51 protein-coding genes are annotated in these 56,936 nt (G+C 60.8%); 37 read left to right on the forward strand and 14 right to left on the reverse strand.

Annotated features, from left to right (window positions below):
* Positions 1-107 precede the first annotated feature (107 nt).
* Together ACTJK9_RS27465 and aspA are read right to left on the reverse strand one after the other, a co-directional pair.
* Positions 108-1,553, reverse strand: coding sequence for an alanine/glycine:cation symporter family protein (locus tag ACTJK9_RS27465; RefSeq protein WP_163973737.1), 1,446 nt, complete (start codon positions 1,551-1,553; stop codon positions 108-110).
* A gap of 509 nt (positions 1,554-2,062) precedes the next feature.
* Positions 2,063-3,487, reverse strand: coding sequence for an aspartate ammonia-lyase (gene aspA, locus ACTJK9_RS27470; RefSeq protein WP_039765095.1), 1,425 nt, complete (start codon positions 3,485-3,487; stop codon positions 2,063-2,065).
* A gap of 180 nt (positions 3,488-3,667) precedes the next feature.
* Between aspA and ACTJK9_RS27475 the strand changes: the two genes are divergently transcribed.
* On the forward strand, positions 3,668-4,579 hold the full coding sequence (locus ACTJK9_RS27475; protein WP_440817477.1) for a LysR substrate-binding domain-containing protein: 912 nt from the start codon (positions 3,668-3,670) through the stop codon (positions 4,577-4,579).
* A gap of 98 nt (positions 4,580-4,677) precedes the next feature.
* Here ACTJK9_RS27475 and ACTJK9_RS27480 read toward each other — a convergent pair whose 3' ends face one another.
* A complete protein-coding gene (locus tag ACTJK9_RS27480) occupies positions 4,678-5,292 on the reverse strand; it encodes a hypothetical protein (RefSeq protein WP_085612421.1) in 615 nt (204 codons plus the stop codon).
* 515 nt (positions 5,293-5,807) lie between these two features.
* On the opposite strand from ACTJK9_RS27480, the gene purE reads away from it, so the two are divergent.
* The 4 genes from purE (at position 5,808) to ACTJK9_RS27500 (ending at position 8,391) form a co-directional block, all read left to right on the forward strand.
* The gene (gene purE, locus ACTJK9_RS27485) at positions 5,808-6,299 is read left to right on the forward strand and encodes a 5-(carboxyamino)imidazole ribonucleotide mutase (protein WP_007954291.1); all 492 of its coding nucleotides are present in this window, start codon (positions 5,808-5,810) and stop codon (positions 6,297-6,299) included.
* Between the two features lie 10 nt (positions 6,300-6,309).
* Positions 6,310-7,392 carry a 5-(carboxyamino)imidazole ribonucleotide synthase gene (locus ACTJK9_RS27490; protein ID WP_011336621.1) on the forward strand — a complete coding sequence of 361 codons (1,083 nt, stop codon included), beginning with the start codon at positions 6,310-6,312 and terminating at the stop codon, positions 7,390-7,392.
* Between the two features lie 113 nt (positions 7,393-7,505).
* Positions 7,506-7,751, forward strand: a complete 246-nt coding sequence (locus ACTJK9_RS27495) for a GlsB/YeaQ/YmgE family stress response membrane protein (RefSeq protein ID WP_003229635.1) — start codon at positions 7,506-7,508, stop codon at positions 7,749-7,751.
* Between the two features lie 103 nt (positions 7,752-7,854).
* Positions 7,855-8,391: a DUF3299 domain-containing protein gene (locus ACTJK9_RS27500; RefSeq protein ID WP_440817480.1), complete on the forward strand. Its 537-nt coding sequence runs from the start codon at positions 7,855-7,857 to the stop codon at positions 8,389-8,391.
* Positions 8,392-8,496: 105 nt separating this feature from the next.
* Here the strand turns inward: ACTJK9_RS27500 and ACTJK9_RS27505 are convergent, their stop codons facing one another.
* Positions 8,497-9,396, reverse strand: a complete 900-nt coding sequence (locus tag ACTJK9_RS27505; protein ID WP_221398354.1) for a D-hexose-6-phosphate mutarotase — start codon at positions 9,394-9,396, stop codon at positions 8,497-8,499.
* Positions 9,397-9,453: 57 nt separating this feature from the next.
* Positions 9,454-9,858, reverse strand: a complete 405-nt coding sequence (locus ACTJK9_RS27510) for an acyl-CoA thioesterase (protein WP_003229628.1) — start codon at positions 9,856-9,858, stop codon at positions 9,454-9,456.
* A 377-nt stretch (positions 9,859-10,235) separates the two neighbouring features.
* Between ACTJK9_RS27510 and ACTJK9_RS27515 the strand changes: the two genes are divergently transcribed.
* The 8 genes from ACTJK9_RS27515 to ACTJK9_RS27550 all read left to right on the forward strand — a co-directional run bounded on the left by ACTJK9_RS27515 (position 10,236) and on the right by ACTJK9_RS27550 (position 20,824).
* Entirely contained in the window at positions 10,236-11,534 is a 1,299-nt protein-coding gene (locus ACTJK9_RS27515) for an MFS transporter (RefSeq protein ID WP_085612419.1), read from the forward strand.
* A 154-nt stretch (positions 11,535-11,688) separates the two neighbouring features.
* Positions 11,689-12,690, forward strand: coding sequence for a phosphate ABC transporter substrate-binding protein PstS (locus tag ACTJK9_RS27520; protein ID WP_064600501.1), 1,002 nt, complete (start codon positions 11,689-11,691; stop codon positions 12,688-12,690).
* A 424-nt stretch (positions 12,691-13,114) separates the two neighbouring features.
* Positions 13,115-15,148, forward strand: coding sequence for an ABC transporter permease subunit (locus ACTJK9_RS27525; protein ID WP_440817516.1), 2,034 nt, complete (start codon positions 13,115-13,117; stop codon positions 15,146-15,148).
* A 16-nt stretch (positions 15,149-15,164) separates the two neighbouring features.
* Positions 15,165-16,835 carry a phosphate ABC transporter permease PstA gene (gene pstA, locus ACTJK9_RS27530; protein WP_064600499.1) on the forward strand — a complete coding sequence of 557 codons (1,671 nt, stop codon included), beginning with the start codon at positions 15,165-15,167 and terminating at the stop codon, positions 16,833-16,835.
* Positions 16,836-16,917: 82 nt separating this feature from the next.
* Complete coding sequence (gene pstB / locus ACTJK9_RS27535; protein ID WP_007954333.1) at positions 16,918-17,751, forward strand: phosphate ABC transporter ATP-binding protein PstB; 834 nt, start codon at positions 16,918-16,920, stop codon at positions 17,749-17,751.
* 71 nt (positions 17,752-17,822) lie between these two features.
* Positions 17,823-18,584, forward strand: a complete 762-nt coding sequence (gene phoU, locus ACTJK9_RS27540) for a phosphate signaling complex protein PhoU (RefSeq protein ID WP_007954334.1) — start codon at positions 17,823-17,825, stop codon at positions 18,582-18,584.
* Between the two features lie 177 nt (positions 18,585-18,761).
* Entirely contained in the window at positions 18,762-19,718 is a 957-nt protein-coding gene (locus ACTJK9_RS27545; protein ID WP_011336612.1) for a response regulator, read from the forward strand.
* A 209-nt stretch (positions 19,719-19,927) separates the two neighbouring features.
* Positions 19,928-20,824, forward strand: a complete 897-nt coding sequence (locus tag ACTJK9_RS27550; RefSeq protein WP_064600495.1) for a peptidoglycan DD-metalloendopeptidase family protein — start codon at positions 19,928-19,930, stop codon at positions 20,822-20,824.
* A 6-nt stretch (positions 20,825-20,830) separates the two neighbouring features.
* Here ACTJK9_RS27550 and ACTJK9_RS27555 read toward each other — a convergent pair whose 3' ends face one another.
* The 3 genes from ACTJK9_RS27555 to phoB all read right to left on the reverse strand — a co-directional run bounded on the left by ACTJK9_RS27555 (position 20,831) and on the right by phoB (position 24,333).
* Positions 20,831-22,171 carry a hemolysin family protein gene (locus tag ACTJK9_RS27555; RefSeq protein WP_007954342.1) on the reverse strand — a complete coding sequence of 447 codons (1,341 nt, stop codon included), beginning with the start codon at positions 22,169-22,171 and terminating at the stop codon, positions 20,831-20,833.
* 111 nt (positions 22,172-22,282) lie between these two features.
* Complete coding sequence (gene phoR / locus ACTJK9_RS27560) at positions 22,283-23,569, reverse strand: phosphate regulon sensor histidine kinase PhoR (RefSeq protein ID WP_236187695.1); 1,287 nt, start codon at positions 23,567-23,569, stop codon at positions 22,283-22,285.
* A 74-nt stretch (positions 23,570-23,643) separates the two neighbouring features.
* Positions 23,644-24,333: a phosphate regulon transcriptional regulator PhoB gene (gene phoB, locus ACTJK9_RS27565; protein WP_003229608.1), complete on the reverse strand. Its 690-nt coding sequence runs from the start codon at positions 24,331-24,333 to the stop codon at positions 23,644-23,646.
* 151 nt (positions 24,334-24,484) lie between these two features.
* Here phoB and ACTJK9_RS27570 point away from each other — a divergent pair, with 151 nt between their 5' ends.
* Positions 24,485-24,868, forward strand: a complete 384-nt coding sequence (locus tag ACTJK9_RS27570; protein ID WP_007954346.1) for a COG4315 family predicted lipoprotein — start codon at positions 24,485-24,487, stop codon at positions 24,866-24,868.
* A gap of 113 nt (positions 24,869-24,981) precedes the next feature.
* Here the strand turns inward: ACTJK9_RS27570 and ubiA are convergent, their stop codons facing one another.
* Complete coding sequence (ubiA, locus tag ACTJK9_RS27575) at positions 24,982-25,872, reverse strand: 4-hydroxybenzoate octaprenyltransferase (RefSeq protein ID WP_440817485.1); 891 nt, start codon at positions 25,870-25,872, stop codon at positions 24,982-24,984.
* A complete protein-coding gene (locus tag ACTJK9_RS27580) occupies positions 25,872-26,423 on the reverse strand; it encodes a chorismate--pyruvate lyase family protein (protein ID WP_085612417.1) in 552 nt (183 codons plus the stop codon). The genes ubiA and ACTJK9_RS27580 overlap by 1 nt, the downstream gene beginning before the upstream one ends.
* 199 nt (positions 26,424-26,622) lie before the next feature.
* Here ACTJK9_RS27580 and ACTJK9_RS27585 point away from each other — a divergent pair, with 199 nt between their 5' ends.
* From ACTJK9_RS27585 to ACTJK9_RS27595, 3 genes are all read left to right on the forward strand, one after another.
* Positions 26,623-26,790, forward strand: a complete 168-nt coding sequence (locus ACTJK9_RS27585) for a rubredoxin (protein WP_007954349.1) — start codon at positions 26,623-26,625, stop codon at positions 26,788-26,790.
* A gap of 21 nt (positions 26,791-26,811) precedes the next feature.
* Positions 26,812-27,960, forward strand: a complete 1,149-nt coding sequence (locus tag ACTJK9_RS27590; protein WP_440817488.1) for an NAD(P)/FAD-dependent oxidoreductase — start codon at positions 26,812-26,814, stop codon at positions 27,958-27,960.
* Positions 27,961-28,150: 190 nt separating this feature from the next.
* Complete coding sequence (locus tag ACTJK9_RS27595; protein ID WP_003213368.1) at positions 28,151-28,426, forward strand: HU family DNA-binding protein; 276 nt, start codon at positions 28,151-28,153, stop codon at positions 28,424-28,426.
* Positions 28,427-28,525: 99 nt separating this feature from the next.
* On the opposite strand, the gene ACTJK9_RS27600 is transcribed toward ACTJK9_RS27595, so the two are convergent.
* From ACTJK9_RS27600 to tssI (ACTJK9_RS27615), 4 genes are all read right to left on the reverse strand, one after another.
* Complete coding sequence (locus ACTJK9_RS27600) at positions 28,526-28,774, reverse strand: hypothetical protein (RefSeq protein ID WP_178076481.1); 249 nt, start codon at positions 28,772-28,774, stop codon at positions 28,526-28,528.
* Positions 28,775-29,031: 257 nt separating this feature from the next.
* On the reverse strand, positions 29,032-29,703 hold the full coding sequence (locus ACTJK9_RS27605) for a DUF2931 family protein (RefSeq protein ID WP_371857696.1): 672 nt from the start codon (positions 29,701-29,703) through the stop codon (positions 29,032-29,034).
* A gap of 10 nt (positions 29,704-29,713) precedes the next feature.
* Entirely contained in the window at positions 29,714-29,944 is a 231-nt protein-coding gene (locus ACTJK9_RS27610) for a hypothetical protein (RefSeq protein WP_440817492.1), read from the reverse strand.
* A complete protein-coding gene (gene tssI, locus ACTJK9_RS27615; protein WP_440817495.1) occupies positions 29,945-33,055 on the reverse strand; it encodes a type VI secretion system tip protein TssI/VgrG in 3,111 nt (1,036 codons plus the stop codon).
* Between the two features lie 715 nt (positions 33,056-33,770).
* Between tssI (ACTJK9_RS27615) and tssA the strand changes: the two genes are divergently transcribed.
* From tssA to tssI (ACTJK9_RS27715), 20 genes are all read left to right on the forward strand, one after another.
* Positions 33,771-35,333 (forward strand): type VI secretion system protein TssA, encoded by a 1,563-nt coding sequence (gene tssA / locus ACTJK9_RS27620; RefSeq protein WP_440817498.1) that lies wholly within the window; start codon positions 33,771-33,773, stop codon positions 35,331-35,333.
* A 32-nt stretch (positions 35,334-35,365) separates the two neighbouring features.
* Positions 35,366-35,869, forward strand: a complete 504-nt coding sequence (tssB, locus tag ACTJK9_RS27625) for a type VI secretion system contractile sheath small subunit (RefSeq protein ID WP_003229587.1) — start codon at positions 35,366-35,368, stop codon at positions 35,867-35,869.
* 28 nt (positions 35,870-35,897) lie between these two features.
* Positions 35,898-37,373 carry a type VI secretion system contractile sheath large subunit gene (gene tssC / locus ACTJK9_RS27630; RefSeq protein WP_011336600.1) on the forward strand — a complete coding sequence of 492 codons (1,476 nt, stop codon included), beginning with the start codon at positions 35,898-35,900 and terminating at the stop codon, positions 37,371-37,373.
* A 9-nt stretch (positions 37,374-37,382) separates the two neighbouring features.
* Complete coding sequence (gene tssE / locus ACTJK9_RS27635) at positions 37,383-37,790, forward strand: type VI secretion system baseplate subunit TssE (protein WP_039765135.1); 408 nt, start codon at positions 37,383-37,385, stop codon at positions 37,788-37,790.
* An 11-nt stretch (positions 37,791-37,801) separates the two neighbouring features.
* Positions 37,802-38,326, forward strand: coding sequence for a PAAR domain-containing protein (locus ACTJK9_RS27640; protein ID WP_440817502.1), 525 nt, complete (start codon positions 37,802-37,804; stop codon positions 38,324-38,326).
* A gap of 59 nt (positions 38,327-38,385) precedes the next feature.
* A complete protein-coding gene (locus ACTJK9_RS27645) occupies positions 38,386-39,324 on the forward strand; it encodes a DUF6402 family protein (protein ID WP_440817505.1) in 939 nt (312 codons plus the stop codon).
* Entirely contained in the window at positions 39,324-39,737 is a 414-nt protein-coding gene (locus tag ACTJK9_RS27650; protein ID WP_221398349.1) for a hypothetical protein, read from the forward strand. Before ACTJK9_RS27645 ends, ACTJK9_RS27650 begins: the two co-directional genes overlap by 1 nt.
* 62 nt (positions 39,738-39,799) lie before the next feature.
* Positions 39,800-41,587 (forward strand): type VI secretion system baseplate subunit TssF, encoded by a 1,788-nt coding sequence (tssF, locus tag ACTJK9_RS27655; RefSeq protein ID WP_011336593.1) that lies wholly within the window; start codon positions 39,800-39,802, stop codon positions 41,585-41,587.
* A complete protein-coding gene (gene tssG, locus ACTJK9_RS27660) occupies positions 41,551-42,558 on the forward strand; it encodes a type VI secretion system baseplate subunit TssG (protein ID WP_039765146.1) in 1,008 nt (335 codons plus the stop codon). The genes tssF and tssG overlap by 37 nt, the downstream gene beginning before the upstream one ends.
* An 11-nt stretch (positions 42,559-42,569) precedes the next feature.
* Positions 42,570-45,227, forward strand: a complete 2,658-nt coding sequence (gene tssH, locus ACTJK9_RS27665; protein WP_085612407.1) for a type VI secretion system ATPase TssH — start codon at positions 42,570-42,572, stop codon at positions 45,225-45,227.
* 10 nt (positions 45,228-45,237) lie between these two features.
* Positions 45,238-46,764, forward strand: a complete 1,527-nt coding sequence (locus ACTJK9_RS27670; protein ID WP_085612406.1) for a sigma-54 interaction domain-containing protein — start codon at positions 45,238-45,240, stop codon at positions 46,762-46,764.
* Between the two features lie 93 nt (positions 46,765-46,857).
* Positions 46,858-46,998: a hypothetical protein gene (locus tag ACTJK9_RS27675; protein WP_003229566.1), complete on the forward strand. Its 141-nt coding sequence runs from the start codon at positions 46,858-46,860 to the stop codon at positions 46,996-46,998.
* 18 nt (positions 46,999-47,016) lie between these two features.
* A complete protein-coding gene (gene tagH, locus ACTJK9_RS27680) occupies positions 47,017-48,210 on the forward strand; it encodes a type VI secretion system-associated FHA domain protein TagH (RefSeq protein WP_085612405.1) in 1,194 nt (397 codons plus the stop codon).
* A 5-nt stretch (positions 48,211-48,215) separates the two neighbouring features.
* Entirely contained in the window at positions 48,216-48,716 is a 501-nt protein-coding gene (gene tssJ, locus ACTJK9_RS27685; RefSeq protein ID WP_011336587.1) for a type VI secretion system lipoprotein TssJ, read from the forward strand.
* A 2-nt stretch (positions 48,717-48,718) separates the two neighbouring features.
* Complete coding sequence (gene tssK, locus ACTJK9_RS27690; protein ID WP_039765155.1) at positions 48,719-50,050, forward strand: type VI secretion system baseplate subunit TssK; 1,332 nt, start codon at positions 48,719-48,721, stop codon at positions 50,048-50,050.
* 5 nt (positions 50,051-50,055) lie between these two features.
* Positions 50,056-50,931 carry a type IVB secretion system protein IcmH/DotU gene (gene icmH, locus ACTJK9_RS27695; protein ID WP_011336585.1) on the forward strand — a complete coding sequence of 292 codons (876 nt, stop codon included), beginning with the start codon at positions 50,056-50,058 and terminating at the stop codon, positions 50,929-50,931.
* A gap of 13 nt (positions 50,932-50,944) precedes the next feature.
* Positions 50,945-54,484: a type VI secretion system membrane subunit TssM gene (tssM, locus tag ACTJK9_RS27700; protein ID WP_440817510.1), complete on the forward strand. Its 3,540-nt coding sequence runs from the start codon at positions 50,945-50,947 to the stop codon at positions 54,482-54,484.
* Positions 54,484-55,212: a PP2C family protein-serine/threonine phosphatase gene (locus ACTJK9_RS27705; protein WP_039765158.1), complete on the forward strand. Its 729-nt coding sequence runs from the start codon at positions 54,484-54,486 to the stop codon at positions 55,210-55,212. Before tssM ends, ACTJK9_RS27705 begins: the two co-directional genes overlap by 1 nt.
* A complete protein-coding gene (locus ACTJK9_RS27710) occupies positions 55,209-56,210 on the forward strand; it encodes a serine/threonine-protein kinase (protein ID WP_011336582.1) in 1,002 nt (333 codons plus the stop codon). Before ACTJK9_RS27705 ends, ACTJK9_RS27710 begins: the two co-directional genes overlap by 4 nt.
* 28 nt (positions 56,211-56,238) lie before the next feature.
* Positions 56,239-56,936, forward strand: a 698-nt coding sequence (tssI, locus tag ACTJK9_RS27715) for a type VI secretion system tip protein TssI/VgrG (RefSeq protein WP_440817514.1), incomplete at its 3' end; no start/stop codon positions are given.

A 56,936-nucleotide genomic window follows, 5' to 3' on the forward strand; every position in this document is an offset into this window, starting at 1 on the left:
TAAAGATGTTTCGACTGATTCACCGTCTTCGCGAGCAAGCCCGCTCCCACAGGTAATGCATTGCACTTTAACTGACGGGCGCAGGGGATGCGCCCGTCATTCTCCCGTCAGCGTTGCGCTGCCGGGATGCCTTGCGGCTGAGTGTTGGCCTGGGTGTCGGCCGACGGGTTGGCAGGCCAGGCTTTCAGGTCCAGATCCAGGTCGCTGAACTTGCTGGAGTCGAACACAGGCTGGTCGACGCCGGCGCGGCGCTGCGCGTCGTAGTCGCGCATCACGCGCATGCCGACCTTGAACAGCAGGGCCAGGGCCATCAGGTTGACGAAGGCCAGGCAGGTCATGGTGATGTCGGCGAAGGCGAACACGGTCGACAGATCCTGCATCGAACCCCAGACCACCAGCGCCAGCACCAGACCGCGGAACGTCATCAGCGCAGCGCGGTTGCGGGTGAGGAACTGCAGGCTGTTTTCGCCCAGGTAGTAGTTGTAGAGGATGCACGTGAAGACGAACAGCGACAGCGCGACGCTGACGAACATGCGGCCCCAGTCACCCACCACGGCGGCCAGCGAGTTCTGGGTCAGGACGATGCCGTCACCTTCGAAGCCCGGGGTGTAGAAGCCCGACAACAGAATCAGCAGCGCGGTGCAGGTGCAGATCACGAAGGTGTCCAGGAACACGCTGAACGCCTGAACAACGCCCTGAGCACCCGGGTGCTTCACGGCGGCCACGGCGGCGACGTTCGGCGCACTGCCCAGGCCCGCTTCGTTGGCGAACACGCCACGCTTCACGCCCATCACGATCGCGCTGCCGAGCAGGCCGCCGAAAGCCGGGTCAAGACCGAAGGCGCTTTTGAAGATGGTGACCAGCATGGCTGGCACGTGTTCGATCTGAGTGCCGATCACGTACAGGGTCACACCGATGTAGGCCAGGGTCTTGATCGGCACCAGCAGGTCGGACACCGAAGCGATGCGCTTGATGCCGCCGATGAAGGTGATGGCCAGCAGCACTGCCAGGACGATGCCGGTGTGTTGCGGATCAAAGGCAAAGGCGTTTTGCAGCGAGTGGGTCACGGTGTAGGACTGCAGGCCGATGAAGGCGAAGCCGTAGGTGACCAGCAGCAGGATCGAGAACACCACCGCCATGCCTTTGAGCTTCAGGCCGTGCTGGATGTAGTAGGCCGGGCCGCCACGGTACAGGCCGTCGCCATCGGCACGCTTGTAGACCTGGGCCAGCGTACATTCGAAGAAGCTGCTGGACATGCCGACCAGTGCGGTCACCCACATCCAGAACACCGCACCCGGACCACCCAGGGTCACGGCGATGCCGACACCGGCGATGTTGCCTGCACCGACGCGGCCGGCGAGGCTGAGCATCAGGGCCTGGAACGAGCTGAGTTGCCCGGCGCTGCCCTTGAGGCTGTCGCGGAACACCGCGAACATGTGGAAGAAGTGGCGCAATTGAACGAAACGCGAGCGAATCGTGAAGTAGCTACCGAGCCCGACAATGAGCACGATCAGTACTTTCCCTGAGAGGAAGTCGTTGATGACTTCGAGCATGGATTTTTCCTCGCTGTTTATTGTTTAAGCAAATGCTGGATGGTCAGAAACATCGCGTTACACCGGTGCGCGCGCGGCACAACAGGCGAGGCGAGGGTTCGTCCCGGATCCATATCGCGGGTTTGTTATTAGTTCGGGTTTCGCATGGGTTATGGCCTCGTTACCGACGACCGCTCACGCGAAGAGGGGCGGCACTATACCGATCAGTGCGGCGCCCGTCTGCACGGTTGTGGTGCAAGCGACGAAACGAAGCTTTGAAACACCCGACGTTACCGGCGTCGGGCTTGTATGGGGACTGCTCTTTTGTGGGAGNGTCAGGTTCATTGATGCCGACTGATATGACGCCTTCGCGAGCAAGCCCGCTCCCACATAAAGCCGTTCCCAGACATACGTTTTTCTCTGGCAAACAGTTAAAAAAAAGGGCTCGGGGAATCATCCCCAAGCCCTCAAAAGGTGAGAGGTGTCTAGTCCCTCGACCTGGTGAGCGGTGCTACAAGTCACGCGTCGGCTCAGGCTTTGAGCGGAACCAGACGCGGAGCAATCATGTTTTCCGGGCGCAGGATGTCGGCGAGCATGGCTTCGTCGAGCAGACCTTCTTCGCGCACCAGTTCCAGCACGCCGCGGCCGCTTTCAAGGGCGATACGGGCGATGCGGGTGGCGTTTTTATAGCCGATGTACGGGTTCAGTGCAGTGACCAGACCGATCGAGTGTTCGACCAGTTCGCGGCAGCGCGCTTCGTTGGCGGTGATGCCGACGATGCAGTGCTCGCGCAGCATGTCCATGGCGCGTTGCAGCAGGCGGATCGAGTCGAGGATCTTGAAAGCGATCAGCGGCTCCATCACGTTCAGCTGCAGTTGGCCGCCTTCGGCTGCCATGGTCAGTGCCAGATCGTTACCGATGACCTGGAACGCCACCTGGTTCACGGCTTCCGGGATCACCGGGTTGACCTTGCCTGGCATGATCGAGCTGCCTGGCTGACGCGCTGGCAGGTTGATTTCGTTGATGCCGGTGCGCGGGCCGCTGGACAGCAGGCGCAGGTCGTTGCAGATCTTCGACAGCTTGACCGCGGTGCGCTTGAGCATGCCGGAGAACAGCACGAAGGCGCCCATGTCGGAGGTGGCTTCGATCAGGTCGGCGGCTGGAACCAGCGGTTGACCGCTGATCAGCGCCAGACGCTGTACGGCCAGGGCCTGATAGCGCGGGTCGGCGTTGATACCGGTGCCGATCGCGGTGCCGCCCAGGTTCACTTCGGTCAGCAGTTCCGGGGCCAGCGTCTTCAGACGGGCCAGGTCTTCGCCCATGGTGGTGGCGAAAGCACGGAATTCCTGACCCAGGGTCATCGGCACGGCGTCTTGCAGCTGGGTACGACCCATCTTCAGGACGTGGTTGAATTCTTCACCCTTGGCCGCGAATGCCTGAATCAGGCTGTCGAGGCTGGCCAGCAGCGCGTCGTGACCCAGCAGCAGACCCAGGCGGATCGCGGTCGGGTAGGCGTCGTTGGTCGACTGCGCCATGTTCACGTCGTCGTTCGGGTGCAGGTACTGATATTCGCCTTTCTGGTGACCCATCGCTTCCAGCGCGATGTTGGCGATCACTTCGTTGGCGTTCATGTTGGTGGAGGTACCGGCGCCACCTTGAATCATGTCGACCACGAACTCTTCGTGGAAATCGCCGCGGATCAGACGGGCACAGGCTTCGCTGATGGCAGCGTGCTTGGCTTCGCTCAGGTGACCCAGCTCGCGGTTGGCGTCAGCAGCGGCCTGTTTGACCATTGCCAGACCGACAACCAGCTTCGGGTAGTGCGAAATCGGAACGCCCGAGAGACGGAAGTTGTTCACCGCTCGCAGGGTCTGGATGCCGTAATACGCTTGAGCAGGGACTTCGAGGGTGCCAAGCAGGTCGTTTTCTGTGCGGAATGATGCAGCGGAGGACATGATAGAAATCATCTCGATAGGGACCCGGTCTGTGCCGGAACGCTGCGAATGCTAGGCTTGTGGGAATTTTTGGGCCAATGCTGTTAAACACTGCCCTATGCACATTCGGCATAATGCCCGTGTGACGCCGCGTGCGCGGCAGACGTGTGACCTGTTTTGGTGCGTGTCCGGGAGGACGTGATGAATCTGGAAAGCAAATGGCTGGAGGACTTCAGTGCTCTGGCCGCCACCCGCAGCTTCTCGCAGGCGGCCGAACGGCGCTTCGTGACCCAGCCGGCCTTCAGTCGGCGGATTCGCAGCCTGGAAGCGGCGCTCGGGCTGACGCTGGTCAACCGCTCGCGCACGCCGATCGAGCTGACGGCGGCGGGGCAATTGTTCCTGGTCACCGCGCGCACGGTGGTCGAACAGCTCGGTGAAGTGCTGCGCCATTTGCATCACCTCGAAGGCGGGCAGGGCGAAGTGATCCAGGTCGCGGCGGCGCACTCGCTGGCACTCGGCTTCTTCCCGCGCTGGATCGCGCAACTGCGCAATGAAGGCCTGAACATCGCCACCCGGCTGGTCGCGACTAACGTTGGCGACGCCGTGCACGCGCTGCGTGAAGGTGGATGCGACTTGATGCTGGCGTTTTATGACCCGGACGCGGCCATGCAGATGGACCCGGAAATCTTTCCGTCGCTGCACCTGGGCCAGACCGAGATGCTGCCGGTGTGTGCGGCGGATGCCAATGGCAAACCGCTGTTCGATCTGGAAGGCGAGGGCAGTGTGCCGTTGCTGGCGTACAGCGCCGGGGCGTTTCTCGGGCGCTCGGTGAATGGCTTGCTGCGCCAGCGTCAGCTGCGCTTCACCACGATTTATGAAACCGCCATGGCCGACAGCCTGAAAAGCATGGCGCTGGAAGGCCTTGGTATCGCCTGGGTTCCGCAACTGAGCGTGCGGGCCGAACTGGCCCGTGGCGAACTGGTTGTCTGCGGCGGCCCGCAATGGCACGTGCCGCTGGAGATTCGCCTGTATCGCTGCGCGCTGGTACGCAAAGCCAATGTGCGGTTGTTGTGGCGCAAGCTCGAAGGCGGTGCGGCGAGTGGCAGCAACTGAATGAAAGCAGAGGCGAATCTTGTTTTTCGCCTCTGCCAAGTCGGGTGAGCTTGATTAAAATACGAGAGCTCGTGGGATGCGCCAGGTTTGCATCAATCTCAATCGTCGTCCCCGTCGTCTTCGGGGCGCGGCACAGCTCGCTGTGCAATCGGTTTGTCCAGGTAATTGCGAATGTTCTCTCTATTTTTATCACTGAAACGGTTGGCGTTGCTTCGAAGTGGTGAGAAGTCATCATCCCTCATGATTGTTTCGCTCCACCATCCGTTGTACAGGATTTCGCTGTCTTCATGAGTCGCTCCGAACATGTGGCCTGCTTCGTGAGCAGGGACCATGTCGCTTCTTATCGAGGATATACACGCGTAACCCTTGCTTTGTGCAATTCCCATTGTGCCAGGGTTTATATTGTCGCGGGTCAGTAATAAATACTTGTTGAATCTAGTGTGCGCGTCTTGCAGAAGCTTGTGGCCGAAATGGTTTCTTAGCTTTTCTGCCCAAGCGTCCAAAGAACGGGCGGCAGGTAGTCTTTTATAATCAAATCCACTCAAGGTTTCTGCTTCTGACGGGGTGAACATATTGACTAATAGCTTGCGGCCGGAGAGTTCCTGGATTTCGTCGGTAAACCAGGAAAAATGGGTCTTGTACAAGTCTCGTCTGCTGCCGTCCGATAAGTCCTCATGGATGAAGACATTCAATGTTAAAGGCTGTTTGGCCATGTTCGAATCCTTTGGATGATTTCAATTGACTTGATAGTGTGATGGGCAAGCGTGATGGTGCCGGCCGTCTTGCCATTGCGGCTTTGGAAGTGCTTATAATATGGATTTGTTTCTGTGCAATATAAGTTGTTTGTTGTTGGCTGTTTGGTGGCTTCTTTGTTTTTAAGTTCGTGTTTGGTTGTATATCATTTAATTCTTGTTATGGCTCTTTGGAATGTTTTGATTTTTATTACATGAAGTTATTCGGAAGTTTGAGTACGCTCTCCATTCGACCTGTTGATCATGTATCCCGCGTGAAAAACGAAGCAATATTCCTGAACCTTGAGTCAGCAAAATGTGTGGTTACGCTCAGATGACAGATGGTCGCAACGGGGGCTGTTTATTGCTTTCTTTGCGGTATACTGCGCGGCCTTCGGCCGGTTCGTCCGGCCATTTTTCCTACAACAAGCCACGCATCCTGCGTGGCTTGTTGTTTTTGACGCGCCTGCGGGCGCCCAGAGAGAAGAGGCGCGACGATGAGTGCACTGGTTGGCGTGATCATGGGCTCCAAGTCCGATTGGTCCACCCTTAGCCACACCGCCGATATGCTGGAAAAGCTCGGCATCCCGTACGAGGTCAAGGTGGTTTCTGCCCACCGCACCCCGGATCTGCTGTTCCAGTACGCCGAAGAGGCTGAAGGCCGCGGCATCGAGGTGATCATCGCCGGTGCCGGTGGCGCAGCCCACCTGCCAGGCATGTGTGCGGCCAAGACCCACCTGCCGGTGCTGGGCGTGCCGGTGCAGTCGGCGATGCTTTCGGGCGTCGACTCGCTGCTGTCGATCGTGCAGATGCCGGCCGGTATTCCGGTCGCCACCCTGGCCATCGGCAAGGCCGGCGCGATCAACGCCGCGCTGTTGTCGGCGAGCATCCTGGGCGCCAAGCATCCACAATTCCACGCGGTACTGAAAACCTTCCGTGCCGAGCAGACAGACAGCGTCCTGGACAATCCAGACCCACGTATTGCCTGAGGTTGTTGAGATGAAGATCGGTGTAATCGGTGGCGGCCAGTTGGGTCGCATGTTGGCCCTGGCGGGCACTCCGCTGGGCATGAACTTCGCTTTCCTCGACCCTGCGCCGGACGCTTGCGCCGCTGCGCTGGGCGAACACCTGCGGGCCGATTACGGCGATCAGGATCATCTGCGTCAATTGGCCGATGAAGTCGATCTGGTGACCTTCGAGTTCGAAAGCGTTCCGGCGGAAACCGTGGCGTTCCTTTCGCAATTCGTGCCGGTCTATCCGAGCGCCGAAGCCCTGCGCATCGCCCGCGACCGCTGGTTCGAAAAGAGCATGTTCAAGGACCTGGGGATTCCGACCCCGGCGTTCGCCGACATCCAGTCGCAAGCCGACCTGGACGCCGCCGTTGCGTCGATCGGCCTGCCGGCCGTGCTGAAAACCCGCACCCTGGGTTACGACGGCAAGGGCCAGAAAGTCCTGCGCAAGCCAGAAGACGTGGTCGGTACGTTCGCCGAACTGGGCAGCGTGCCTTGCCTGCTGGAAGGCTTCGTGCCATTCACTGGTGAAGTGTCGCTGATCGCTGTTCGCGCTCGTGATGGCGAGACGAAGTTCTATCCGCTGGTGCACAACACCCACGACAGCGGCATCCTCAAGCTGTCGGTCGCCAGCTCCGATCACCCGCTGCAGGCGCTGGCCGAAGACTATTCCAGCCGCGTGCTCAAGCAGCTGGATTATGTCGGTGTGATGGCGTTCGAGTTCTTTGAAGTCGACGGTGGCCTCAAGGCCAACGAAATCGCCCCGCGCGTGCACAACTCCGGGCACTGGACCACCGAAGGCGCCGAGTGCAGCCAGTTCGAAAACCACCTGCGGGCCGTTGCCGGTCTGCCGCTGGGTTCGACCGCCAAGGTCGGCGAGAGCGCGATGCTCAACTTCATCGGTGTGGTGCCGCCGGTCGAGAAGGTCATCGCCATCGACGATTGCCACCTGCATCATTACGGCAAGGCCTTCAAGGCCGGGCGCAAGGTCGGTCACGCCAACCTGCGCTGCAAGGACAAGGCGACCCTCGAGCAGCAGATCCTCAAGGTCGAAGCGCTGATCGCCGAGTAACGACAGTTTCATCTGGCAGAGGCGGAACCATTAAGGGGCCGCCGTTCTCTGATGGCAGGATGCGAAAGTCTGGCTAGGCTTCATCGCATATCTACCATTCAGAGGGAAATGCCATGGGAATTATCGGAACCATCTTTATCGGCCTCATCGTCGGCCTGCTGGCGCGGTTCCTGAAACCGGGCGATGACAGCATGGGCTGGATCATGACCATCCTGCTCGGTATCGGCGGTTCGCTGGCAGCCACCTACGGCGGCCAGGCCCTGGGCATCTATCAGGCCGGTCAGGGCGCAGGTTTCATCGGTGCGCTGGTTGGCGCCATCGTATTGCTGGTGATCTACGGCCTGATCAAAAAGAACTGATTCAAAGCGACAAAGTCCTCTCCGCCAATCCGGCGGGGAGGGCTAAAATGCTCGGCGATTCAGCGTCCCCTCCCTTTTCGAGCATCCTTTACCGAGCACCTTCATGCGCCGTCTTCTGTTGACTCTCCTTTTGCTGGGCAGCGGTCTGGCCCACGCCAGCGAACTGCCGGAAACCGACTGGCTGGAACTGATGCCCAAGTCGGACCAGAAAGCCCTCGAGGCCATGCCTGAAATCGACCACAACTCCCCGGAAGCCACCGGCACCTTCACCCAGAAAGGCGGGATGAAGCAGGCCAAAGGTTTGCCGGCGGTGATGTATTCGACCAAGACCGTGGCGTCGATGAATGACAAACACATCCGCATCGGCGGTTATCCGGTGCCGCTGGAATCCGACGCCAAGGGGCGCAGCACGCTGTTCTTCCTGGTGCCGTACCCGGGCGCCTGCATCCATGTGCCGCCACCGCCACCGAATCAACTGGTGCTGGTGCGCTATCCGAAGGGTTTGAAGCTGGACGATATCTACACGCCGTTATGGGTGACCGGCACGCTGAAGATCGAAAAGGTCAGCAACGACCTGGCCGATGCGGCGTATGCGCTGGAAGCGGACAAGGTGCGGGTGGTGCAAGAGTCCGATCTCTAAGACTTGGCGCAGAACCCAATGTGGGAGCGGGNCCAGTTACATCGATTTGTCTGACACAACGCCTTCGCGAGCAAGCCCGCTCCCACAGTTATTTTGCGCTAGGGTTTAAAGCGATTTTGAACCGACGCTTACACCCATGGTGTGGCTGGAATCCGGCGCGAGGGTCACGATGTCGTCCATCACGTTCGCCGTCTCGATGCACAGCATGCGTTGCCAGCCGTCGTTGTCCATGTCGGCCAGTGCTGCCGCGCGGTCGATCCACGGGTTCCAGATTACCGCCGTGCGCGAGCCGGTAGCCGTCAGCACAATGCGCCGCTCCCAGGCCGGGTCGACGATGCTCAATTGCGGCGGGGCGTCGAGGTAAATGCGGTCGGTTTCGCCGGCAAAGTGCAGGTCGCCTTGCTGGGTGCAGGTCTTCCAGTCGTCCAGGGTCTCGATGTAATTCAAGCCATCGACGCCGGCGACGTGCACGTTGCGCACATCGCTGACGGAAAAATACGTGTGCAACGCCTGACTGAGGCTGACGGTGTCGTTGCCACGGTTGTGGCTGGTCAGGCTGAACTGCAATTGCTCGGACAAATGCAGGGTCAGGGTCAGGTCGACCTGATGCGGCCAGCCCGGCAGTCCGCCTTCGGGGTGGGGCAGCCTGAATTCGACCTTGACGCCGTCAGCCTCTGATTCGATGCCGCCCAGCTCCCAATCCATTGCCCGCACCAGCCCGTGCGCGGGGGCGGGTTGCGCACCTGTGTACATGGCCTGCACGCTCTGCGGGTTGCGTTCGAACTTGCCGAACCACGGCCAGCACACCGGCACACCGGCGCGGATGCTCTGGCCGGTCTTGAACACGGCCTTGTCGTTCAGCCAGATGATCGGCGGCTGGCCGTCCACCTGATAACTGAGGATGTGCGCGCCTTGCTGGGCCACCAGCACTTCGGCCTGACCGTGGCGGATGCGCCAGCAGTTCAGTTCATCCAGTTTCACGGCTTCAACGTTGGGCGTGTTCATGGGACAACTCTCGATCAGCAACTTGGACGACTATCGACCGTGAAACGGTCGCGAGGTTTAACGTGCGCGTGGCGGAACCGAGCGGGTGCGACCGCTGCCATCGATGGCAACGAACACGAACACCGCTTCGGTCACCTTGCGCCACTCGCTGGACAGCGGGTCGTCGCTCCACACCTCGACCATCATCTGGATCGAGCTGCGGCCGATTTCCAGGGTCTGGGTATAAAAGGACAATTGCGCGCCGACAGCCACCGGCACCAGAAACGCCATGCGGTCGATGGCGACGGTCGCGACACGGCCACCGGCAACACGGCTGGCCATGGCCGTGCCGGCCAGGTCCATCTGTGCGACCAGCCAACCGCCGAAAATATCGCCGAAGCCGTTGGTTTCGCGGGGAAGTGCGGTGATTTGCAAGGCCAGGTCGCCTTGCGGGATCGGATCTTCTTGTTCGAGCTCTATCATGCCGGGGGTGCCTCTGACCCGTGACTCTTCGTTGGTGCTGCTGGTGGTAGCCGTCTTCGGGAAAAACGATTCAGCACCGAACATACTACGTTCGTCACGTTTTCCATCAGGCGCCTAAGGAGAAACTCTGCGAAACCGGCTAATCCCGAGCAAAGGCCGGGCCAACGACGTTTTCGCACAGCAACCCCCTACAAACCGGAGCAAGGTTGCGAGTATATCGGTCGGTAGACTCCGCGACGACCGTCCGGTTCTGATTTCGACCGGCAAATACGCGCCTCTATGTGCTTTTTCGAACAATTTGCTATGGTGCCGAACCTGCCCGAGCCACAGCCAGCGTTGTTGTGGCGGCAGATCCGACTATAAGAGAAGACCTTGCCATGACCACAGCGCCCTCGAGCCTCGCGCAGCCCGACCAACCCGCACGACCGTTGACCCGCAATGACTACAAGACTCTGTCGCTATCGGCCCTGGGGGGCGCGCTGGAGTTTTACGATTTCATCATCTTCGTGTTCTTTGCCACCGTGGTCGGCAAATTGTTCTTCCCGGCCGATATGCCCGAGTGGCTGCGCCTGATGCAGACCTTCGGCATCTTCGCCGCCGGTTACCTCGCGCGGCCGCTGGGCGGGATCGTGATGGCGCACTTCGGCGACCTGCTGGGGCGCAAGAAGATGTTCACCCTGAGCATTTTCATGATGGCGGTGCCGACCCTGATCATGGGCCTGCTGCCGACCTACGCGCAGATCGGCCTGTGGGCGCCGATCCTGCTGCTGTTGATGCGCGTCATCCAGGGCGCGGCGATTGGCGGTGAGGTGCCGGGGGCGTGGGTCTTCGTTTCCGAACACGTACCCGGCAAGCACATCGGCTACGCCTGCGGCACCCTGACCAGCGGCCTGACAGCGGGTATCCTGCTCGGCTCGCTGGTCGCCACTGCAATCAACAGCATTTATACGCCAACGGAAGTTTCGGATTACGCCTGGCGCATTCCGTTCCTGCTGGGTGGCGTGTTCGGCCTGTTCTCGGTTTATCTGCGTCGCTGGCTGCACGAAACCCCAGTGTTCGCCGAACTGCAACAACGCAAGGCGCTGGCCGAAGAAGTGCCGCTGCGCGCCGTACTGCGCGACCATCGCGGGGCCATTGCAGTGTCGATGCTGCTGACCTGGTTGCTGTCCGCCGGCATCGTCGTGGTGATCCTGATGACCCCGACCGTGCTGCAGACGGTCTATCACTTCTCGCCGACCACCGCGCTGCAATCCAACAGCCTGGCGATCGTGTTCCTGAGCTTTGGCTGCATCATTTCCGGCGCGCTGGCGGATCGCTTTGGTGCCGGTCGCGTGTTTGTGTTCGGCTGCGCGGCTCTGCTGGCCAGCTCCTGGACCTTCTACCACAGCCTCGCCGATCACCCGAACTGGCTGTTCCCGCTGTACGCGTTGACCGGTTTTCTGGTCGGCACCATCGGCGCGGTGCCTTATGTGATGGTGAAGGCTTTCCCGCCGGTGGTGCGCTTCAGCGGTCTGTCCTTCTCTTATAACGTCGCTTACGCGATCTTCGGCGGCCTGACGCCGATGGTCGTCAGCCTGCTGCTGAAAGAAAGCGCGATGGGGCCTGCCTACTATGTGGCGGTGCTGTGCGGGATGGGGATCCTGGTCGGCGCGTGGCTGTGGAGCAAAGGTCGCTAAGCCACCTTCACACTTGCGGTTACAACTGAAAGGCCAGCCTTCCGACAGGGATGCTGGCCTTTCATCCAATTGTCATATTTCAGCCATAGAGTGTTCACACGGCCTGCTGATACTTGGCCCCGACTTAACACACCCTATCTGCTAGGAGTAAGGCATGAAACTGAAGCGTTTGATGGCGGCAATGACTTTTGTCGCTGCTGGCGTTGCGACTGCCAACGCGGTTGCCGCTGTTGACCCTGCTATCCCGAGCTACACCAAGACCACTGGTGTGTCGGGCAACCTGTCCAGCGTCGGTTCCGATACCCTGGCCAACCTCATGACCCTCTGGGCCGAGAACTACAAAAAAGAATACCCGAACGTAAACATCCAGATTCAGGCCGCTGGTTCCGCCACTGCGCCTCCTGCGCTGACTGAAGGCACCTCCAACCTGGGCCCGATGAGCCGCAAGATGAAGGACACCGAACTGGCGGCCTTCGAACAGAAATACGGCTACAAGCCAACCGCTATCCCGGTTGCAGTGGACGCCCTGGCTGTCTTCGTGCACAAGGACAACCCGATCCAGCACCTGACCATGGAACAGGTTGACGCGATCTTCTCGTCCACCCGCCTGTGCGGCGCCAAAGCCGACGTGAAAACCTGGGGCGACCTGGGCGTGACCGGCGACCTGGCCAACAAGCCGGTTCAACTGTTCGGTCGCAACTCGGTATCCGGCACCTACGGCTACTTCAAGGAAGAAGCCCTGTGCAAAGGCGACTACAAGCCTAACGTCAACGAACAACCAGGCTCGGCTTCGGTCGTGCAGTCGATCAGCTCCTCGCTGAACGGCATCGGTTACTCGGGCATCGGCTACAAGACCGCCAGCGTGAAAACCGTGGCCCTGGCCAAGAAAGGCAGCTCGGACTTCATCGAAGACACCGAAGAAAACGCCCTGAACGGCAAGTACCCGCTGTCGCGTTTCTTGTACGTATACGTCAACAAAGCCCCGAACAAGCCTCTGGCCCCGCTGGAAGCCGAGTTCGTGAAACTGGTTCTGTCGAAACAGGGTCAGGAAGTGGTCGTGAAAGACGGCTACATCCCGCTGCCAGCCAAGGTTGCTGCAAAAGCACTGGCTGACCTGGGTCTGCAGGAAGGCGGCGCTGAAGTCGCAAAAAAGTAACAAACTGAGTCAGGGGTGAACCCCGCCTGACTCACGTGTGGGGCCCGGCCCGCAAGCGGCCCGGCCCCCACACTCCCCGAATTCTTCTATCCACTGCCAGTGCCCTGCTGGCGGCGGATTTGGTGCGTCACTGCATTGTCATCTTTCTGTCATACAGGATCGCTAGGGTGTGCGCATGAATGATCTGGCCAATTCCAAAATGACTACGAACCCTCCCAAGCGCATTGACTTCAATACGCCTGAGTTGCAACGCAAGCGCCGCATTCGCGCGCTCAAGGATCGCTTCACCCGCTGGTACGTCCTCGTCGGCGGTCTGGCGGTGCTGGCAGCCATCACCCTGATCTTCTTCTTCCTCGCCTACGTGGTCGCGCCGCTGTTCAAGGGTGCCGACCTGACCGCGAAAGATGCAATCACCCCGGCCTGGATGCAGGACGCCGGCAAGCCGCTGATGATTTCGCTCGAAGAGCAGAATCAGGTGGCCATGCGCGTTTCCGACAAGGGCCAGGCGCTGTTCTTCGACATCGACAGTGGCGCTGAACTGAAGCGCGTCGATCTGCCCCTGCCGGCAGGAGCCAGTGTGAGCTCCATCGGCGAAGACCAGCCGGGCCATCCGCTCGTAGCTGTGGGCCTGTCCAACGGTCAGGCGCTGGTGTTCCGTCACACCTATAAAGTCAGCTACCCGGATGGCAAGAAGACCATCACCCCGGCCATCGAGTACCCGTACGGCGAGACACCGATCGCGCTGAACGAAAGCGGCGGTGCGCTGGAGCACGTCAGCCTCAACGCCACCGATTCGACCCTGATGCTGGTCGGCTCCACCGGTTCGCAACTCAATGTGCTGTCGCTGACCAGCGAAGAAAACATGATGACCGGCGAAGTCACCAACGAGCAGAAGCGTATCGATCTGCCGCAGATGACCGAGCCCGTAAAAAACATCTTCGTCGACCCGCGCCAGCAATGGCTGTACGTGGTCAACGGGCGTGCTCAGGCAGACGTGTTCAGCCTGCGCGACAAGAGCCTTAACGGTCGCTACAAGCTGCTGGAAAACGCTGACGCTGAAGTCACTGCGACTACGCAACTGGTCGGTGGTATCTCGCTGATCGTCGGTGACTCCAAGGGTGGCCTGGCCCAGTGGTTCATGGCCCGCGACACCGATGGCGAGCTGCGCCTGAAGCAGATCCGCACCTTCCAGATGGGCACCACGCCGATCGTTGAAATTTCCGCCGAAGAACGTCGCAAAGGCTTCCTGGCCCTGGATGCCAGCGGCAAGCTCGGCGTGTTCCACAGCACCGCGCATCGCACCTTGCTGGTCGATCAAGTCGTCGATGGCCAGGGCCTGTTCGGTCTGTCGCCACGGGCCAACCGCGTGATCGTCGAAGCCGGCGGCAAGCTGCAACCGCTGCTGCTCGACAACCCGCACCCGGAAGTCTCGTGGAGCGCACTGTGGAGCAAGGTCTGGTACGAGAACTACGACGAGCCTAAGTACGTCTGGCAATCGACTGCGGCCAACACCGATTTCGAACCGAAACTGAGCCTTTCGCCACTGACCTTCGGCACCCTGAAAGCCGCGTTCTACGCGATGCTGCTGGCCGCACCGCTGGCCGTCGCCGCTGCGATCTACACCGCGTACTTCATGGCCCCGGGCATGCGCCGCAAGGTCAAGCCGGTGATCGAGCTGATGGAAGCGATGCCGACGGTGATCCTCGGCTTCTTCGCCGGTCTGTTCCTCGCGCCTTATGTAGAAGGGCATCTGCCTGGCATCTTCAGCCTGCTGATGCTGCTGCCGATCGGCATCCTGATCGCCGGTTTCACCTTCAGCCGCCTGCCTGAATCGATCCGCCTGAAAGTCCCGGACGGCTGGGAAAGTGCGCTGCTGATCCCGGTGATCCTGTTCGTGGGCTGGCTGTCGCTGTACATGAGCCCGTTCATGGAGAACTGGTTCTTCGGTGGTGACATGCGCATGTGGATCTCCCACGACCTGGGCATCACCTACGACCAGCGCAACGCACTGGTGGTCGGTCTGGCCATGGGCTTTGCGGTGATCCCGAACATCTACTCGATCGCCGAAGACGCCGTGTTCAGCGTGCCGCGCGGCCTGACCCTGGGCTCGCTGGCCCTCGGCGCCACGCCGTGGCAGACCATGACTCGCGTGGTGATCCTGACTGCCAGCCCGGGCATCTTCTCGGCGCTGATGATCGGCATGGGCCGTGCGGTCGGCGAAACCATGATCGTGCTGATGGCCACCGGCAACACCCCGGTCATGGAAATGAACCTGTTCGAAGGCCTGCGCACCCTGGCCGCCAACGTCGCGGTGGAAATGCCGGAGTCGGAAGTCGGCGGCAGCCACTACCGCGTGCTGTTCCTGTCGGCGCTGGTGCTGCTGTTGTTCACCTTCGTCATGAACACCCTCGCGGAACTGATTCGTCAGCGTCTGCGCAAGAAATACTCGTCGCTTTAAGCAAAGGTAGAAGTCTGTGAAACAGAACTCCCTGAAAGGATGGTTCAAGAGCGGCGCCCCCGGCGTCTGGATCAGCGGCGGCGCGGTGTCCATCGCGGTCATCATGACCATTGGCCTGCTGGCGGTGATCGCCGTGCGAGGTCTGGGTCACTTCTGGCCGGCGGATCTGATCCACGCCAGCTATGACGTACCGGGCCAGGGCCAGCATCTGGTCGTGGGCGAAGTGGTGCAGAAAGAAGAAGTGCCGCGCGCCCGTCTGAAGAGCGCCGGCCTGCCGGTGCCGGACGAAGGTCCGGAATTCATGACCCGCGAGCTGATCAAGGTCGGCAACCGTGACCTGAACGGCAACGACTTCACCTGGATCGTCGGCGAGTGGCTGACCGACCAGAAGAATCCGCCGGAGCTGATGGCGCTGGAGCGTCGTGAGTGGGGCAACTTCTACGGCTACCTGGTCAACGTCAAACAGGACGGCAAGGTGATCGCCGAAGGCGAAGCCGCCTGGCCTGAGCTGCAAGCGCGGATCAACCGCGTGAACGGCCTCGCCGCGCAGCTCAAGTCGCTGGAAAAAACCGATATCGGCGCAATCAACGCCGGCCTCGAGCGCATCCGTCTGCACGGTCGCAAGCTGGAGCTGGAAGGCAAGCTCGACGCCACCGCGCAAGCGGACATGGAATCCGAGCGCGCCGAGCTGAACGCCCGCTATCAGGACATCGAAGCCCGTCTGGCCGACCTTCACGCGCAGTTCAACCGTGACGCTTTGACCGCTCGTGATGCCAACGGCAAGGAAATCGAAATCGGCCTGGGCAAAGTGGTTCACGCCTACCAGCCGAACGCGATGGGTACGTTCACCAAGATCGGTTTCTACTTCAGCAAGGTCTGGGAATTCCTGTCCGACGACCCGCGTGAAGCGAACACCGAAGGCGGGATTTTCCCGGCGATCTTCGGCACCGTGATGATGACCCTGATCATGGCGATGATCGTGACCCCGTTCGGCGTGTTGGCGGCGGTGTACCTGCGTGAATACGCCAAGCAGAACACCCTGACCCGGGTGATCCGGATCGCGGTGAACAACCTGGCGGGTGTTCCGGCGATTGTCTACGGCGTGTTCGGTCTGGGCTTCTTCGTCTACGTGCTCGGTGGCTCGCTCGACCGTCTGTTCTTCCCTGAAGCGCTGCCGGCACCGACCTTCGGTACACCGGGTCTGCTCTGGGCTTCGTTGACCCTGGCGCTGCTGGCGGTGCCGGTGGTGATCGTGGCCACCGAGGAAGGTCTGGCGCGTATCCCGCGCACCGTGCGCGAAGGCTCGCTGGCCCTCGGCGCGACCAAGGCTGAAACCCTGTGGAAGATCGTTCTGCCGATGGCCAGTCCGGCGATGATGACCGGCATGATCCTCGCCGTGGCTCGCGCCGCCGGTGAAGTGGCGCCGCTGATGCTGGTAGGTGTGGTGAAACTGGCGCCGTCGCTGCCGGTGGACGGCAACTACCCGTACCTGCACCTGGATCAGAAGATCATGCACCTGGGCTTCCACATCTATGACGTTGGCTTCCAGAGCCCGAACGTCGAGGCCGCGCGGCCGCTGGTGTATGCCACGGCGCTGCTGCTGGTGCTGGTGATCGCCACCCTGAACCTGTCGGCGGTGTACATCCGTAACCACCTGCGCGAGAAGTACAAGGCGCTGGACAGCTGATCGCCGTCACAAGAATTGAAGGGCTGCCGGCCTGTATCCCGGCAGCCAACCGAACCGAATTTGTTAGCACAGGGGATCTCCCATGCAGCACGAAACACATACCCACGGCATCAACATGTCTGCCCTGGGCCGCGACAAGCAGAGCCTGAACCTCGAGCAGGAAACCGTGGCCATCGAAGTACCGGGCCTGAGCCTGTACTACGGCGAGAAACAGGCGCTGTTCGACGTCAGCATGAACATCCCGAAACAGCGCGTGACCGCCTTCATCGGCCCGTCCGGCTGCGGCAAGTCCACGCTGCTGCGGACCTTCAACCGCATGAACGACCTGGTGGACGGCTGCCGCGTCGAAGGCGCGATCAACCTGTACGGCAACAACATCTACCGCAAGGGCGAAGACGTGGCCGAGCTGCGTCGCCGGGTCGGCATGGTGTTCCAGAAGCCTAACCCGTTCCCGAAGACCATCTACGAAAACGTGGTCTACGGCCTGCGCATCCAGGGCATCAACAAGAAGCGCATCCTCGACGAAGCCGTCGAGTGGGCGTTGAAAGGCGCGGCTCTGTGGGACGAAGTCAAAGACCGTCTGCATGACTCGGCCCTCGGTCTGTCCGGTGGACAGCAACAGCGTCTGGTGATCGCCCGTACCATCGCCGTGGAACCGGAAGTGCTGCTGCTCGACGAACCGTGCTCGGCACTCGACCCGATCTCGACCCTGAAAGTCGAAGAGTTGATCTACGAGCTCAAATCCAAGTTCACCATCGTCATCGTGACCCACAACATGCAGCAGGCGGCGCGGGTGTCCGACTACACGGCGTTCATGTACATGGGCAAACTGGTGGAATTCGGCGACACCGATACCCTGTTCACCAATCCGGCCAAGAAGCAGACCGAAGACTACATCACCGGTCGTTACGGCTGACAGTTGCGGGTTATTCACAGAATTGACGCTGCGGCCCGCCGCACCTTACCGGACGCTCCAAGGACGCCAACATGATTAGTAAAGAAGGCCTTACCCATCACATTTCCGCGCAGTTCAACGCCGAACTGGAAGAAGTGCGCAGCCACCTGCTGGCCATGGGCGGGCTGGTCGAGAAACAGGTCAACGACGCGGTCACCGCGCTGATCGAGGCCGACTCGGGCCTGGCCCAGCAAGTGCGCGAGATCGACGACCAGATCAACCAGATGGAACGCAACATCGACGAAGAATGCCTGCGCATTCTGGCCCGTCGTCAGCCGGCGGCGTCCGACCTGCGTCTGATCATCAGCATCTCCAAATCGGTGATCGACCTGGAGCGCATCGGCGACGAAGCGACCAAGATCGCCCGCCGTGCGATCCAGTTGTGCGAAGAAGGCGAAGCGCCGCGCGGTTACGTCGAGGTTCGCCACATCGGCGACCAGGTGCGCAACATGGTCCGCGATGCGCTGGACGCTTTCGCCCGCTTCGACGCCGACCTGGCGCTGTCGGTGGCGCAATACGACAAGATCATCGACCGCGAATACAAGACCGCCCTGCGTGAGCTGGCGACCTACATGATGGAAGACCCGCGCTCTATCTCGCGGGTCTTGAGCATTATCTGGGTGCTGCGTTCGCTTGAGCGGATCGGCGACCACGCGCGCAACATCTCCGAGTTGGTGATTTACCTGGTGCGCGGTACCGACGTGCGGCACATGGGCCTCAAGCGCATGAAGGAAGAAGTTGAAGGGACAAGTGGCGAAACCGCTAATGTTCCGGGCGATGCTGACGATAAGTAAGATTGCCTGAGAAAAGCGCCCGGCCCTTTGGCCGGGCGTTTTTGTTTCTGCTTTTCATAGGCAGAACCGAAATAAAAAGCAGCACCCGCGAACGAAAAGTCCCGGCGTGACTGAAGAGTTTTGGCAATGTGCCATCAGCCAGCGTTATGCTTGCCGGGATTTTAATAGGGGTGTTGGATGAGCAAGATCAGTGTGTTGGTCGTGGACGATGCATCGTTCATTCGTGACCTGGTGAAAAAGTGCCTGCGTAATTACTTCCCGGGGATCCGCACCGAGGACGCCATCAACGGCAAGAAGGCCCAGGCCATGCTGGCCAAGGAAGCCTTCGACCTGGTGCTGTGCGACTGGGAAATGCCGGAAATGTCCGGTCTCGAACTGCTGACCTGGTGCCGTGAGCAGGACAACCTCAAGACCATGCCGTTCATCATGGTCACCAGCCGGGGCGACAAGGAAAACGTCGTGCAGGCGATCCAGGCCGGTGTTACCGGTTATGTCAGCAAGCCGTTCACCAACGAGCAACTGCTGACCAAGGTCAAGCAGGCCCTGAACAAGGTCGGCAAGCTCGACACTCTGATGAACAGCGCTCCAACCAAGATGAACTCGGCGTTCGGCAACGACTCCCTGAGCGCGTTGACCGGCGGCAAGGCTGCCGTGGTCGGTTCCGCTCCGGCTGCTGCTGCGGCCAACCCGTTTGCCAAGCCTGCCGCTGCAGCCCCGGCACCTGCCGCCGCGCCACAGCGTGGCCTGCTCAACAGCCCGCCGGTGAAGGCTCCTGCAGCCTCAAGCGCTCCGGCCGGCGGTCGCGGTCAGGGCCAACTGCGCCTCCCTAGCGGCACTCAGCAATGCGTGATCAAGGCCCTGAGCATCAAGGAAGCGCTGCTGGTGGTGAAACGCACCGACACCCTGCCGCAGATCCTCGACAGCGCCGTGCTCGATCTGGAGCAGGGCGACAACGCCGAAATCGCCCGTCTCAACGGCTATCTGCACGCCGTCGTCGCCCACGAGCCGAAACCCGACAGCGACTGGCTGCAACTGACCTTCCGCTTCGTCGACCAGGACGCGCAGAAGCTCGACTACATCTCCCGCCTGATCGCCCGCGGCACGGCGCAGAAGCACTTCGTTCCGGGCGCGTGATCTTCGTCGCCTGACCGTCCGCCATCGCCAGCAGGCTGGCTCCCACGGGGTTCNCACACCGAACCTGTGGGAGCCAGCCTGCTGGCGATGGGGTCATCAAAAGCACCACCCATCTCTCGCACTGCCCAATTTGAAACATCTGTCGACTAGCCTGGTCTGCTTCAGCTGCTAGGCTCATTCCCAGGCCTTACTCGACAGAACTTTTGCCCATGCCCCTGCGCCTGCTGTTTTTCTGTGGTCTGTTCATGGCCTCCACCTCGACGGTGGCCATGACGATCTACAAGTCCACCGATGCCAACGGAGTGGTTTCGTACAGCGACCGTCCGAGCAAAGGCTCCCAGGTGTTCGTGTTTCAGGATCGGATGGTCGAGCGCCTCGAGCGCCAGGTCTATCTCGACATCAAGAAACAGAAGGGCGCGGACGTGGTGTTCGTGCGCAACGACCTGTATGCGCCGGTCGAGGTTGCCCTGGCGTTTACCGGGATGAGCAACGTGCGCGGCGCACCGGCGCAAACGATTCGCCGGGTGCTGCCGGCGCGCAGCAATACGCGGCTGGCGTTGCTGACGCCGGTATCCGGTGGCAAACCGCTGGTGTACACGCCGATGTTCCAGTATTCCCTCGGCGATCCGGCTGGCGCGGCTCAGGGCTATCGCTATCCGTTTCCATGGCGTGGCGGGCCGTTCCGCCTCAGCCAGGGCGCCAATGGCGATTACAGCCACTTCGGGCCGAAGAACAAATATGCGATGGACATCGCCATGCCGGTCGGCACGCCGATCATCGCGGCGCGCGCCGGGGTGGTGGTGAAGACCGAGAATTCCCAGAACGGACGCGGCACCGATCCGTCCGGCAACTTCGTGCGGATCCTGCACGACGACGGCACGATGGGCGTGTACCTGCATCTCAAACAAGGGTCGGTGAGTGTGCGCGAGGGGCAGCGAGTGGCGGTGGGCAGTCCGCTGGCGCTGTCCGGCAACACCGGCAACAGCAGCGGCCCGCACCTGCACTTCGTGGTGCAGCGCAATACCGGGATGGGGCTGGTGTCGATTCCGTATCAGTTCAACCAGCCGCTGGGGGCGTTGCCCAACTTTGCGCTGGGCAAGCAGTAAACCCCGTCAGTCGAGCATCAGCACCTTGGCCAGAATGATCTTCGGACCTTTCATCTTCTTGATGATGATCCGCAGGCCTTCGACTTCCAGCACTTCTTCCTCTTCCGGCACCCGTTTCAGGGTTTCGTAGATCAGCCCGGCGAGGGTTTCGGCTTCGATGTGATCCAGGTCGATCCCCAGCAGGCGCTCGACCTTGAACAGCGGCGTATCGCCCCGAACCAGTAACTTGCCCGGCTGGTAGGCGAGGATGCCGCGCTCGGCCTTGCGGTGCTCATCCTGGATGTCGCCGACCAGTACTTCCAGCACGTCTTCCATGGTCAGGTAGCCGATGATGTTGCCGTCGGCCTCTTCGACCACAGCGAAGTGCGAGCCGCCCTTGCGGAACTGTTCCAGCAGCTGCGACAGCGGCATGTGCCGCGACACGCGCTCCAGTGGGCGGGTCAGTTCGGCGAGGTTGAACGACTCGGGAATGTGATCCAGCGCCGCCAGCTCCAGCAGCAGATCCTTGATGTGCAGCAGGCCGACGAATTCCTTGCGCTCGCTGTCGTATACCGGATAACGGCTGAACTTGTGGCGACGGAACATCGCCAGGATTTCTTTCAGCGGGGCGTTGAACTCGAGGGTGATCAGGTCTTCCCGGGAGTTGGCCCAGTCGACCACTTCCAGTTCGCCCATTTCCACCGCCGAGGCCAGCACACGCATGCCTTGGTCGCTCGGGTCCTGGCCACGGCTGGAGTGCAGGATCAGTTTCAGTTCTTCGCGGCTGTAATGGTGCTCGTGATGCGGGCCGGGCTCACCTTGACCCGCAATGCGCAGGATGGTGTTGGCGCTGGCGTTGAGCAGGTAGATCGCCGGGTACATGGCCCAGTAGAACAGGTACAGCGGCACCGCCGTCCACAGCGACAGCAGCTCGGGTTTGCGGATCGCCCAGGATTTGGGTGCGAGCTCGCCGACCACGATGTGCAGGTACGAAATGATGAAGAACGCGGTGAAGAACGAGATGCCTTTGACGACTTCCGCCGACTGCACGCCGACCGCGCTCAGCAGCGGCTCGAGAATGTGCGCGAACGCCGGCTCGCCGACCCAGCCCAGGCCCAGGGAGGCGAGGGTGATACCGAGCTGGCACGCCGAAAGGTAAGCATCGAGCTGACTGTGCACCGTGCGCAGGATGTGCCCGCGCCAGCCGTGCTGCTCAGCGATGGCTTCGACCCGGGTCGAGCGCAGTTTGACCATGGCGAATTCCGCCGCAACGAAGAAGCCGTTGAGCAGAACCAGGATCAGAGCGAAAAGAATCATGCCGAAATCGGCGAATATTGTTGCGAGGGACAAGCCAGGGGAAGGGTCCATGATGGAGTTTTGCGGGTTCCGTGTGATTCGAAAGAAAGAAAAATCCGCACCTGAAAGGCAGGCGCAAGTCAGCCAATGTAGCGGCTGACCTGGCGATTGCCTAGTCCGGCATTACTCAGCGGCGCTGATGACCCGTGCCTGAGCGACCTGGGCCGGGGCGAAATGGCAGGTGAAGGTGCTGCCATGACCGGGCACGCTGCTGATTTCCATCCGGGCGCGATGGCGCAGCAGTACGTGTTTGACGATGGCCAGGCCCAGGCCCGTGCCGCCGGTGTTGGAGTTGCGGCTGGAGTCGACGCGGTAGAAGCGTTCGGTCAGGCGCGGCAGGTGTTTGCTGTCGATGCCGATCCCGGAATCCTGCACGCTCAGATGCGCGCCCTGATCGTCGCCCCACCAGCGGATGCGGATATTGCCCTCGGCCGGGGTGTATTTGACGGCGTTGAACACCAGGTTGGAAAACGCACTGCGCAGTTCCGCCTCGCTGCCCTTGAGCAGGATGCGGGTGTCGGCTTCCAGGGTGATGCGCTGATTCTTCGAGCCGGACAACTGCTGCGCGTCGCTCTTGATCGACTGCAACAGGGTGTCGATGTGCACCGGCTGGTTGTCCGACGGGTAATCGGTGGCTTCCAGTTTGGCCAGCAGCAGTAAATCGTTGAGCAAGGTCTGCATGCGTCCGCCCTGTTGCTGCATCTGCTGCAGGGCGCGGCTCCAGCGCGGGTTCACTTCCTCGACGTTGTCGAGCAGGGTTTCCAGGTAGCCGCAGATCACCGTCAGCGGGGTGCGCAGCTCGTGGGAGACGTTGGCGATGAAGTCCTTGCGCATCTGTTCCAGCTGATGGATGCGCGTGACATCGCGGACCAGCATCAGGTGTTCGTTGTTGCCGTACCGCGTGAGGTACAGCTGGATGCGTACGCGATCGTTGGTGGGCGAAGGGATTTCCAGCGGTTCGGCGTAGCTTTCCTGCTCGAAGTATTCCTTGAAGCGCGGATGGCGAACCAGATTGGTCACCGGTTGGCCGCTGTCCTGCGGGGTTTTCAAGCCGAGCAGGGTTTCGGCGGCGCGGTTCCACCATTCCAGGTTGCCGTCGCTGTCGAGCATGATCACCGCGTCTTTCAGCGCAGCGGTGGACTCCTGAACGCGGTCGATCACCGCTTGCAGGCGTCCGCGTACCCGTTGGTCGCGGCGTTGCAGGTGGTAGATGCTGTCGAACACCTCGCCCCACAGGCCGTAGCCGTCGGGCGGTGCTTCATCGGGTTGGTGCAGGCGCAGCCATTCGTGCAGGCGCAGCAGTTGCTTGAGCGTCCAGGCCAGGTACAGGCCCAGGCCCGCCGCCAGGCTCCAGCCGTAGTAGCCGGTGATCAGGCCGATCACCAGGCAGCCGGTGACCAGCAACAGCATGTGGCGAATCAGGGTGCCATGCCAGTTTTGGTTCACGGAAAATGCGGTCCTTGTCTACGGTGAGGGCGCTCGGCTCAGGCCTTGGTGGAGAACCGGTAGCCGGTGCCGCGCACGGTTTGTACCAGATTTTCGTAGGCATCGCCGAGGGCCTTGCGCAGGCGCCGGATGTGCACGTCGACGGTGCGCTCTTCAACATAGACGTTGCCGCCCCAGACCTGATCCAGCAACTGGCCACGGGTGTAGGCGCGCTCCTGGTGGGTCATGAAGAATTGCAGCAGACGGTATTCGGTCGGGCCCATCTCGGCCGGGCGGCCGTCGATGGTCACGCGATGGCTGATCGGGTCGAGCAGCAGGCCGCCGACTTCGATCGGCGCTTCGCCATCGGTCGGGCCGGCGCGACGCAGCACAGCCTTGAGGCGTGCGACCAGTTCGCGTGGGGAAAACGGTTTGGTGATGTAGTCGTCGGCGCCGACTTCCAGACCCTGGATCTTGTTGTCCTCTTCGCCCTTGGCGGTGAGCATGATGATCGGGATGTCCCCGGTCAGCTCGTCACGCTTGAGGCGGCGGGCCAGCTCGATGCCGGAGGTGCCGGGCAGCATCCAGTCGAGCAGGATCAGGTCCGGCTTGCGGTCGACGATGATGGCGTGGGCCTGCTGCGAGTTCTCTGCCTCGAGGCAGTCATAGCCGGCCATTTCCAACGCAACGGCGATCATTTCGCGAATGGGCGCTTCGTCGTCGACGATCAGAATGCTCCTGCCAACCATGCCTTAATCCTCTTGTCATTTAACTGTCTTGCGCCGCATTAGATAACGGAATTATTGCAGTCGTGTGACAGTATTTTAGTCCGGCGGCGATTGTGCGAATCCTGAACTAAGCTTTAAGTCCGAATCCTGACAACCACAAGAGAAGGTTTCCATGACTCAAATGACTGCTTCCTTTAAGGCTTTGCTGATGGCTGCCGCCCTGACCTTGCCTGGACTGGCGATGGCGGCCGAGCCGGCCATGATGAAAGACGGCATGATGGTCGACCACAAGGGCATGACGCTTTACACGTTCGACAAGGACAGTGGCGGCAAGTCGATGTGCAACGGCGACTGCGCCAAGAACTGGCCGCCGTTGATGGCGCCGGCAGATGCCAAGGCTGAAGGTAAATGGACAGTCATCAAACGCGATGACGGCATGATGCAGTACGCCTACGACGGCAAGCCGCTGTACACCTTCGTGAAAGATGCCAAGCCGGGCGATATGACCGGCGACAAGATGAAGGACGTGTGGCACGTGGTTCACGAGCACAAATAAACGCAAATCCCCTGTGGGAGCGGGCTTGCTCGCGAAGGCGTCTTTTCAGTCAGCCTATGTGGCAACTGACCCAACGCTTTCGCGAGCAAGCTCGCTCCCACAGGTTTTGTGTTTCAGCGCAACGCGTAATCCAGCACGATCCCGATGAAAATCGCCAGCCCGGCCCAGTGGTTGTGCAGGAACGCCTTGAAGCAACGCATCCGGTCCCGGTCGCGGGTGTACCAGAATTCCCAGGCGTAGCACCCGGCGGCTACCAGCAAGCCGAGGTGGAACCAGATTCCCAGCTCGAATTTCGACCCCGCCAGCACCAGACAGCCCAGCGACAGCGCCTGCAAGGTCAGGATGATCGCCCGGTCTGCATCGCCGAACAGGATCGCCGTGGATTTCACGCCGATCTTCAGGTCATCGTCGCGGTCGGTCATCGCGTAATAAGTGTCGTAGCCCACCGTCCACAGCAGATTGGCGATCCACAGCAGCCAGGCGGTGGCCGGCAGCTCACCGGTTTCGGCGGTGAACGCCATCGGCATGCCCCAGGAGAACGCCGCGCCCAGCACCACTTGCGGGTAATAGGTGTAACGCTTCATGAACGGATAAGTGAACGCCAGCGCCAGACCGCCCAGCGACAGCCAGATGGTCGCGGCGTTGGTGCACAGCACCAGCAGGAAACTCACGCCCATCAGCAGCGCGAAGAACACCAGCGCCTCTTTCGAACTGATCCTGCCGGCAGCAATAGGTCGCTGCGCAGTGCGTTTGACGTGGCCGTCGACCTTGCGGTCGGCCCAGTCATTGATCACGCAACCCCCGGCGCGGGTCAGGATCACGCCGAGGACGAAAATCACGATGTTGGCCAGCGATGGCGAGCCTTTACCGGCAATCCACAGGGCCCAGAGCGTCGGCCACAGCAGCAGGTAAATGCCGATCGGCTTGTCCATCCGCGTCAGCTGGATGAAGTCCCAGGCGCGCGGGTTCAAGCGATTCAGGGATTTGAGCAGGCTTTGGTACATCAGCAGTTCTCCGGACGGGCGCGGACAGCTTCCCACAGCGCAGGCAGGAAAATCTCCGCCACCAGTACGCTCAAGGCGCCACGGTCGAACCGCGAGCGCCGTCCCCACAGGCCGGCAGCCTGGGAGCCTTCCGGCAACCAGTGTTTCGGGTAATGGCAGACTTCGATGGCGCGACGCTGGAAGGCGTGATCGCAAAACAGCAGTTCGCCCAGCGAGCGGCTGCCCAGTTCATCCATGTGCAAGCCGTCGCCCTGCAAGGCACTGCGCGACGCCACGCTGCGGGCGAACACCCAGGCCTCGCCATGCCCGCGCAGATACACCTCGCGCACCCAGCCCTCGCTGCCTTCGGCCAGGTCCAGCGCGGCGCATTCGTCGTCGCGCAGGGTCTGCCAGCCTTCGAACAGCGGCGTGACGCTGAAGCCGTCATCGGACAGGCGCGTCAGCCGGCGGGTCAGGGAGCCTTCATCGAACAGCCAGTCGAGCGTGGATGTGTCGGGGAGGGGTGTCAGTTCGCTTTGCGGGCGCCACAGCGGAGCGTTTGTGTGTTGCACAATGAGTCATTATTGGCAGCAAATGAGGCGGCGAGCTTACCATGGCGAGCCGCGAGTTTGATTGATCCGGGTCGCCGCTGCGCCGAACAGGCTTGCATCTGCCCGGCCCGATCAGTACAAAACGCCCTGAGCCGGACGGCAACGCTGCACCATCGACCGTCCGCGCCGGCTAAAGCCTGAACCCTGAGGAAGTACCTGAATGAAAAAGTGGCAATGTGTGGTCTGCGGCCTGATCTACAACGAAGCCGACGGCTGGCCGGATGACGGCATTGCGCCGGGCACCCTGTGGCAGGACGTGCCGGAAGACTGGCTGTGCCCGGACTGCGGCGTCGGCAAGATGGACTTCGAAATGATCGAAATCAACTGAGAAAACACTGAGGAGTAGGGCATGAGCGCACCTGTCGTCATCATTGGCACCGGGCTTGCGGGTTACAACCTGGCCCGCGAGTTTCGCAAACTCGATGGCGAAACCCCGTTGCTGCTGATTACCGCCGATGACGGTCGCTCCTACTCCAAGCCGATGCTCTCCACCGGTTTCGGCAAGAACAAGGACGCCGACGGCTTGAGCATGGCCGAGCCGGGCGCGATGGCCGAGCAGTTGAAGGCCGAGATCCGCACCCATACCCGCATCAGCGGCATCGATCCGGGCCACAAGCGGCTGTGGATCGGTGAGGAAGCGGTGAGCTATCGCGACTTGATCCTCGCCTGGGGCGCGGAAACCGTGCGTGTGCCGATCGAAGGCGACGGCGGGGATCTGGTGTTCCCGATCAACGATCTCGAAGACTACGTGCGCTTTCGCGCGGCGGCCGCCGGCAAGCGTCGGGTGCTGTTGCTCGGTGCCGGGCTGATCGGCTGCGAGTTCGCCAACGACCTGATTCTGGGTGGCTACGAGGTGCAACTGGTTGCACCGTGCGAGCAGGTGATGCCGACCCTGCTGCATCCCGCTGCGGCGGCTGCGGTGCAGGCCGGGCTGGAAAGCCTCGGTGCACGTTTCCACCTCGGCCCGGTGCTGACCCGCCTGCAAAAAGTCGCTGATGGGCTGGAAGCGCACCTGTCCGACGGTCAGGTTGTCCCGTGCGATGTGGTGGTCTCGGCCATCGGCCTGCGCCCGCGGATCGATCTGGCGGCGGCCGCCGGCATCCAGACCAATCGCGGCGTGGTGGTCGACCGTCATCTGCAAACCTCGCACGCCAACATTTACGCTTTGGGCGACTGCGCCGAGGTCGACGGGCTGAATCTTCTGTACGTCATGCCCCTCATGAGTTGTGCGCGAGCGCTGGCACAGACCCTGGCCGGCAACCCGACCATGGTGAACTACGGACCGATGCCGATCACCGTAAAAACCCCGGTCTGCCCGCTGGTGGTTTCCCCGCCGCCACGGGGCCGCGAAGGCGTCTGGACGGTCGAAGGGCAGGGCGCTGACATCAAGGTGCTGTGCCACGACGCCGAAGGGCAATTGCTCGGTTATGCCCTGACCGGCACGGCGGTGATAGAAAAACTTGCGCTGAACAAACAGCTTCCGGCCTTGCTGGCGTAAATACCGGTCGTTCTGTCGGAATCACCCCGCTTTTGCCCCCACAAAGGTCGCGGGGAGACTGGCGCCGCCCTTATCCGCGTGCCATCCTCACTCCCGTCTGCCGCAGAGTAGAGCCTGCGGCGCCTTGGGCGCTGTTCCAACGAGAACAGCACGGACATAACAACAAAAAACCGTCAAAGGGGCTTCACTAATGCGTAAACCAGAACTCGCCGCTGCAATCGCTGAAAAAGCGGATCTGACCAAAGAGCAGGCCAACCGCGTTCTCAACGCCGTTCTCGAAGAAATCACCGGCGCCCTGCACCGCAAGGACAGCGTCACGCTGGTGGGCTTCGGCACCTTCCTGCAACGCCACCGCGGTGCCCGCACCGGCAAAAACCCGCAGACCGGTGAACCGGTGAAGATCAAGGCCAGCAACACTGTAGCGTTCAAGCCAGGCAAATCGTTGAAAGACAGCGTCAATCCATAATGGCGGTAAACGCCCGGTCAGCCGGGCGCGCTGCATGAAAAATGGGCATACCGATTGCGGTCGGATGCCCATTTTTTGTGCTCGATGATTTCGTCCGGATCAGCCATAGGTAGCCAATACCATCCTGGCAAACTCTTTCTTGCTTGCCTGAGGTCCATACTGTTTCAGGTAATCGCGCCATTCAGACTCCAGTATGGGACCTTCATGAACGCCGTCAGTTGCCAGATGCGCTGCAGCATCATCTATCAAGGCCTGGGTGTAGTGTTTCGACGGACCGTCGTCACTGGCCTCTGAGGTTGTAATGATCGGCCTGACCGTTGTGTAGAGAAAACCAATCCCAGTCAGCATTGAGAATTCGAGGGGACCGCCGTTTACTGCGCATCCAAACCCAACACAGCCTTCAGCTCGAACGGAGATATTTACCGCGAGAGTTACCACGACAACCCAACAATATTTGCGGAGAAGTCCTGATCTATCATGGAGTCGATCTGTCATGAATGCGGTGCCTTTTCTTGCTACGGTTAAATAGTACAAAGCTTCTTAATCTGGATGGCATCTAGCTTGTCGAGGTATCGATGACATGACGACGAAGGCTCTTGCGGGCTTCACCAACTGTTATATGGGATACCGTATTTTTCGATGTAGGCCTTGGATTCCTCATGGAGCTGTCGATGTCTTCCGTTGGACCTCCCATCGTAGGGGCCTTTGGGGTTGATCGTGGCCTGGACTCGCATGATTTCAGTTGACCGAAGACACTGGCCGCCCAGCCAGACCTTGGCGATGCCGCCGGGCACAAGGCCAATGATCACCATGTTTCGGTAATCCGTGATCCATTTGCCGTCTGCCCCACAGAAAGCTTTTTCACTCTTGAGCATAACTTGGCGCGCCGACTCCGGAATCTCTATGTAGGCTTCGTAGGTTTGCGGCTCGGCCATGGATTGCCAGCGCACGTAGACCAGACGTGGCAGTGCGGCGCCCGTGACATATCGGCCTTTGCCTACGGGATGTTCCGGCCACCCAATTGGTTTCCCCCGGAACTTGGTGGGTACACCTTTACTGAGTGGCCGAGGGTAGGAAATGGCCGGAATTCCAAAGGCTGCGCCTCGAAACACGCGCTTGTTGACGTCCACAACGTCGGCAGTTTCGATCCAGACCTCCATGTAATCGGGAGCAAAAAATCTGAGCATCCAGCCGTCGTAAGGCAGTGATTTTCTGTCGGCGAACGCGCAGCCGCCCAGCAAAACAGCCAATGTCAGAGCGAAGACAATCTTGAGCATGTACGAGTTCTCACGCATTGGGGTGCACCACACGAGCGGACTTGTCGGCGGGGCGATTGATAAACAGGATGTTCAGCCCGGATTCGTTGAGTCCTTTCGCAGCATTCCAGTTGGATGACAGATGAATGTAGTGTTGCGCGAGTAACGCTTGCTCGTTCAGGCTCAGATCGATAGTGCGGGTTTCGCCCAGCGCATAAGTCATCAGTTTCTTGGCGATATCTTTCAGCTCTTCTGGTAACACCTATTTCTGATCTTCTTCATCAATTGTCTGGAACTCGACCCCGTGCCTGGTCGCCAACTCCCGCATGATTCGCAGGTAAATCAGGGACAGGTCATTGCGCACGACTCGTTCGCTGTAGACCGCTGCATAGACATTTTTTGATTTGCGCCGATCACCCTTGACGTTGCTGGCCGTTTCCACCGCCCAGGTTTTGACTTGAAGCGTCAGTCCATAGAAATGCAGTTGGTCCTGAAGCCTGCCGAGTTCTTGCTCGGCCAATCGATAAGCGTTGGTCGAAGACGAAGGGGTATTAAAGTCCACGTCGCGACTGCAGCGCGGCTTGCTCAGCAGTACCCGTTCGACAAGATTCGGTAAGTATCCGCCGCCCAGATCGGAGTGGACGCCCGGCAACACAATGTCGGCGTTTCCGGCGCTGTTGAGCGAAAAGTTGTGGCGGCGTTCGTCCCGGGCAACCAGGTGCACAACTTTCTTTGCAATGTCCGGCGCCAGATACAGATTGACGCCGGGGTTGTTGGCGTCATGGACGCTGAAATCGCCGTCAGCCATGCTGCCTATGGCGGCAGCGGTGTCGAAGATGCCGATGAAGTTGATGCTGACGTCAATGTTCGTCCGCCAAGTGAAACCCTCAAGGAACAATGACGAGTTTGCCGGTATTAACTGTGCCAGTGGACTTTGTTCGCCTTTCATCACTTCATTGGCAAAATTCCTCGCGGCAGCCGCGCCGCGACTGAAGCCGAAGATGTCGAACTGAACTGTCTTAACCTTCCGGATTGGGTTTTCCGACTTGAAAATATCAATTCCTTCAAAGATGCGCGCTCGGCTCTGTTTGACTTTCGCCAATACACCTTGTGCACCTGTGCCGGTCATCTGCGAAAAAACCGAGTCGTCCTGATTGGTGCTTGTACCGATGCCATCAAGATAGATCGGGATGTACGCGATAGTTTCGTCCTCAGATAGTTGCCGGTTCTGATCATCTCTATACAACCCATACAACTTCGCCACATTGCTCGCATCATTCCCATAACTGTTATCCGGCACATTGCCCTGTCCGTCATACCCATGCATCTGGCAGAACTGTCGAATGTCCTCGGCTTCCTCCTCAAGATTCACATCCCGCGCATAGCAGCCCTTCACCTGTTCGCTGTTGAACAGATTGTTCCCCGTCCCATCGAAAAACACGCCGATCCGCAAGGTGATGCCAGCAGGTAACTCGTCTTCCAGTTCGACCTCTTCCTCCTCTTCTTCGAGTTCTCCTTCCTCCGCTGCTTGAGTGGAAGCAGTTGCTGGTCCTGCGGCCAAGGCACCCGCCATCGCGGCTTCTGGATGATCAGCGGCTCCGCTGGCGGACGTCTTTCCACTCGCCACCATCTCGGTACTGCTGAAGATCCCGCCGCTGTCGATCACGATGTGGTGACTGCCCGCCTTCAGCGTGATGCTGGCGCCGGCCTCCAGCACTACGCTGGCGCCGGCCTTGATCTGCACCTGCTGGCCCGCCTCGACGGTGATGATTTTCCCGGCCGTCGTCTGGCTACTGCCCTGGATGCTTTCCCATCGATCGCGCCCGACCGCCAGCCGGCTGTCATGGAGAACCTGCCGCTCCATGTCGCGCTGGGCGCGCAGGTAAACCAGTTCCTGACCGGCGCGGTCTTCAATCGTCAATTCGCTGTAGCCGCCGGTGTCAGGCGAGCTGCGACTGCGCAACACGGTTCGGGTCTTGTGCTCGGGAAGTTTGTAGGGTGCAGGGGTGACCTTGTTGATCACGCAGCCGGTAATCAGCGGCTTGTCGGGATCACCTTCCACGAAGGTCACCACCACTTCCATTCCGATGCGGGGGAGGGTGATGGCACCGAAACCGTTGCCGGCCCAACTCGACGACACCCGCACCCAGCAACTGCTGCGCTCACTGTTTAATTCGGCTCGGTCCCAGTGGAATTCGACTTTTACGCGACCGAACTCATCGCAGTAGATCTCTTCCTCTTTGGGGCCGGTTACTCGAGCGGTCTGGCTGACCAGCGGTGACCGGCGTGCGGGCAGTGGCGGGCGGAACACTACTTCGGCAGGAATCGCGCGGAAGGTGTTGCGATAGCCTTGGGTAAAACCGTCCGCCGATTGAGTTTCGCTGCTGGCCGACTCCTCCAGAACTTGCGGCTGCCGTCCGGTGTGGGTGACACCGAGCAGCAGCCACAGACCGTTGTATTTCTGACGAGGGTGTTCGGTCAGTTCAAGCAGATGGCCACAGCGCAGGGTCGGTTGGTTGCTTTGACCCTCGACCAATTCATAGTCGGCGCGATGGCGTTCCAGAGCCTGACGGGCCAGCTGCTTGCCGCGCTTTTCGTTCTCCAGCAGCAGCGGGTATCGGTAGTCCTCAAGTGTCGGCGTGAATCCGGCGCTGAAGCGGCTTTCGAGTAAAAGCGTCGGTCGCCTCAGGTCATAGTCGCGTCGCGTGACCCGGCTTGTCCGAGCGGCGGCGCGCAAGGAAAACCTGCTGACCACCGGATATTCCGGGACCATCCCGCTATCCCGGCGATAGGGTGTGGCGCGCAAAGTCGGGAGGAACACCGCGTCATCGGTGAACACCAGCAAATGGCCTTGCGCGGAGTGCTGGTGATGCCAGGCGATGCCCTCTTCGGCACACAAGCGCTGAATGAACTCGAAATCACTTTCGCCGTATTGGGTGCAGTACTCCCGTGCCGCGAGGGGCTGGACATGAAAGGTGAACGCATCGGCGAGGATGCCATGTCGTTTGAGCGTTAGCGTGATGATCTGCGGGACAGTCTGCTCCTGGTATATCCGTTGATTGTGACTGAACTGCAAATAGTGGAGGCTCGGCACCAGTGTCAGGCGATAGCGGGTCAGGCGTTTTTCCGACTCACCCGCCAACACATCTTCGATGCGCCCGTGAATGCCTTCGCCGTTGAGGCCGAACTGCAGGAAGGCAGGCTGACTGAGCAAGCCTTCCATATCGAAGTCGGGGTCTTCACTGACCAGTTCGATGTGGAGGGAGTAAAGGGTACTGATGGTCTCGGTGCCTTCGAAGGCCAGCACCTTGAAATCGTTGCGAACGGCAGGAATCTGCAGCGCAAAGTGCGCAGAACTGACAGCTCCAGGCATACGCTTGTCCTTAAGCAGAGAGGGGAAGACGGCGTGATGTCGAAACCCTCCCTGGTCAGCGCACGCGAACATTGGCCGGCACGCTAACAAGGTGTTAAACAGATTTATGTAAGAAGGATCGCTTGTTTAAGTCGGAGCTTTCCGGGTTGTAAAACAACGTAGAAATTGTGGGAAATGGCTGTGAGAAAGTGACGGCGAATGATTGGAATCCTGCGTAATAGTCTTATGCAGGCAAGGATTCAGGACTATTAAACATATAAATGCCATCAAATTGATGGCACTTTTAATGGTGTCTGTTGTCGCCAGTCATTTGTTAATAAAAGGCGGTGTATTTTCGGAAGCGTCCTACTTCAAATTTTTTCGGGGTTTGTCATGCTTTCGCCGCTTACTTGTGGAACGAGCGTGCAGATGTTCTCGATGCCGCGTGCCGGCCGCTCTGGACCAATGCTTTCGGAATGGATACGCGAAAAAGTGAAATATAAAGGGACATCAGGGAAACCCCTGTCACATATAGGGCGATCTCCTACACCGCCCAATGAACAGTTCGTCTTGTTGTTTAAACGGATGCTTGCTAGTGGCCATCATAGTGATTACGATGCGCGCACTTGAAAGAGCAAACACTCAATTGGATGAGTCTTCCGACTGCTCTTCGATACTGTCCCGCGCCGCTGCAACTCCAATAGGCGCACGACCGTAATCCTGATAAAGGCCATGGATGTCCTACTCAAGCAAACTTTCCGCCCATTACCTCGAACTCGCTAAAGTCTCTGTTTCCAAAGAGAATTTTGCGGGCGAAGACGTTCGTTTCTCGAGCGAATTCGAGGCCCTGGAAAGCGAGCTGGCCAAAGCCTCGTCGATGCACGAAAGCGGGCAGATCGACTGGCTGAAAATTCGCGAAAACAGCGAAAACCTCCTGCGTACCCAATCCAAGGATTTACGTGTCGGCGCCTGGCTGACCTGGTCGCTGTACCAGCGTGAATCCTTCCCCGGCCTGCTGGCCGGCCTCGGTTTTCTGCACCATTTGTCGGAAAACCACTGGGCCGAGGTTCACCCGCTCAAACCCCGCACCCGGGCCGCCGCCATCGGCTGGCTGGTGCCGCGTCTTGAGCAGGTCATCACCGAGAACATCGCGATCAAGGAACAGCTGCCGATGTTCCGGCAGTTGTCCGAGCATCTGTCCGGTCTCGACGCCGCCTGCACCGAGCATCTGGGCGATGATGCGCCGCTGCTGCTGCCGCTCTCCCGCCGCCTGAAAACCATGATCCAGCGCGCCGCCGACAACCAGCCGGCACCCGGTGTGGTGGGGGCGGCGGTGGCGCAGGTCAAGCAGGCCGCCAGCCAGTTGCTGGCGCCCGGCGCGCCGATCGACAACGAGAAAGAAGCCCACAAGGCCCTGCGCGCCCAGCAGGAAAGCGCCCGCCCGCTGTGCGCCTGGTGGCTCAAGCAGAAAGCCACCGACCTGCGCGCCCTGCGCCTCAACCGCACCTTGCTGTGGATGACGATCGACGCGGTGCCCGAGCGCAACGCCGAGCAGATCACCGTGCTGCGCGGGTTGCCGGTGGACAAGCTCAAGCAGTATCAGGACCGTTTCGATCAGGGCAAATACGCCGACCTGCTGGTGGAACTGGAGGCGAGCCTGGCGAAGGCGCCGTTCTGGTTCGATGGCCAGAGGATGGTCTGGGAATGTCTCCAGAACCTCAACGCCGAGCTGGCCATGCGCGAAGTGGAAATCCACTTCGCGCTTTTGATTCAACGCCTGCCCGGCATCATCGAGCTGCGTTTCCATGACGGCGCGCCGTTCGCCGATCCGTCCACCCGGGCGTGGATCGCCGGCAACGTCATGCCGCACCTGCAAAGCGCCAGCGCGCCGCGCAAGGTCGAGACCGAGAACGCCGAAACCCAGCCGGCCTGGGAAAAGGCCCTCGAAGAAGTCCAGCCGATCCTGCGCAAGGAAGGCCTCAAGCCCGCAGTTCAGCTCCTCAAGCAGGGCCTGCAATCGGCGCACGGCGGCCGCGAACGCTTCTTCTGGCAGTTCGCCCTCGCGCGGCTGTGTTTCCTGGCCAAGAAATACGAGCTGGCCAAGAACCAGCTCGAAACCCTCGATCAGACATTACAGGACTCAGGTCTGCACGCCTGGGAGCCCGATCTTGCATTGGAAGTGCTGCACCTGCTGCACAGTTGCTGCGAGTTGTTACCGCAGAACCATGCCGTACGTGAACGCAAGGAAGAGATTTATCGCAGGCTGTGCCACCTCGACCTCGAAGTGGTACTCGAATAGGCCCCAGGGCCACAACCGCAAGGAGAAAAGCCATGGCCAAAGAAGGCTCGGTAGCCCCCAAGGAACGCATCAACGTCACCTTCAAACCCGCCACCGGCGGTGCTCAGGAAGAGATTGAACTGCCGCTGAAGCTGCTGGCAATCGGTGACTACACCCACCGCAAGGACGATCGCAAGATCGAGGATCGCAAGCCGATCAGCATCGACAAGATGACCTTCGACGAAGTGCTGGCCAAGCAAGAGCTGGGTCTGACGCTGAGCGTGCCGAACCGTCTGCAGGAAGATGGCGAGGCCGACGAGCTGGCTGTGCAACTGCGCGTCAACTCCATGAAGGACTTCAACCCGGCCAGTCTGGTCGAGCAAGTGCCCGAGCTGAAAAAACTGATGGAACTGCGCGACGCGCTGGTGGCCCTCAAAGGCCCGCTGGGTAACGCACCTGCGTTCCGTAAAGCCATCGAAGGCGTGCTCGCCGACGATGAATCCCGCGGTCGCGTACTCGGTGAGCTGGGCCTGAACGCCGCAGCTCCGGACGCTTGAGACTCCAGCAGCCAAGGAAGCCAACACAATGAGCACTAGCGCAGCACAACAGAACGCCGCAGAAAACGGCGAATACAGCATCCTCGACAGCATCATCGCCGAAACCCGCCTGACGCCGGACGACGAAGCCTACGACATCGCCAAGCGCGGTGTGTCGGCGTTCATCGAAGAGCTGCTCAAGCCGCAGAACAACGGTGAGCCGGTCAAGAAAGCCATGGTTGACCGCATGATCGCCGAGATCGATGCCAAGCTCAGCCGTCAGATGGACGAAATCCTGCACCACCCGGACTTCCAGGCCCTGGAATCGTCGTGGCGTGGGCTGCAACTGCTGGTCGACCGCACCAACTTCCGCGAAAACATCAAGATCGAAATCCTCAACGTCTCCAAAGAAGACCTGCTGGACGATTTCGAAGACTCGCCGGAAGTCATGCAGTCGGGCCTGTACAAGCACATCTACACCGCTGAATACGGCCAGTTCGGTGGTCAGCCGGTTGGCGCGATCATTGCCAACTACTACATGTCCCCAAGCTCGCCGGACGTGAAGCTGATGCAGTACGTGTCCAGCGTAGCCTGCATGTCCCACGCACCGTTCATCGCCGCCGCCGGCCCGAAATTCTTCGGCCTGGAAAGCTTCACCGGTCTGCCGGACCTGAAGGATCTGAAAGATCACTTCGAAGGCCCGCAATTCGCCAAATGGCAGAGCTTCCGTACCTCGGAAGACTCCCGCTACGTTGGTCTGACCGTGCCGCGTTTCCTGCTGCGTAACCCGTACGACCCGGAAGAAAACCCGGTCAAATCGTTCGTGTACAAGGAAAACGTTGCCAACAGCCACGAGCACTACCTGTGGGGCAACACCGCTTACGCGTTCGGCACCAAGCTGACCGACAGCTTCGCCAAATTCCGCTGGTGCCCGAACATCATCGGCCCACAGAGCGGCGGCGCGGTTGAAGACCTGCCTCTGCACCACTTCGAAAGCATGGGCGAAATCGAAACCAAGATTCCTACCGAGGTTCTGGTTTCCGACCGTCGTGAATACGAACTGGCCGAGGAAGGCTTCATCTCCCTGACCATGCGTAAAGGCTCCGACAACGCGGCGTTCTTCTCCGCAAGCTCGGTGCAGAAGCCGAAGTTCTTCGGCATCAGCGCAGAAGGCAAGGCTGCAGAGCTGAACTACAAACTCGGCACCCAACTGCCGTACATGATGATCGTCAACCGCCTGGCTCACTACCTGAAAGTGCTGCAGCGCGAGCAACTCGGTTCGTGGAAAGAGCGTACCGACCTCGAGCTGGAACTGAACAAGTGGATCCGCCAGTACGTGGCCGACCAGGAAAACCCGAGTGCCGAAGTGCGTGGCCGTCGTCCGCTGCGCGCTGCGCAAGTGATCGTCAGCGACGTTGAAGGCGAGCCGGGCTGGTACCGCGTCAGCCTGAACGTGCGTCCGCACTTCAAGTACATGGGTGCCGATTTCACCCTGTCGCTGGTTGGCAAGCTGGACAAAGAGTAAGAGCGACTCATGGACGGATACGGCAGCCTTTTCGAACGCCTCAACGGCGACGCGGAACTACGCAAGGGCAGGAGCCTCGAGGCTTCGGCCATGGCGTCGGTGGCTGCCCATCTGGCCAAAATGCTCAGCACCCGGGCCGGCAGCGTGCAAACGCTGTCCGACTACGGGTTGCCCGATCTCAATGACATGCGCCTGAGCCTGCACGACTCCCTGAGTCAGGCCCGCCTGGCCATCGAAAGCTTCATCGAAGCCTACGAGCCGCGCCTGAGCAACGTGCGTGTCATTTCCCTGCCGCGTGACCACGATCAGCTCCGCCTGGCCTTCAGCATCGAAGGCCTGCTGGAAGTCGAGGGTTTCAAGCGTCAGGTCAGTTTCTCCGCGCGCCTGGATGGCAGCGGTCAAGTGAAGGTCAACTAAGGAGAACCCCGATGTCTGGCAAACCTGCAGCACGCGTATCCGACCCCACTGCTTGCCCGCTCCCCGGCCACGGCACCAACCCGATCGCCGCCGGTTCCGGCGACGTGTTCTTCGACGGCCTCGCGGCCGCCCGCGAAGGCGATGCCTCCGCGTGTGGTGGTGCGATGGTCGGCGATCTGGCGACCACGGTTCTGATCAACGGCAAACCGGCCGCCACGGTCGGTTCGGTTGGATCTCATGGCAATAAAGTCACGGCTGGATCCGGGACGGTGATTATCGGCAATTCGCATTCGCCGGCGCCGTTTGTGCCGCCGTTGCCGGTGGAGATTCAGTGGCCGTTCAACGAGCACTTCGTAATCAATTGTCAGGACACCGGGAAACCACTGGCTGGCGTTGCATACACGCTGAAAACCGCTTCAGGAAAAATCATCAACGGCGTTACCGGTGCCGATGGCAAGACCCAGAAAATTTCTTCAGATCAAGCTGAAGCCCTGGAATTGGTGATTGAGCAGCAAACAGAAGTAATGATTGCTTGAACGCCAGGCTGGTTTCTGGAAATGAACTTTTGATTCTGGTGTGAGTTGAGGATTCTGAAATGGCAGACACAGTAGTGGCATCTAGTTTGACTCCGGCGAGCAATAAAACTGGAAAATCTACCGTCGTGCGCCATTTCAAAGTGAGCGATATCCCAGCTGCGATGGATAAGATGAAGTGGCCCGTGGCTGCAGCACTAATGCGCCATTGGTTTAAAGGTGAACCCTGGAAAAATGCCAGTGGCGGGATGGAGAAAGAGGAGAAAGAACACGCCCGGCCAATGCCTGAGCAATATATTGAGGAAGATATAGTCAAGATGGACTGGGTGCTTAAGTTCAAGAAGCCCAGTGATACTCGACAAGAGTTGAAAGGGGCATGGAATAACGAAAAAGCCATGCCTGAAATCAAGACAAATATCTTGCGGGCGTTTGGCAAGTCCGGGCCTGGTTGTTATCCAGTAAAGTTCAATGGCAAGGGGCGTGCAGCCGAGAAGTTTGGCTACTTCAACTCACGCGCCGTTACGTTCAGTCAGATGGGTGGCGGTGAGCTGGACGAGTTGCGTGGGGCATTGGCGAATTTCAACATGCGCGTTATCGCCGAAGGCGTTGTAAACGTCTTTGACAAAAAAATCGTGTTTGTTGCAGACCGCTTGGGCTATTACGTCGAAGACAACTATGACTTTAATGACGGTGACGATTTCATCAGCCAGCCGCTCGGGTACTGGAATTTCGATGGTGTCGCCGGAGTTGTCGAGGCCAACGCGCAGAATATAGCGATTGATCAAGAAACCGCCGGGATTATGCAGTCATCCATTTTTGGGATGAGTGAAACGTCAGAAAAGCGGTTTGTGGAAATGGCTAACAAGCGATTTTTCTTTATTCAAAACAAACATTTTGTGGAATACAGAAAGCTTCACGGTAAAGGTGGGGACTTCAAGCTTTTTTCCGATATTTTTTACGAAAGTATCGCTCCTGTTTCCATTGAGCTGGTGAGAAGTTGATGCGAATCAGAAGGCATGCATGGGTACTCTTTTTCCTGATTGTTGCGATCAGTGTTTTTATTATTTCCTTGAAAAGTATGCTGGAGCGCGAAGCCAGCAGTTCTGTACTTAGTGAGTCAGGGAACTATCTTATTGAAAATGTTTCCGTCAGAGGCCCTCTCGTACCTTTTGATGACCTGGCTTACTTGCGAATTACCGACAAAAGAGATTCGAATGCAGTATTTCGCTCTCCTTTGTATGACCGTAGCTCAGTGGACATGCGCTCTCACGAAGACGCAGGGGTTGTGGGAATTGTCTGGATTGATTTCTACAAGCGTGATCAGCACTTCGGCATTCGCATGCCGGAATGGAAAACGCATTGGCTCAACCGTTTTATCAGCAATACCCCTTATGAAGTCATTGGGAATGATTGAACTCAGCGTTCGTTATAAAGCACTGTTTTTTTTCATGAGTTCCACTACCAGGCAGGTAACCCGTGTCCTTTAACCACTACTACCAAAGCGAACTCACCGCACTGCGCCAACTGGGCCGCCGTTTCGCCGAGCGTAGTCCGGCGTTGGCGCCGTTCCTGGGGCAGGCCGGGCGGGATCCGGATGTGGAGCGGTTGCTGGAAGGCTTTGCATTTCTGACGGGGCGGCTGCGCCAGAAGCTCGATGACGAGTTGCCGGAGCTCAGCCATTCGCTGATGCAGTTGTTGTGGCCGAACTACATGCGCCCGCTGCCGGCGTTCAGCATTCTGCAGTTCGACCCGCTCAAGCGTTCCGGGCCGGCGCTGAAGGTCGAGCGTGACACGCCGATCGAGAGCGTGCCGATCGAAGACGTGCGCTGCCGCTTCCGCACCTGCTACCCGACCGAAGTCATGGCCCTGGATCTGGCCGCGCTCAACTACTCGGTGAAGGGTGACGGTTCGCTGCTAAGCCTGCGTCTTGAGATGAGTGCCGACGGACACCTCGGCGAGCTGGAGCTGAGCAAACTGCGCCTGCACTTTGCCGGCGAGCGCTATATCAGCCAGATGCTCTACCTGAGCCTGCTGCGCAACCTCGACGGTATCGAACTGATCCCGCTTGACGGAGCCGGCAAGCCGATCGATGGCGTGAGCGGCAAGCCGATGGCGTTCAAGATTCCGGGTGACCGGGTCAAACCAGTGGGCTTCGCCGAAGAAGAAGCGCTGATCCCGTATCCGCTGAACACCTTCCGGGGCTATCGCTATCTGCAGGAATATTTCGCCTTCCAGGACAAGTTCCTGTTTGTCGATGTCCACGGTCTGGACATCCTCAAGGCGCTGCCGGAAGACACCCTCAAGCAGATGCGCGGCCTGGAATTGCGCTTCGACATCCGCAAGAGCGGCATCATGCGCATGCGTCCGACCCTGGATAACGTGAAGCTGTTCTGCACGCCGATCGTCAATCTGTTCAAGCACGACGCACTGCCGATCCGCCTCGACGGCAAACAGGACGAATACCTGCTGCTGCCGGCTGAATACGATCTGGAAAACTGCGGCGTGTTCTCGGTGGAAACCGTAACCGGCTGGAAACCCGGCGGCCTCGGTTATCAGGAGTACGTGCCGTTCGAATCCTTCGAGCACGACCCGAGTTTCGACGTGCCCAACAGCCGTCCGCATTACAGCATCCGCCAGCGTTCGTCGCTGTTGCACGACGGCCTCGACACCTACCTGAGCTTCGGCATCCGCCACACCGAAGCCCATGAAACCCTGTCGATCGAGCTGGTCTGCACCAACCAGAACCTGCCGCGCAAACTCAAGCTCGGGCAGATCTGCATGGCCTGCGAAGAAACGCCGGAGTTCCTGAGTTTCCGCAACATCACCCCGGCCACTTCCAGTTTCGCGCCGCCGCTGAACCGTGACTTCCTGTGGAAGCTGATCAGCAACATGTCGCTTAACTATCTGTCGCTGGCCGACGTCAATGCACTCAAGGTGATTCTCGAAACCTACGACCTGCCGCGCTACTACGACCAGCACGCGGAGAAGGTCAGCAAACGCCTGCTCGGCGGCCTCAAGCACATCAAGCATCACCACGTGGACCGCTTGCACCGGGGTCTGCCGGTACGCGGTCTGCGCACCGAACTGACCATCGACCCGGAAGGGTATATCGGTGAGGGCGACCTGTTCGTCTTCGCCTCGGTTCTCAACGAGTTTTTCGCGCTTTACGCCAGTCTCAATTCATTCCATGAGCTGCGGGTAAAAAGCACACAGGGAGAGGTGTACCAATGGACACCACGTATGGGCCTGCAGCCCCTGCTTTAAGCGGGCTGACGAAGGTAATACGCGAGTACTCGCTGTTTCAGGCCGTGCTGCTGGTGATCGACCGGCTGCGCGATGCGCACCCGTACCTGAGCGAAGACGATTTGTACGACCAGCTGGAATTCCAGGCCAACCCGAGCCTCGGATTTCCGCGCAGCGACGTCGATCGCGTGGAGTTTTTCGAAGAGCACGGGCAGATGCGCGCGCGCCTGCGGTTCAACCTGATCGGTCTGGTCGGTTCCGGTTCACCGTTGCCGGCGTTCTATGGCGAGCAGGCCTTGGGCGACAGCGAAGACGGCAACCCGACGCGCAACTTCCTCGACCTGTTCCACCATCGCCTGCAACGGCTGATGCTGCCGATCTGGCGCAAATACCGTTACCGCGCGAGCTTCCAGAGCGGCGCGGTCGACCCGTTCTCCTCGCAGCTGTTCGCCCTGATCGGCCTCGGCGGCGACGAGATCCGCAAGGCCAAGGAGCTGAACTGGAAACGCCTGCTGCCGTACCTCGGCCTGCTCAGTCTGCGGGCGCACTCGGCGGCGCTGATCGAAGCGGTGCTGCGTTACTACTTCAAGCACGAAGACCTGGTCATCGAGCAGTGCATCGAGCGCCGCGTGGAAATCCTCGAAGAACAGCGCAACCGCCTCGGCTTCGCCAACAGCGTGCTCGGTGAAGACCTGGTGCTGGGCGAACGCGTGCGCGATCGCAGCGGCAAATTCCGCATTCACATCACCGAACTCGACTGGGAACGCTTCCACGAATTCCTGCCCATCGGTTTCGGTTACCAGCCGCTCTGCGCGCTGGTGCGGTTCACCTTGCGTGACCCGCTCGATTACGACATTCGCCTGGTGCTGCGCCCGGAAGAAATCCGCGAACTGCGCATTGGTGAGAAGAACGACTGTCGCCTGGGGTGGACCAGTTGGCTGGGCTGCGAGAAAGCAGACGGCGTGGTGACCCTGGGCAGCAAAATTCATTAAGGACGTGAGCCATGATCAACGTAGACCTGCAACAACTCATCCAGGCGCTGGACGCCGAAACCCGTCGCGATCTGGAGCGTTCGGCCGAGCGCTGCGTGGCCCGTGGCGGCAGCAAGATTCTGGTCGAAGACTTGCTGCTCGGCCTGCTGGAGCGCCCGAACGGTCTGCTCTCCCGTGCGCTGCAGGATGCCGACGTTGATGCCGGCGAACTGAGCGCCGCCCTGCAATCGCGGGTCGAGCACAGCGCTTCGCGCAACCCGGTGTTCGCCCCGGAACTGGTGCAGTGGCTGCAAGACGCGCTGCTGGTGGCCAACCTTGAGCTGGGCCAGACCTCGGTCGAAGACGCGGCGCTGATCCTCGCGCTGTTGCGCAACCCGATGCGCTACGCCGGCAGCCGCTACCAGCCGTTGCTCGCCAAACTGAACATCGATCGCCTGAAGGAGTTTGCCCTGTCGCAACAGCCTCAGGCAGCAGCCAACGGTAAACCGGCCGCCCAGGGCGAATCGCTGCTGGAGCGCTTCACCCACAACCTGACCCAACAGGCCCGCGACGGCAAACTCGACCCGGTGCTGTGCCGTGATGGCGCGATCCGCCAGATGGTCGACATCCTCGCCCGTCGCCGCAAGAACAACCCGATCGTGGTCGGTGAAGCCGGTGTCGGAAAGACCGCCATCGTCGAAGGCCTGGCCTCGCGCATCGCTGCCGGTGAAGTGCCGCAGGTGCTCAAGGGCGTCGAGCTGCTGTCGCTGGACATGGGCCTGTTGCAGGCTGGCGCCAGCGTCAAAGGTGAATTCGAGCGTCGTCTGAAAGGCGTGATCGACGAGGTCAAAGCCTCGCCGAAGCCGATCATCCTGTTCATCGACGAGGCCCACACTCTGATCGGCGCGGGCGGCAATGCCGGCGGTTCCGACGCGGCCAACCTGCTGAAGCCGGCACTGGCTCGTGGCGAACTGCGCACCATCGCCGCGACCACATGGGCCGAGTACAAGAAATACTTCGAGAAAGACCCGGCGCTGGCCCGTCGCTTCCAACCGGTTCAACTGCACGAACCGACCGTGAGCGAAGCCGTCACCATCCTGCGTGGCCTGGCTCAGGTCTACGAAAAGAGCCACGGCATCTACCTGCGCGATGACGCAGTGGTTTCCGCGGCGGAACTGTCCGCCCGTTACCTGGCCGGTCGGCAACTGCCGGACAAGGCTGTCGATGTGCTCGACACCGCGTGCGCCCGTGTTCGCATCAGTCTCGCCGCCGCCCCGGAAAGCCTGGAGCGCCTGCGTGGCGAACTGGCTGAAGGCGGTCGTCAGCGTCAGGCCCTGCGTCGCGATGCCGAAGCCGGTCTGCTGATCGACCACGAAGCGCTGGAGGCACTGGAAGCGCGTCTGGACGAAGCCGAAGCGGAAAGGGTCGCACTGGAAACCCAGTGGACCGAGCAGAAACAACTGGCCGAGCGTCTGCTGGAACTGCGCCAGCAACTGGCCAAGGCCCGTGAAGCCGCTGCGGTCGAGCCGGTGGTCACCGTTGAAGAAGACGCCGAAGGCACGGTGATCGAAACCGTTGCTGCTGAGGTTGAAGAAGGCCAAAGCGTCGAAGCGCTGGAAGCACAACTCAACGAAACCCACAGCGCCCTGACCGCCGCTCAGGTCAAGGAGCGTCTGGTCAGCTTCGAAGTCTGCCCGCGTCTGGTGGCTGAAGTGATCAGCGCCTGGACCGGCGTGCCGCTGGCGCAACTGGCCCGCGAACACAACGCCAAAGTCGCAAGCTTCGCCACCGACCTGCGCACCCGCATCCGTGGTCAGGAACAAGCCGTGCATGCACTGGATCGCTCGATGCGCGCCACCGCTGCCGGCCTGAACAAGCCTGACGCACCAGTCGGCGTGTTCCTGCTGGTCGGCCCGAGCGGCGTCGGCAAGACCGAAACCGCCCTGGCGCTCGCCGACCTGCTGTACGGCGGCGACCGTTTCATCACCACCATCAACATGTCCGAGTTCCAGGAGAAGCACACCGTTTCCCGCCTGATCGGTGCACCGCCAGGCTACGTTGGTTACGGCGAGGGCGGCATGCTCACCGAAGCCGTGCGCCAAAAGCCGTACTCGGTGGTGCTGCTCGATGAAGTCGAGAAAGCCGACCCGGACGTGCTCAACCTGTTCTACCAAATCTTCGACAAAGGCGTGGCCAACGACGGCGAAGGGCGCGAGATCGACTTCCGCAATACGCTGATCCTGATGACCTCGAACCTGGGCAGCGACAAGATCAGCGACCTCTGCGAAGACGGCGCGCGTCCGACCGCCGAAGTGCTGGAAGAAACCATTCGCCCGGTGCTCAGCAAACACTTCAAACCGGCGCTGCTGGCGCGGATGAAAGTGGTGCCGTACTACCCGGTCGGCGGCCCGGTGCTGCGCGAGCTGATCGAGATCAAACTCGGTCGTCTGGGCGAGCGTCTGAACCGTCGCCAGCTGGATTTCACCTGGTGCCAGAACCTCGTCGATCACCTGTCCGAGCGCTGCACGCAAAGCGAAAGCGGTGCACGCCTGATCGACCACTTGCTCGATCAGCACGTGCTGCCGCTGGTGGCCGACCGTTTGCTCGACGCCATGGCCACCGGTGAAAGCCTCAAGCGCGTGCATGCGACGCTCGACGGTGAAGCCAGCGTGACCTGCGAGTTCGCCTGAGGTGAGTGTGATGTTCACTCAAGTGCCGCAGCCACTGCTCTATGCCGAAGCCTTGCTGGCGCAGTTCGCCAGCCTGTCGCGCGCGGCGGACGGTGCTGCGCTGCTGGGTGACTTCGTGCGCGGCCTGGCCGGGCTGAGCGGGTGCGAACTGACCCAGCTGTATCTGCTGGATGCCACGCACACGTCGCTGGGGATGAACGCCGAATGCCTCGACGGCGTGCTGCAACCGCGCAGCGCGGCGAGCCTGCCGGCCGACTACAACGGCGAGCAACTGTTGCAGTTCGCCCTGTGCCAGAACCGCGTGGTGTGCTTCGACGACCTGGGCGGCAGCTTGCACGAAACCAGTTTTCTGCCGGCGTCGTCCACGCCGTGGCAGTCGCTGTTGTGCGTGCCGCTGGTCAATCAGCAGAAGGCCGTCGAAGGCCTGTTGCTGTGCGCCAGCCGTCGCCACATCAACCTGCAAGGGTTTGCCGATTCCCTCGGCCAGCTTGGCTCGTTCGTGCTTGGTCAACTGCACTTGCTGCAGCGTCTGCGCCAGCCAGTGGATGCGGCCGCGCCGGTCGTGCGCAGCCTGCCGAGTGCCAGCGGCTATGGCCTGATCGGCAAGAGCGCGGCGATGCGCCAGACCTACTCGCTGATCAGCAAAGTCCTGCACAGCCCGTACACCGTGCTGTTGCGTGGCGAGACCGGCACCGGCAAGGAAGTGGTCGCGCGGGCGATCCACGATTGCGGCCCGCGCCGGTCCCAGGCGTTCATCGTGCAGAACTGCGCGGCGTTCCCGGAAAACCTGTTGGAAAGCGAGCTGTTCGGCTACCGCAAGGGTGCGTTCACCGGTGCCGATCGCGACCGCGCCGGGCTGTTCGACGCGGCCAACGGCGGCACTCTGTTGCTCGATGAAATCGGCGATATGCCGCTGTCGCTGCAAGCCAAGTTGCTGCGCGTATTGCAGGAAGGCGAGATCCGTCCGCTGGGTTCTAACGACACTCACAAGATCGACGTGCGCATCATCGCTGCGACGCACCGCGATCTGTCGGTGCTGGTCAGCGAAGGTAAATTCCGCGAGGACCTGTACTACCGTCTCGCGCAATTCCCGATCGAATTGCCGGCCCTGCGTCAGCGCGAAGGCGACATCCTCGACCTGGCCAAGCACTTTGCTGACAAGGCCTGCACTTTCCTGCAACGTGACCCGGTGCGCTGGTCGGACGCGGCGCTGGAACACCTTTCCGGTTACACCTTCCCCGGCAACGTGCGTGAACTCAAAGGCCTGGTCGAGCGGGCGGTGCTGTTGTGCGAGGGCGGCGAGTTGCTGGCCGAACATTTCTCGCTGCGCCTGGAATCGGCGCCGGTGCCGGAAGACCACTGCGGCCTCAATCTGCGTGAACGACTGGAAGCGGTCGAACGCAATCTGTTGCTCGATTGCCTGCGCAAGAACGACGGCAACCAGACGCTCGCCGCCCGCGAACTGGGCTTGCCGCGCCGCACGCTGCTGTACCGGCTCGGCCGCTTGAACATCAATCTGGGTGATTTCGATGGGTAGGCGAAAGTCCGTCGGATTCACCTCGAACACCTATTTCAGCGCCGCCCGCGAGGGTCGGCGCTTTGTGCTTTGTCTACACCTGGAGACCCTCTGATGTCTGTTCGTCACTGGCACGCTGTCCTGCTGACCCTCGTCGTTCTATGCGGCCTCGGCGGTTGCAGCGGCAATTACAAATTCAACGATAACGATTACCGCCCGTTGGGTGATCCGCAGGCGGTCAATCGCGGCAAGTGACCGCAAGGAGCATCAAACATGGAATTGGTTTTCGAAATGCTGAACACCAAGCAGTTCGTGCCCACCGAGCTGTGCCAGCGGACCTTCAAACAGGCCGGTGGCGTGATCGGGCGGGGCGAGGACTGCGACTGGATCATCCCTGACCGCAAGCGTCACTTGTCCAATCACCACGCGATTGTCAGCTATCGTGAGGGCACGTTTTTCCTGACCGACACCAGCAGCAACGGTGTGCAGGACGGCGACAGCGGCGCACGCCTGCACAAGGGCGAACCGGTGCGCATCGAGCACGGCAGCACCTACGTGCTGGGCGACTTCGAGATTCGCGCACGACTGGTGCGCGACCCGGCGACGTTCGACGGTGAAGTCGGCCTGCCGCGTGCCGCCGGCAGCATCATTCCGGACGACGCGTTCCTCGACCTCGACCCGCTGAAGTCGCTGGAGCAGCAAGAGCGCGTGTACTCGGAATTCGAGGAAATGCTCGCACCGGTGACCGACCCTGAAGACTCCCGTCAGCGCGCCGACTACGCGCGCATCGACATGGAAAGCCTGATGGTGCCGGAGCTGATCGTCGAGCCCACGCCTGAGCCCGCACCGGCACCGAAAGCGGTGGAGCGTCAGAGCGAAACCTTCTGGGATAAATTCGGCGCGGCCCTTGGCGTGAACGTGAAGAACCTCAGCCACGACGAGCGTGAAGCGCTTGCGCTGAACGCTGCACGTCTGCTGCGCCAGAGCATCGGCGGTCTGCAACAGAGCCTGCGCACCCGTTCGGAGCTGAAAAACGAACTGCGTCTGGCCCAGACCACCGTACAAGGCACCAACAAGAATCCGCTGAAATTCGCCGTCGATCCGAGCGAAGCGCTGGACATCCTGTTGCAACCGCACAAGCCGGGCCATTTGCCGGCCGAGCAGGCGATCTCCCGGGCGTTCCGCGATTTGCAGGCGCATCAGGTGGCGCTGCTGACCGCCAGCCGCGCGGCGGTGCGCGGCACTCTGGAGCACTTCTCGCCGGAGCAGTTGACCCTGCGTTTCGAGCGCGACAACAAGCCGTTGCTCGCCACCGCCGGCGGGCGTTGGAGAGCGTTCAACCGTTACCACCATGCGCTGCGTCAGGACGACGACTGGAGCGAGCGCCTGCTGGCTCGAGACTTCGCCCAGGCCTACGAAGAACAGATCCGCCTGATCTCCACCCTCCACACCGACCACCAAGGATGATGCGCATGTCTCGCCGCTCGACCGCTTTTTTCAAGACGCTGACCGCGCTCACCCTGTTGGTGCTGCTCGCCGGTTGTTCGTCGCTGTCGCCGTATTCGAAAGTGACCAAGATCAACCTGAAGCTGACCGGCAGCGATCAGCTGAACCCGGATCTCAATGGTCGTCCGTCGCCAATCGTGGTGCGCCTGTTCGAACTCAAGCACCCGGTGACCTTCGAGAACGCCGATTTCTTCAGCCTCTACGAGCGCGCCAAGGAATCCCTCAACCCGGATCTGGTGGCCAGCGAAGAACTCGAACTGCGCCCGGGTGAAACCGTGGAACTGAAACTCAGCGTGGAGGAGGGCAGCCGCTTCATCGGTATCCTCGCCGCGTACCGCGACCTGCCGGAAACCAAATGGCGCCACACGTTCCCGATCACACCGCTGGAAGTCACCGAAGCCGATCTGACCCTGGATCAGGCCGGTATCCGCAAGACCAACGAAGTGCTCGCCAAGGCGGATGACTGATCATGAATACCCATAAAGTCATCTGGCAGGAAGGCATGCTGCTGCGTCCGCAGCACTTCCAGCACAACGACCGCTACTACGATCACCAGATGAAGACCCGCACCCGGTTGCTGGGCGGCTACACCTGGGGTTTCCTGAATCTGGAGATCGACCTGCAGTTCCTCAACATGGGCAAACTGGTGATCAGTGAAGCCTCGGGGATCCTGCCGGACGGCAGCCTGTTCGAGCTCGGCGGCAACACCGAGCCGCTGGCGCTGGACGTGCCGCCGAACACCGGCAACACGCCGATCTACCTGGCGCTGCCACTGGTCACCGGTAACCACATCGAGGCCCGTCGCCCGGAGCAGTCCGACGTGCTGGCGCGTTACACCGCATATGACGCCGAAGTGGCCGACTCCAACGCCGGTGATGATTCCGCCAGCCAGGTCAGTTGCGGTCGCCCGGACTTCAAACTGTTGCTCGGCGAACAGCAGAGCGACCAGGCCTACGTGAAGCTGAAGATCTGCGACGTGCTCGACACCACGCCGGACGGCGTGATCAGCCTCGATCCGGACTTCGTGCCGACCTACATTCAGGCTCACGCTTCCAGCTACCTGCTGTCGTGCCTGAAAGAAGTGATCAGCATGCTCGGTCACCGGGGCGACACCATTGCCGAACGGATTCGTTCGAACGGCAAGGTCGGCGGCGCGGAAATCGGCGACTTCATGATGTTGCAACTGATCAACCGCACCGAACTGCTGCTGCGCCACTACCTGGGTCTGGAGCAGGTTCACCCGGAAGAGTTGTACCGCACGCTGCTGACCATGCTCGGCGATCTGGCGACGTTCTCCAGCGACAGCAAACGCCCGCGTCTGGACAGCCGTTACTCCCACGCCGACCAGGGTGCGAGTTTCCGCAAGCTGATGGAGTCGATCCGTCAGGTACTGTCGATGGTGCTGGAACAGCACGCCATCGAACTGATCCTGCAAGCGCGTCAGTACGGGATCATCGTGTCGCCGCTGCACGACCACAAACTGCTGGGCTCGGCGTCGTTCGTGCTGGCAGCCAGTGCCAACTGCGACTCCGAAGAACTGCGCAATCGCTTGCCTGCGCACCTCAAGGTCGGCCCGGTGGAGCGCATCCGCCAACTGGTCAACCTGCACCTGCCGGGGATCAAGGTCAAACCGTTGCCGGTGGCCCCGCGGCAGATCGCGTTCCACTCCAACAAAACCTATTTCATCCTCGAACTCAGTTCCGAAGACTTGGCACAACTCGAGCGCTCCGGCGGCTTCGCGTTCCATGTGTCCGGCGAATTCGCCGAGCTTGAACTGAAATTCTGGGCCATCAGGAACTGACCGACATGATCAAGGACATGGAACACAACCAGGACGACAAAACCGTCCTGCTCGACCGTCAGGGCCATGGCCCGGCGGCGAGTCCGCTGACCGACTTCGCCGCGCCACCGCGCTTCGAGCAACTGGAAGAACGGATGATCTACGCCGCGCGCCTGCGCCCGGCGGAGGCCTTCAACATCAGCCTTAATTCGCTGGTGGCGGCGTCGTCCGAACTGCTGTCGGAAGTGGTGCGCCTCAAGCACAGTGAAACCCGCGAAGACCTCTACGCGCTCAACGAGCGCCTGACCGCCGGGCTCAAGCTGTTCGAAGTGCGCGCCCTGCACAACGGCGCCGAAAGCAGCCAGGTGATGGCCGCCCGTTATGTGCTCTGCACCGTGGTCGACGAAGCCGTCGTGACCACGCCGTGGGGCAACGAAAGCGAGTGGTCGCAGATGAGCCTGCTCAGCAGCTTCCACAACGAAACCTTCGGTGGCGAGAAGTTCTTCCAACTGCTCGATCGGCTGTCGAAAAACCCGGTCAAGCACCTGCCGATGCTGGAGCTGATGTACCTGTGCCTGTCCCTCGGTTTCGAGGGCAAGTACCGCGTGCAGGCGCGCGGCATGCTGGAACTCGAAGGCATCCGCGACGCCCTGTACCGGCAGATCCGTCAGTTGCGTGGCGACGTGCCGCGCGAATTGTCGCCGCAGTGGGAAGGCCTCAACGATCAGCGCCGCAACCTGGTGCGTATCGTGCCGGCGTGGATGGTGGTGCTGTTCACCTTCGTCTGTCTGGTGATGATGTATTCGGGCTTCGCCTGGGTCTTGGGCGAGCAGCGCGACACCGTTCTGCAACCTTATCAGCCGCTTGATCCGGCCGCGGCCCAGCCGCAGTCGCAGCCGTAAACAGGGACGTGTGATGAAAAAGTTTTTCAAGAAAGTCGGCGCCTTCCTGCGCCAGACCTGGGTCTGGACCTTGCTGCTGGTGCTGTTCGTAGCGCTGCTGGTGTGGTTCGTCGGTCCGTTGTTGGCAGTGGATGACTACAAGTTCTGGGAAAGCGCGACTTCGCGTCTGCTGACCATCAGCGTGCTGTTCCTGATCTGGGGCCTGACCATGGTCTTCGTCAGCTGGCGCGCCGGTATCCGCAAGAAAGCCGTCGAAGAAACCGAAGACGGCCAGGACCGTATCCGCCGCGAAGAGTTGATCGACGAAGAGCAGAAAGAGTTGAAGGAGCGTTTCAAGGACGCCCTGAAAACCCTCAAGACTTCGAGCCTGTACCGCGGCCGCAGCGAGCGCTGGCGCAATGACTTGCCGTGGTACTTGCTGATCGGCCCGCAGGCCAGCGGCAAGACCAGCCTCCTGGACTTCTCCGGGCTGGAATTCCCGATCAACAAGATCGACCGCAAGCTGACCCGCGACACCCACGGCACTCGTCATTGCGACTGGTACTTCGCCGATCACGGTGTACTGATCGACACCGCCGGCCGCTACCTGACCCAGCCGGATGCGGAAGTCGACGGCAGCGCCTGGACCACCTTGCTGGAACTGTTGCGCAAGCGTCGTCGCGGTCGTCCGCTGAACGGCGTGCTGGTGACCATTCCGGTGGAAACCCTGACCGGTGGCAGCGAACAGGACATCGAAACCCTGGCCCGCCAGGTGCGTGCGCGTCTGCAAGACGTCTATCAGAAGCTGCACGTCGATGTGCCGGTGTATCTGGTGCTGAGCAAGGCCGACAAGCTGCTGGGCTTCGACGAGTTCTTCGACCAACTGACTCGCGAAGAAAGCGATCAGGTGCTGGGTACCAGTTTCCGCAAGGATCAGGTCGGCACCGACGTGACGGTGCTGCGCAACGAGTTCGAAGAGCTGCTGCGTCGCCTCAACAGCCAGGTGATCATGCGCATGCACTCCGAGCGCGACACCCAGCGCCGTGGCCGCATCCTCGACTTCCCGCACCAGATGGGCCAGATCGGCGAGCGTCTGTGCCTGCTGGTCGACATGGCGTTCACCGGCAACCGCTACCAGCGTGCGACACAACTGCGTGGTTTCTACCTGACCAGCGCACCGCACCTGACTCAGGAAATGGATTCGACCACCGCCGGCATCGGCGCGAGTCTGGGCATGAGCGCCGGCGTGCTGCCGACATTGCGCAGCGGTCGTTCGCGTTTCATCCATCACTTGCTCAGCCGGGTGATTTTCCCCGAGGCCGATCTGGCCGGTCTGGACAAGCGCGAGCGCAGCCGCATCCACTGGGGCCAACGTGCGTTGTACGTCGGCGCACTGGGTGCGCTGGTGCTGTTCGGCATGCTCTGGGCCGGTGGTTTCTCGGCCAACTACGAGCGTCTGGAAAACCTGCGCAATCTGGCGCAGAACTGGACGCAGCAACGCACGGCACTGTCGCCGCGCGATGACGCCATGGGCGCACTGAAAACCCTCGACACCAGCTACGCCGCGACTCAGGTGTTCCCGAAGAAGGGCGACGCTGCGTACCACGAGCGGATGGGGCTGTATCAGGGCCAGGACGTCAATCCGGTGGTCAAGGAGGCTTACGAGCACGAGCTTGAAAAGCAACTGCTGCCGCGCGTTGCAACGATGCTTGAAGGCCAGATCCGCGCCAACATGAAGGACCGCGAAAAGCTGATCAACAGCCTGCGCGCGTACCTGATGCTGAACATGAAGGATCGTCGCGACGCGGCATGGCTCAAGGACTGGATCGCGGCGGACTGGTCGCAGCGTTACACCGGCAACACCGCGGTGCAGAACGGTCTGAACACGCACCTCGAGCGTCTGTTGCAGCAGCCGTTTATCTATCCGCTCAACGAGCAACTGGTGACTCAGGCGCGTCAGGTGCTGCGCAGCGAATCGCTGGCGACCGTGGTTTACCGCATGCTCCGCGAGCAGGCGCGCAACCTGCCGGATTACCGTTTCAGCCAGCACCTCGGGCCGCAGGGCTCGCTGTTCATCGGCACTGAATACGTGATTCCGGGCTTCTACACCCAGACCGGCTATCAGCAGTATTTCTCGGTACAAGGCGCATCGCTGGTGACCGACATCCTGCGCGACAACTGGGTGCTGGGTGAAGGTGCGGGTATCAGCGACATGGACTTGCGTCGCCTGATGGTCGAACTGGAGCAACTGTACTTCCGCGACTACGCCAACTACTGGAGCGAGGCCGTTGGTCAGGTGGCGCTGCCGCCGATCAGCGATGCCGGTGAAGGCGCCGAGCAACTGGCGGGCCTGACCTCGGCCAACTCGCCGGTGCTCGCGCTGCTGACCGAAGTGCGTGAAAACACCCGTTTCCCGGCCGCTGCCGATCCGGTGGACGAGGCAGGTGACGCGGCTGATGCGCTGGCCGGACAGAAAGGCAAACTGGGCAAGGTGGGCAAACTCGCCGCGGCGGCAGCGGACAAGGCCTCGGCCCTGAACGTGGCGAAGAACCTGCCGGACACCGCCAAGAAGTCGCTGCAACGCCGCTTCGAGCCGCTGCATAAACTGCTCGACGACAACAACGGCCCGGCCGCTGACCTGACCCCGGCCTTCACCGCGCTCAACGACCTGCAACTGCAACTGGCGGGCCTTGCCCGTTCCAGCACGCCGGAGCAGGCCGCGTTCGAACTGGCCAAGACCCGCATGAGCGGCCAGCGTGATGCGCTGACCAACCTGCGCAATGCGTCCGGTCGTCTGCCGCGTCCGCTGAGCGTGTGGTTCAACGTGCTGGCCGAGGACTCGTGGCGCCTGGTGCTCAACGATGCCTACCAGTACCTGAACGGCCGTTATCAGAACGAGCTGTACAGCGTGTATGGCAAGACGATCAACAAGCGTTACCCGTTCAGCGCCTCGAGCACCAGCGATGTGGCGATCAGCGATTTCCGCGAGTTCTTCCGGGCTCAAGGCACCATCGACCGCTTCTTCGACAGCTACATGCGTCCGTTCGTCAGCGGTGATCCGGGCAACTACCGGATGCGCAGCATCGACGGTCGCAGCCTGCCGGTGTCGAAGGTCTTTCTCGACCAGATGGCGGCGGCCCTGAACATTCGCCAGAGCTTCTTCTCGATCAACCCGGCCGAACCGACCGTGCAGTTCAAGCTTGAGCCGTACACCCTCGATCCGGCGGTCAGCCGTTCCGAGTTCAAGTTCGGCGACAAGACCATGGAATACCGCCACGGTCCGATCCTGCCCATGAGCTTCAAGTGGCCGACCGATGCTGAAGACGGTCGCACCAGTCTGGTCATGGACAAGATGGCTGGTCGCCCGATCGGCATCGAGAAAAACTCCGGCCCGTGGTCGCTGTTCCGTCTGTTCGACCTGATGCAGACCGAGTACCTGACCGGTCGCGACGTGCTGGTGCTGAAAGCCGACGTGGGTGGCCTGCGCGCCAACTACCTGCTGACCAGCCAGCGCACGCCGAACCCGTTCGACATGGGCGTGCTGCGCACCTTCCGTATGCCGGTGCAGCTCTGATGCTGGTGGCCAGTCCCTGGCGCAGCGCGGCGCGAACCGACCCGGGCAAGGTGCGGTCGCGCAACGAAGATGCCTTCCTCGATACCCCGCAGCATGGGCTGTGGGTGGTCGCGGACGGCATGGGCGGTCATCAAGGGGGCGACATCGCCAGCCAGTTGATCGTCGCCAGCCTGGCTGAACTGCCGCAACACGAGGACTTCGATGAACGCCTCAAAGCCATCCGCCAGTGCCTGCATTGGCTGAACCGGCGGCTGGGGCAGGAGTTGACCGTCACCGCCGGACGTCACGACAGCATCATGGGCAGCACCGTCGTGGCGCTGCTGGTGGAAGGCAATCGCGCGGCCTGCATCTGGGCCGGCGACAGCCGTTGCTACATGTGGCGCGGGCAGCGGTTGTATCAGCTGTCGAAGGATCACTCGCTGCAGCAACAACTGATCGACGAACAGCAGATGAGTGTCGAACAGGCGGCGGCGCACCCGGCGGCCCAGGCCTTGACCCGGGCGGTCGGCGCGGCGGAACAACTGACGCTGGATGTGCTGGAGCTTGAGGTGTATCCGGGCGATGTATTCCTGCTGTGCAGCGATGGTTTGTATCAAGGCCTGAGCAGCGATGCCCTCGGCAACGCCCTCAGCCTGGCGGCGCCACATGTGGCGCTGGAACGTCTGTTCGACGGTGCCCTGCGGGGCGCCGCCCGAGACAACCTGACGGCCGTGGTGATTCGCCAATGACTGAAATCGAATCCTCAGTCGACGACTTGCTGATGAGCGAAGAGCAGGCCAACAACCTGACCTATTTCGCTTTTGCAAAGCAGCACAACGCCGAACCCGCGCTGGCGCCAACCAAGGCCAGCGTCGGCGCACTGCCGGATGTTCTGGCAGGCCGCTACCACCTCGAGCGTCTGCTCGGGGCCGGTGGCATGGGTGCGGTTTACCGGGCCCGGGATCTCCTGCACGAGCAGTTCGGCGATCCCGATCCTTACATTGCGCTGAAAATCCTCAGCGAAGAATTTGCCGAGTCGCCGGATGCCAGTGCCTTGCTCTACAGCGAGTTCGCCCTGACCCGACGCCTGCGCCACGACAATGTGCTGCGACCGCACACGTTCGAAGTGGACACCGATTGCCAGCGGGCCTTCATCACCATGGAACTCATGCGTGGCCTGACCCTGGACAAACTGCTCTGCGAGCGGCCGCTGGGCCTGCCGTGGAAAGAACTGCGCGACATCGCGCTGCCGCTGCTCGACGCGCTGGCCTACGCCCACCGTCGCGGCGTGCTGCACGGTGACATGAAACCGAGCAACGTCATGCTCAGCGAAGACGGCGTGCGCCTCTTTGACTTCGGTCTCGGGCAGGCCGAGGAGGGCATCCTGCCCGGCCTGCCGCACCTGAGCCGCGAGCGCTTCAACGCCTGGACCCCGGGCTACGCCGCCCCCGAACTGCTTGAGGGCCAACCGCTGTCGGCCAGCGCGGACGTGTACGGCGTGGCCTGCGTGATCTATGAACTGGCGGGCGGCAAACACCCGTTCCGCCGCTTGCCCTCGACCCAGGCCCGTGACGAACACCTGGAGCGCGAGCTGCAAGCCCCGGCAAATCTACCGACACACTGCTGGCCCGCGCTGCGCACCGCGCTGGCCTTTGACGCGGCAGAGCGCAACATTTCTGCCGAACAATTGCGTGACGCCTTGGGCGCCACTTCGTCCTGGCTGCAGCGTTTGCGGCTGAGGGCGTAACGGATGACATTCGAACAGGGAGCACTTTATGTTCAACCCAGCTAACGAAACGCACTTCAGCCTGACCGTTGAAGATTACGTAGGCGACCTGCAAGTCCTGTCGTTCACCGGCACCGAAGGCATCAGCCAGCCGTTTCGTTTCGACATCGAACTGGTCAGCGAAAACCCGGATCTGGACCTGGAAAAACTCCTGCACAAACAGGCCTTCCTCGCCCTCGATCCGCAGGGCTCGGGCATCCACGGCCAGATCTACCGCGTGGCCCAGGGCGATGCCGGCAAGCGCCTGACCCGCTACAAGGTTTCGCTGGTGCCGCAGCTGCAATACCTGCATCACCGCACCAACCAGCGCATCTACCAGCAGATGTCGGCGCCGAAAATCATCGCGCTGATCCTCGACGAGCATGGCATCAAGGGCAACGCCTACAGCTTCCAGCTCAGCCAGCCGTGCCCGGATCGCGACTACTGCGTGCAGTACGACGAAACCGATCTGCACTTCGTCCAGCGCCTGTGCGAAGAAGAAGGCATTCACTACCACTTCCAGCACAGCAAGAAAGGCCACCTGCTGGTGTTCGGCGATGACCAGACCGTGTTCCCCAACCTCGGCCAACCGACCGCGTATGTACAGGGCAGCGGCATGGTCGCCGAAGAACCGGTGATCAAAGGCTTCAAGCTGCGCCTGGAAACCCGCACCAGCCGCACCACCCGCCGCGACTACGACTTCGAAAA

This window comes from Pseudomonas sp. 22082, from assembly GCF_052046055.1.
GTDB classification, from domain to species: domain Bacteria; phylum Pseudomonadota; class Gammaproteobacteria; order Pseudomonadales; family Pseudomonadaceae; genus Aquipseudomonas; species Aquipseudomonas pharyngis.

Coding starts and splice junctions, on each gene's coding strand:
- ACTJK9_RS27465 (WP_163973737.1), bottom strand. CDS start 1,553: ATGCTCGAAGTCATCAACGACTTCCTCTCAGGGAAAGTACTGATCGTG.
- aspA (WP_039765095.1), bottom strand. CDS start 3,487: ATGTCCTCCGCTGCATCATTCCGCACAGAAAACGACCTGCTTGGCACC.
- ACTJK9_RS27475 (WP_440817477.1), top strand. CDS start 3,668: ATGAATCTGGAAAGCAAATGGCTGGAGGACTTCAGTGCTCTGGCCGCC.
- ACTJK9_RS27480 (WP_085612421.1), bottom strand. CDS start 5,292: ATGGCCAAACAGCCTTTAACATTGAATGTCTTCATCCATGAGGACTTA.
- purE (WP_007954291.1), top strand. CDS start 5,808: ATGAGTGCACTGGTTGGCGTGATCATGGGCTCCAAGTCCGATTGGTCC.
- ACTJK9_RS27490 (WP_011336621.1), top strand. CDS start 6,310: ATGAAGATCGGTGTAATCGGTGGCGGCCAGTTGGGTCGCATGTTGGCC.
- ACTJK9_RS27495 (WP_003229635.1), top strand. CDS start 7,506: ATGGGAATTATCGGAACCATCTTTATCGGCCTCATCGTCGGCCTGCTG.
- ACTJK9_RS27500 (WP_440817480.1), top strand. CDS start 7,855: ATGCGCCGTCTTCTGTTGACTCTCCTTTTGCTGGGCAGCGGTCTGGCC.
- ACTJK9_RS27505 (WP_221398354.1), bottom strand. CDS start 9,396: ATGAACACGCCCAACGTTGAAGCCGTGAAACTGGATGAACTGAACTGC.
- ACTJK9_RS27510 (WP_003229628.1), bottom strand. CDS start 9,858: ATGATAGAGCTCGAACAAGAAGATCCGATCCCGCAAGGCGACCTGGCC.
- ACTJK9_RS27515 (WP_085612419.1), top strand. CDS start 10,236: ATGACCACAGCGCCCTCGAGCCTCGCGCAGCCCGACCAACCCGCACGA.
- ACTJK9_RS27520 (WP_064600501.1), top strand. CDS start 11,689: ATGAAACTGAAGCGTTTGATGGCGGCAATGACTTTTGTCGCTGCTGGC.
- ACTJK9_RS27525 (WP_440817516.1), top strand. CDS start 13,115: ATGCAGGACGCCGGCAAGCCGCTGATGATTTCGCTCGAAGAGCAGAAT.
- pstB (WP_007954333.1), top strand. CDS start 16,918: ATGCAGCACGAAACACATACCCACGGCATCAACATGTCTGCCCTGGGC.
- phoU (WP_007954334.1), top strand. CDS start 17,823: ATGATTAGTAAAGAAGGCCTTACCCATCACATTTCCGCGCAGTTCAAC.
- ACTJK9_RS27545 (WP_011336612.1), top strand. CDS start 18,762: ATGAGCAAGATCAGTGTGTTGGTCGTGGACGATGCATCGTTCATTCGT.
- ACTJK9_RS27550 (WP_064600495.1), top strand. CDS start 19,928: ATGCCCCTGCGCCTGCTGTTTTTCTGTGGTCTGTTCATGGCCTCCACC.
- ACTJK9_RS27555 (WP_007954342.1), bottom strand. CDS start 22,171: ATGGACCCTTCCCCTGGCTTGTCCCTCGCAACAATATTCGCCGATTTC.
- phoR (WP_236187695.1), bottom strand. CDS start 23,569: ATGCTGTTGCTGGTCACCGGCTGCCTGGTGATCGGCCTGATCACCGGC.
- phoB (WP_003229608.1), bottom strand. CDS start 24,333: ATGGTTGGCAGGAGCATTCTGATCGTCGACGACGAAGCGCCCATTCGC.
- ACTJK9_RS27570 (WP_007954346.1), top strand. CDS start 24,485: ATGACTCAAATGACTGCTTCCTTTAAGGCTTTGCTGATGGCTGCCGCC.
- ubiA (WP_440817485.1), bottom strand. CDS start 25,872: ATGTACCAAAGCCTGCTCAAATCCCTGAATCGCTTGAACCCGCGCGCC.
- ACTJK9_RS27585 (WP_007954349.1), top strand. CDS start 26,623: ATGAAAAAGTGGCAATGTGTGGTCTGCGGCCTGATCTACAACGAAGCC.
- ACTJK9_RS27590 (WP_440817488.1), top strand. CDS start 26,812: ATGAGCGCACCTGTCGTCATCATTGGCACCGGGCTTGCGGGTTACAAC.
- ACTJK9_RS27595 (WP_003213368.1), top strand. CDS start 28,151: ATGCGTAAACCAGAACTCGCCGCTGCAATCGCTGAAAAAGCGGATCTG.
- ACTJK9_RS27600 (WP_178076481.1), bottom strand. CDS start 28,774: ATGCTGACTGGGATTGGTTTTCTCTACACAACGGTCAGGCCGATCATT.
- ACTJK9_RS27605 (WP_371857696.1), bottom strand. CDS start 29,703: ATGCTCAAGATTGTCTTCGCTCTGACATTGGCTGTTTTGCTGGGCGGC.
- tssI (WP_440817495.1), bottom strand. CDS start 33,055: ATGCCTGGAGCTGTCAGTTCTGCGCACTTTGCGCTGCAGATTCCTGCC.
- tssA (WP_440817498.1), top strand. CDS start 33,771: ATGTCCTACTCAAGCAAACTTTCCGCCCATTACCTCGAACTCGCTAAA.
- tssB (WP_003229587.1), top strand. CDS start 35,366: ATGGCCAAAGAAGGCTCGGTAGCCCCCAAGGAACGCATCAACGTCACC.
- tssC (WP_011336600.1), top strand. CDS start 35,898: ATGAGCACTAGCGCAGCACAACAGAACGCCGCAGAAAACGGCGAATAC.
- tssE (WP_039765135.1), top strand. CDS start 37,383: ATGGACGGATACGGCAGCCTTTTCGAACGCCTCAACGGCGACGCGGAA.
- ACTJK9_RS27640 (WP_440817502.1), top strand. CDS start 37,802: ATGTCTGGCAAACCTGCAGCACGCGTATCCGACCCCACTGCTTGCCCG.
- ACTJK9_RS27645 (WP_440817505.1), top strand. CDS start 38,386: ATGGCAGACACAGTAGTGGCATCTAGTTTGACTCCGGCGAGCAATAAA.
- ACTJK9_RS27650 (WP_221398349.1), top strand. CDS start 39,324: ATGCGAATCAGAAGGCATGCATGGGTACTCTTTTTCCTGATTGTTGCG.
- tssG (WP_039765146.1), top strand. CDS start 41,551: ATGGACACCACGTATGGGCCTGCAGCCCCTGCTTTAAGCGGGCTGACG.
- tssH (WP_085612407.1), top strand. CDS start 42,570: ATGATCAACGTAGACCTGCAACAACTCATCCAGGCGCTGGACGCCGAA.
- ACTJK9_RS27670 (WP_085612406.1), top strand. CDS start 45,238: ATGTTCACTCAAGTGCCGCAGCCACTGCTCTATGCCGAAGCCTTGCTG.
- ACTJK9_RS27675 (WP_003229566.1), top strand. CDS start 46,858: ATGTCTGTTCGTCACTGGCACGCTGTCCTGCTGACCCTCGTCGTTCTA.
- tagH (WP_085612405.1), top strand. CDS start 47,017: ATGGAATTGGTTTTCGAAATGCTGAACACCAAGCAGTTCGTGCCCACC.
- tssJ (WP_011336587.1), top strand. CDS start 48,216: ATGTCTCGCCGCTCGACCGCTTTTTTCAAGACGCTGACCGCGCTCACC.
- tssK (WP_039765155.1), top strand. CDS start 48,719: ATGAATACCCATAAAGTCATCTGGCAGGAAGGCATGCTGCTGCGTCCG.
- icmH (WP_011336585.1), top strand. CDS start 50,056: ATGATCAAGGACATGGAACACAACCAGGACGACAAAACCGTCCTGCTC.
- tssM (WP_440817510.1), top strand. CDS start 50,945: ATGAAAAAGTTTTTCAAGAAAGTCGGCGCCTTCCTGCGCCAGACCTGG.
- ACTJK9_RS27705 (WP_039765158.1), top strand. CDS start 54,484: ATGCTGGTGGCCAGTCCCTGGCGCAGCGCGGCGCGAACCGACCCGGGC.
- ACTJK9_RS27710 (WP_011336582.1), top strand. CDS start 55,209: ATGACTGAAATCGAATCCTCAGTCGACGACTTGCTGATGAGCGAAGAG.